This is a genomic window from Virgibacillus tibetensis (genome assembly GCF_036026595.1).
In the GTDB taxonomy this organism is placed as follows: Bacteria; Bacillota; Bacilli; order Bacillales; family Amphibacillaceae; genus Virgibacillus_P; species Virgibacillus_P tibetensis.
Genome location: NZ_JARZFX010000001.1, coordinates 397,557 through 455,227, shown reverse-complemented (window position 1 = coordinate 455,227; position 57,671 = coordinate 397,557). Strand labels below are relative to the sequence as shown.

General features: G+C 37.0%; 64 protein-coding genes (2 of these 64 cut by a window edge). 11 read left to right on the top strand and 53 right to left on the bottom strand.

What is annotated here, in order from left to right; translation table 11 throughout:
* From QGM71_RS02515 to QGM71_RS02485, 7 genes are all read right to left on the bottom strand, one after another.
* Positions 1-73 carry the beginning of a hypothetical protein gene (locus QGM71_RS02515; protein ID WP_327605932.1) on the bottom strand. The gene continues 512 nt to the left of window position 1, outside the view, so only the first 73 of its 585 coding nucleotides appear in the window; its start codon is at positions 71-73; its stop codon lies beyond the left edge, outside the window.
* Between the two features lie 279 nt (positions 74-352).
* A complete protein-coding gene (locus tag QGM71_RS02510) occupies positions 353-598 on the bottom strand; it encodes a hypothetical protein (protein WP_327605931.1) in 246 nt (81 codons plus the stop codon).
* On the bottom strand, positions 595-1,185 hold the full coding sequence (locus QGM71_RS02505) for a hypothetical protein (protein WP_327605930.1): 591 nt from the start codon (positions 1,183-1,185) through the stop codon (positions 595-597). Before QGM71_RS02505 ends, QGM71_RS02510 begins: the two co-directional genes overlap by 4 nt.
* Positions 1,172-1,423, bottom strand: a complete 252-nt coding sequence (locus tag QGM71_RS02500) for a hypothetical protein (protein WP_327605929.1) — start codon at positions 1,421-1,423, stop codon at positions 1,172-1,174. The genes QGM71_RS02505 and QGM71_RS02500 overlap by 14 nt, the downstream gene beginning before the upstream one ends.
* A complete protein-coding gene (locus QGM71_RS02495) occupies positions 1,424-1,669 on the bottom strand; it encodes a hypothetical protein (protein ID WP_327605928.1) in 246 nt (81 codons plus the stop codon).
* Positions 1,666-1,869 (bottom strand): hypothetical protein, encoded by a 204-nt coding sequence (locus QGM71_RS02490; RefSeq protein WP_327605927.1) that lies wholly within the window; start codon positions 1,867-1,869, stop codon positions 1,666-1,668. Before QGM71_RS02490 ends, QGM71_RS02495 begins: the two co-directional genes overlap by 4 nt.
* 71 nt (positions 1,870-1,940) lie before the next feature.
* A complete protein-coding gene (locus QGM71_RS02485) occupies positions 1,941-2,126 on the bottom strand; it encodes a helix-turn-helix transcriptional regulator (protein ID WP_327605926.1) in 186 nt (61 codons plus the stop codon).
* A gap of 168 nt (positions 2,127-2,294) precedes the next feature.
* On the opposite strand from QGM71_RS02485, the gene QGM71_RS02480 reads away from it, so the two are divergent.
* The 3 genes from QGM71_RS02480 (at position 2,295) to QGM71_RS02470 (ending at position 4,203) form a co-directional block, all read left to right on the top strand.
* On the top strand, positions 2,295-2,651 hold the full coding sequence (locus tag QGM71_RS02480) for a helix-turn-helix domain-containing protein (RefSeq protein ID WP_327605925.1): 357 nt from the start codon (positions 2,295-2,297) through the stop codon (positions 2,649-2,651).
* A 101-nt stretch (positions 2,652-2,752) separates the two neighbouring features.
* Entirely contained in the window at positions 2,753-2,977 is a 225-nt protein-coding gene (locus QGM71_RS02475) for a helix-turn-helix domain-containing protein (protein ID WP_327605924.1), read from the top strand.
* Between the two features lie 188 nt (positions 2,978-3,165).
* The gene (locus QGM71_RS02470) at positions 3,166-4,203 is read left to right on the top strand and encodes a tyrosine-type recombinase/integrase (protein ID WP_327605923.1); all 1,038 of its coding nucleotides are present in this window, start codon (positions 3,166-3,168) and stop codon (positions 4,201-4,203) included.
* A gap of 145 nt (positions 4,204-4,348) precedes the next feature.
* Here QGM71_RS02470 and QGM71_RS02465 read toward each other — a convergent pair whose 3' ends face one another.
* The 26 genes from QGM71_RS02465 to QGM71_RS02340 form a co-directional block, all read right to left on the bottom strand.
* Positions 4,349-4,879: a spore maturation protein gene (locus tag QGM71_RS02465; RefSeq protein ID WP_327605922.1), complete on the bottom strand. Its 531-nt coding sequence runs from the start codon at positions 4,877-4,879 to the stop codon at positions 4,349-4,351.
* Positions 4,880-4,881: 2 nt separating this feature from the next.
* Positions 4,882-5,466 carry a nucleoside recognition domain-containing protein gene (locus QGM71_RS02460; RefSeq protein WP_327605921.1) on the bottom strand — a complete coding sequence of 195 codons (585 nt, stop codon included), beginning with the start codon at positions 5,464-5,466 and terminating at the stop codon, positions 4,882-4,884.
* 2 nt (positions 5,467-5,468) lie between these two features.
* Entirely contained in the window at positions 5,469-6,566 is a 1,098-nt protein-coding gene (locus QGM71_RS02455; protein ID WP_327605920.1) for a D-alanyl-D-alanine carboxypeptidase family protein, read from the bottom strand.
* A 131-nt stretch (positions 6,567-6,697) separates the two neighbouring features.
* On the bottom strand, positions 6,698-7,585 hold the full coding sequence (locus QGM71_RS02450; protein ID WP_327605919.1) for a superoxide dismutase: 888 nt from the start codon (positions 7,583-7,585) through the stop codon (positions 6,698-6,700).
* Positions 7,586-7,680: 95 nt separating this feature from the next.
* Positions 7,681-8,277 carry an SMC-Scp complex subunit ScpB gene (gene scpB, locus QGM71_RS02445; RefSeq protein ID WP_327605918.1) on the bottom strand — a complete coding sequence of 199 codons (597 nt, stop codon included), beginning with the start codon at positions 8,275-8,277 and terminating at the stop codon, positions 7,681-7,683.
* A gap of 3 nt (positions 8,278-8,280) precedes the next feature.
* Entirely contained in the window at positions 8,281-9,018 is a 738-nt protein-coding gene (locus tag QGM71_RS02440; RefSeq protein ID WP_327605917.1) for a segregation/condensation protein A, read from the bottom strand.
* A gap of 124 nt (positions 9,019-9,142) precedes the next feature.
* Positions 9,143-9,514 (bottom strand): GNAT family N-acetyltransferase, encoded by a 372-nt coding sequence (locus QGM71_RS02435; protein ID WP_327605916.1) that lies wholly within the window; start codon positions 9,512-9,514, stop codon positions 9,143-9,145.
* 525 nt (positions 9,515-10,039) lie between these two features.
* A complete protein-coding gene (locus QGM71_RS02430) occupies positions 10,040-10,501 on the bottom strand; it encodes a site-2 protease family protein (protein WP_327605915.1) in 462 nt (153 codons plus the stop codon).
* Between the two features lie 80 nt (positions 10,502-10,581).
* Positions 10,582-11,019, bottom strand: coding sequence for a peptidylprolyl isomerase (locus tag QGM71_RS02425; protein WP_327605914.1), 438 nt, complete (start codon positions 11,017-11,019; stop codon positions 10,582-10,584).
* Positions 11,020-11,311: 292 nt separating this feature from the next.
* The gene (gene lysA, locus QGM71_RS02420) at positions 11,312-12,619 is read right to left on the bottom strand and encodes a diaminopimelate decarboxylase (protein WP_327605913.1); all 1,308 of its coding nucleotides are present in this window, start codon (positions 12,617-12,619) and stop codon (positions 11,312-11,314) included.
* Between the two features lie 197 nt (positions 12,620-12,816).
* Positions 12,817-14,298, bottom strand: a complete 1,482-nt coding sequence (locus QGM71_RS02415; protein ID WP_327605912.1) for a spore germination protein — start codon at positions 14,296-14,298, stop codon at positions 12,817-12,819.
* Positions 14,299-14,326: 28 nt separating this feature from the next.
* Entirely contained in the window at positions 14,327-14,755 is a 429-nt protein-coding gene (locus QGM71_RS02410; protein WP_327605911.1) for a stage V sporulation protein AB, read from the bottom strand.
* Positions 14,733-15,350, bottom strand: a complete 618-nt coding sequence (locus QGM71_RS02405; RefSeq protein ID WP_327605910.1) for a stage V sporulation protein AA — start codon at positions 15,348-15,350, stop codon at positions 14,733-14,735. The genes QGM71_RS02410 and QGM71_RS02405 overlap by 23 nt, the downstream gene beginning before the upstream one ends.
* Positions 15,351-15,531: 181 nt before the next feature.
* On the bottom strand, positions 15,532-16,287 hold the full coding sequence (gene sigF / locus QGM71_RS02400) for an RNA polymerase sporulation sigma factor SigF (RefSeq protein WP_327605909.1): 756 nt from the start codon (positions 16,285-16,287) through the stop codon (positions 15,532-15,534).
* Between the two features lie 8 nt (positions 16,288-16,295).
* Positions 16,296-16,736 carry an anti-sigma F factor gene (spoIIAB, locus tag QGM71_RS02395; RefSeq protein ID WP_327605908.1) on the bottom strand — a complete coding sequence of 147 codons (441 nt, stop codon included), beginning with the start codon at positions 16,734-16,736 and terminating at the stop codon, positions 16,296-16,298.
* Entirely contained in the window at positions 16,733-17,086 is a 354-nt protein-coding gene (gene spoIIAA / locus QGM71_RS02390; protein WP_327605907.1) for an anti-sigma F factor antagonist, read from the bottom strand. Before spoIIAA ends, spoIIAB begins: the two co-directional genes overlap by 4 nt.
* 107 nt (positions 17,087-17,193) lie before the next feature.
* The gene (locus QGM71_RS02385; protein WP_327605906.1) at positions 17,194-18,375 is read right to left on the bottom strand and encodes a D-alanyl-D-alanine carboxypeptidase family protein; all 1,182 of its coding nucleotides are present in this window, start codon (positions 18,373-18,375) and stop codon (positions 17,194-17,196) included.
* A gap of 106 nt (positions 18,376-18,481) precedes the next feature.
* The gene (locus tag QGM71_RS02380; protein WP_327605905.1) at positions 18,482-19,786 is read right to left on the bottom strand and encodes a pyrimidine-nucleoside phosphorylase; all 1,305 of its coding nucleotides are present in this window, start codon (positions 19,784-19,786) and stop codon (positions 18,482-18,484) included.
* A 20-nt stretch (positions 19,787-19,806) separates the two neighbouring features.
* Positions 19,807-20,628, bottom strand: a complete 822-nt coding sequence (locus tag QGM71_RS02375; RefSeq protein ID WP_327605904.1) for a purine-nucleoside phosphorylase — start codon at positions 20,626-20,628, stop codon at positions 19,807-19,809.
* Between the two features lie 14 nt (positions 20,629-20,642).
* Positions 20,643-21,821 carry a phosphopentomutase gene (deoB, locus tag QGM71_RS02370; RefSeq protein ID WP_327605903.1) on the bottom strand — a complete coding sequence of 393 codons (1,179 nt, stop codon included), beginning with the start codon at positions 21,819-21,821 and terminating at the stop codon, positions 20,643-20,645.
* A gap of 113 nt (positions 21,822-21,934) precedes the next feature.
* Complete coding sequence (gene xerD / locus QGM71_RS02365) at positions 21,935-22,828, bottom strand: site-specific tyrosine recombinase XerD (RefSeq protein ID WP_327605902.1); 894 nt, start codon at positions 22,826-22,828, stop codon at positions 21,935-21,937.
* Positions 22,829-22,831: 3 nt separating this feature from the next.
* Positions 22,832-23,038, bottom strand: a complete 207-nt coding sequence (locus QGM71_RS02360; protein ID WP_327605901.1) for a YqzK family protein — start codon at positions 23,036-23,038, stop codon at positions 22,832-22,834.
* 202 nt (positions 23,039-23,240) lie between these two features.
* On the bottom strand, positions 23,241-23,702 hold the full coding sequence (gene fur, locus QGM71_RS02355; RefSeq protein WP_327605900.1) for a ferric iron uptake transcriptional regulator: 462 nt from the start codon (positions 23,700-23,702) through the stop codon (positions 23,241-23,243).
* A gap of 114 nt (positions 23,703-23,816) precedes the next feature.
* On the bottom strand, positions 23,817-24,452 hold the full coding sequence (gene spoIIM / locus QGM71_RS02350) for a stage II sporulation protein M (RefSeq protein WP_327605899.1): 636 nt from the start codon (positions 24,450-24,452) through the stop codon (positions 23,817-23,819).
* Between the two features lie 100 nt (positions 24,453-24,552).
* Positions 24,553-25,722 carry an endonuclease Q family protein gene (locus tag QGM71_RS02345; RefSeq protein ID WP_327605898.1) on the bottom strand — a complete coding sequence of 390 codons (1,170 nt, stop codon included), beginning with the start codon at positions 25,720-25,722 and terminating at the stop codon, positions 24,553-24,555.
* Positions 25,723-26,268: an NUDIX hydrolase gene (locus tag QGM71_RS02340; RefSeq protein ID WP_327605897.1), complete on the bottom strand. Its 546-nt coding sequence runs from the start codon at positions 26,266-26,268 to the stop codon at positions 25,723-25,725. It lies immediately after the preceding gene.
* Positions 26,269-26,404: 136 nt separating this feature from the next.
* Between QGM71_RS02340 and QGM71_RS02335 the strand changes: the two genes are divergently transcribed.
* Complete coding sequence (locus tag QGM71_RS02335; RefSeq protein WP_327605896.1) at positions 26,405-27,325, top strand: aldo/keto reductase; 921 nt, start codon at positions 26,405-26,407, stop codon at positions 27,323-27,325.
* A gap of 413 nt (positions 27,326-27,738) precedes the next feature.
* Here the strand turns inward: QGM71_RS02335 and QGM71_RS02330 are convergent, their stop codons facing one another.
* From QGM71_RS02330 to QGM71_RS02315, 4 genes are all read right to left on the bottom strand, one after another.
* On the bottom strand, positions 27,739-28,065 hold the full coding sequence (locus QGM71_RS02330; RefSeq protein ID WP_327605895.1) for an iron-sulfur cluster biosynthesis family protein: 327 nt from the start codon (positions 28,063-28,065) through the stop codon (positions 27,739-27,741).
* Between the two features lie 149 nt (positions 28,066-28,214).
* Positions 28,215-29,009 (bottom strand): SDR family NAD(P)-dependent oxidoreductase, encoded by a 795-nt coding sequence (locus tag QGM71_RS02325; protein WP_327605894.1) that lies wholly within the window; start codon positions 29,007-29,009, stop codon positions 28,215-28,217.
* Positions 28,999-29,961 carry an MBL fold metallo-hydrolase gene (locus tag QGM71_RS02320; RefSeq protein ID WP_327605893.1) on the bottom strand — a complete coding sequence of 321 codons (963 nt, stop codon included), beginning with the start codon at positions 29,959-29,961 and terminating at the stop codon, positions 28,999-29,001. The genes QGM71_RS02325 and QGM71_RS02320 overlap by 11 nt, the downstream gene beginning before the upstream one ends.
* 82 nt (positions 29,962-30,043) lie before the next feature.
* Entirely contained in the window at positions 30,044-31,666 is a 1,623-nt protein-coding gene (locus tag QGM71_RS02315) for a M20/M25/M40 family metallo-hydrolase (RefSeq protein ID WP_327605892.1), read from the bottom strand.
* 199 nt (positions 31,667-31,865) lie between these two features.
* Between QGM71_RS02315 and QGM71_RS02310 the strand changes: the two genes are divergently transcribed.
* Genes QGM71_RS02310 through QGM71_RS02295 form a run of 4 tightly spaced genes read left to right on the top strand, consistent with a single transcriptional unit; the run spans position 31,866 to position 35,968 of the window.
* Positions 31,866-32,600 (top strand): glycerophosphodiester phosphodiesterase, encoded by a 735-nt coding sequence (locus tag QGM71_RS02310; RefSeq protein WP_327605891.1) that lies wholly within the window; start codon positions 31,866-31,868, stop codon positions 32,598-32,600.
* 24 nt (positions 32,601-32,624) lie between these two features.
* Positions 32,625-33,641 (top strand): NADPH dehydrogenase NamA, encoded by a 1,017-nt coding sequence (gene namA, locus QGM71_RS02305; protein ID WP_327605890.1) that lies wholly within the window; start codon positions 32,625-32,627, stop codon positions 33,639-33,641.
* A gap of 18 nt (positions 33,642-33,659) precedes the next feature.
* Complete coding sequence (gene rnz / locus QGM71_RS02300; RefSeq protein WP_327605889.1) at positions 33,660-34,574, top strand: ribonuclease Z; 915 nt, start codon at positions 33,660-33,662, stop codon at positions 34,572-34,574.
* Positions 34,575-34,597: 23 nt separating this feature from the next.
* Positions 34,598-35,968: an aldehyde dehydrogenase gene (locus QGM71_RS02295; RefSeq protein ID WP_407702989.1), complete on the top strand. Its 1,371-nt coding sequence runs from the start codon at positions 34,598-34,600 to the stop codon at positions 35,966-35,968.
* Between the two features lie 347 nt (positions 35,969-36,315).
* On the opposite strand, the gene QGM71_RS02290 is transcribed toward QGM71_RS02295, so the two are convergent.
* The 5 genes from QGM71_RS02290 to QGM71_RS02270 all read right to left on the bottom strand — a co-directional run bounded on the left by QGM71_RS02290 (position 36,316) and on the right by QGM71_RS02270 (position 42,867).
* Complete coding sequence (locus tag QGM71_RS02290) at positions 36,316-37,575, bottom strand: DNA polymerase IV (RefSeq protein WP_327605887.1); 1,260 nt, start codon at positions 37,573-37,575, stop codon at positions 36,316-36,318.
* Between the two features lie 101 nt (positions 37,576-37,676).
* Entirely contained in the window at positions 37,677-38,804 is a 1,128-nt protein-coding gene (locus QGM71_RS02285) for a M20/M25/M40 family metallo-hydrolase (RefSeq protein WP_327605886.1), read from the bottom strand.
* Positions 38,805-38,841: 37 nt separating this feature from the next.
* A complete protein-coding gene (locus tag QGM71_RS02280; RefSeq protein WP_327605885.1) occupies positions 38,842-40,380 on the bottom strand; it encodes an acyl-CoA carboxylase subunit beta in 1,539 nt (512 codons plus the stop codon).
* Between the two features lie 2 nt (positions 40,381-40,382).
* Positions 40,383-41,204, bottom strand: coding sequence for a methylmalonyl-CoA epimerase (gene mce / locus QGM71_RS02275; protein WP_327605884.1), 822 nt, complete (start codon positions 41,202-41,204; stop codon positions 40,383-40,385).
* Between the two features lie 16 nt (positions 41,205-41,220).
* Complete coding sequence (locus tag QGM71_RS02270) at positions 41,221-42,867, bottom strand: acyl-CoA mutase large subunit family protein (protein WP_327605883.1); 1,647 nt, start codon at positions 42,865-42,867, stop codon at positions 41,221-41,223.
* Positions 42,868-42,999: 132 nt separating this feature from the next.
* Here QGM71_RS02270 and prli42 point away from each other — a divergent pair, with 132 nt between their 5' ends.
* Complete coding sequence (prli42, locus tag QGM71_RS02265) at positions 43,000-43,137, top strand: stressosome-associated protein Prli42 (RefSeq protein WP_327605882.1); 138 nt, start codon at positions 43,000-43,002, stop codon at positions 43,135-43,137.
* A gap of 54 nt (positions 43,138-43,191) precedes the next feature.
* On the opposite strand, the gene QGM71_RS02260 is transcribed toward prli42, so the two are convergent.
* The 10 genes from QGM71_RS02260 to QGM71_RS02215 form a co-directional block, all read right to left on the bottom strand.
* On the bottom strand, positions 43,192-44,160 hold the full coding sequence (locus QGM71_RS02260) for an aromatic acid exporter family protein (protein ID WP_327605881.1): 969 nt from the start codon (positions 44,158-44,160) through the stop codon (positions 43,192-43,194).
* A gap of 153 nt (positions 44,161-44,313) precedes the next feature.
* The gene (locus QGM71_RS02255; RefSeq protein WP_327605880.1) at positions 44,314-44,745 is read right to left on the bottom strand and encodes a BrxA/BrxB family bacilliredoxin; all 432 of its coding nucleotides are present in this window, start codon (positions 44,743-44,745) and stop codon (positions 44,314-44,316) included.
* Positions 44,746-44,926: 181 nt separating this feature from the next.
* Positions 44,927-46,195 carry a dihydrolipoamide acetyltransferase family protein gene (locus QGM71_RS02250; RefSeq protein ID WP_327605879.1) on the bottom strand — a complete coding sequence of 423 codons (1,269 nt, stop codon included), beginning with the start codon at positions 46,193-46,195 and terminating at the stop codon, positions 44,927-44,929.
* 72 nt (positions 46,196-46,267) lie between these two features.
* Positions 46,268-47,251 carry an alpha-ketoacid dehydrogenase subunit beta gene (locus QGM71_RS02245; RefSeq protein ID WP_327605878.1) on the bottom strand — a complete coding sequence of 328 codons (984 nt, stop codon included), beginning with the start codon at positions 47,249-47,251 and terminating at the stop codon, positions 46,268-46,270.
* A gap of 15 nt (positions 47,252-47,266) precedes the next feature.
* A complete protein-coding gene (locus QGM71_RS02240; RefSeq protein ID WP_327605877.1) occupies positions 47,267-48,259 on the bottom strand; it encodes a thiamine pyrophosphate-dependent dehydrogenase E1 component subunit alpha in 993 nt (330 codons plus the stop codon).
* 18 nt (positions 48,260-48,277) lie between these two features.
* Positions 48,278-49,699, bottom strand: a complete 1,422-nt coding sequence (gene lpdA / locus QGM71_RS02235) for a dihydrolipoyl dehydrogenase (protein ID WP_327605876.1) — start codon at positions 49,697-49,699, stop codon at positions 48,278-48,280.
* A gap of 23 nt (positions 49,700-49,722) precedes the next feature.
* Complete coding sequence (buk, locus tag QGM71_RS02230; protein ID WP_327605875.1) at positions 49,723-50,805, bottom strand: butyrate kinase; 1,083 nt, start codon at positions 50,803-50,805, stop codon at positions 49,723-49,725.
* A gap of 34 nt (positions 50,806-50,839) precedes the next feature.
* Positions 50,840-51,937, bottom strand: a complete 1,098-nt coding sequence (gene bcd / locus QGM71_RS02225; protein ID WP_327605874.1) for a branched-chain amino acid dehydrogenase — start codon at positions 51,935-51,937, stop codon at positions 50,840-50,842.
* A gap of 12 nt (positions 51,938-51,949) precedes the next feature.
* Entirely contained in the window at positions 51,950-52,858 is a 909-nt protein-coding gene (yqiS, locus tag QGM71_RS02220; RefSeq protein WP_327605873.1) for a phosphate butyryltransferase, read from the bottom strand.
* Between the two features lie 130 nt (positions 52,859-52,988).
* On the bottom strand, positions 52,989-55,040 hold the full coding sequence (locus tag QGM71_RS02215) for a sigma 54-interacting transcriptional regulator (protein ID WP_327605872.1): 2,052 nt from the start codon (positions 55,038-55,040) through the stop codon (positions 52,989-52,991).
* A gap of 140 nt (positions 55,041-55,180) precedes the next feature.
* Between QGM71_RS02215 and QGM71_RS02210 the strand changes: the two genes are divergently transcribed.
* On the top strand, positions 55,181-55,420 hold the full coding sequence (locus tag QGM71_RS02210) for a DUF2627 family protein (RefSeq protein WP_327605871.1): 240 nt from the start codon (positions 55,181-55,183) through the stop codon (positions 55,418-55,420).
* 138 nt (positions 55,421-55,558) lie between these two features.
* On the top strand, positions 55,559-56,908 hold the full coding sequence (locus tag QGM71_RS02205; RefSeq protein WP_327605870.1) for an aspartate kinase: 1,350 nt from the start codon (positions 55,559-55,561) through the stop codon (positions 56,906-56,908).
* A gap of 57 nt (positions 56,909-56,965) precedes the next feature.
* Here QGM71_RS02205 and spo0A read toward each other — a convergent pair whose 3' ends face one another.
* A protein-coding gene (gene spo0A, locus QGM71_RS02200; RefSeq protein WP_327606396.1) for a sporulation transcription factor Spo0A crosses the window boundary here: on the bottom strand, positions 56,966-57,671 show its 3' portion. It continues 20 nt past the right edge of the window; only the last 706 of its 726 coding nucleotides appear in the window; its start codon lies off the right edge, out of view; its stop codon occupies positions 56,966-56,968.

Here is a 57,671-nt window from a genome sequence, read left to right as displayed (position 1 = left end):
TATTGACTTTTTCAGATGCTTCTCTAAAACGTCCTTCAATAAAATTTCTTAAACTACCTTTTGTAATACTCATTTCATAACCCACCCTTTCAAATTTTATTAATCAACTTAAACCACAGATCAAACAACTGCCATAATCCCATAAACGTTACAAAAGCTATGCAAATAAGTCCGTATACTGCAAATCCTCCTGATAATGTGACTTCGATATTTTTAATGAAGTTAAGCATTTTCAAATTCTCACCCTCCCCTCACAAACTCTTAACCCAATCCAACAACAGCACCATCACCCACACATAAGCAACTGCAAACAACCCGACATATATCCAACCCGACTCGACTAATTTATTTATCACCTCCATCCTCTCCTGGCATAAACTCCGTTATTTAGAGTTTCGAACTCATCACGTTTTTGCTTTTTAAAATTAAGAGCCATCATCACTTTTAAAGATTTTTGCATTTGTATTTGGTAATCATCCGTGTGGGTAAAGTCGCCTGTTGTTGCGCTGTTAAGAATGCCCATCAGCGACTTGTGCATGATATCTAAATGAGCAGCTACTTGATCATAATCTTCAGTTAAATAATGGTCCTGAATCATTTAGTTACCTCCTTGTCTAAACGGTTTTTGATGAAGCAAGCAACTTTATATTCTGATTTGATAACTTCCCAATCGTAATAGCCGTAGCCGTAAGCAAAACGAATGCCTTTATTTTCATCCACTGATGCGACTTCACAGGAGCCTCCGTATGGACTTGAAAGAAAGTCACCTTCTTTTATTACCCAGACTTCCCTACCATGTTTACTCCACCATCTGCGTTCTTTTTCTTGTTTGATTTCTTTTGGTGTGGCATGACGTAAAAAATCTGGCAATACACCCCATTTATCTTCTAAAACGAATTTTCCACAATCGCCATTTGCGTGATTTGATTCCCTCAAAATCTTTCGCGGAGTTTTATTCAAATCATGAACAACCCAATCCCCAACTTCAAACTCTGGTTCTACTTCATAACCGACGTATAAAGCTTTGATAAAATCATCTAAATCTAAGTCATTTAAGGGTTGATCTGTTTCAAGCACCCACCCTTGAATATGTTTTTCCACTAATTCTGAATCATCTTTTTCTGAACACTTTCTCCATTGATATATTGCATCCGCCTGCTCCTGTGTTAGCTTAACCTTCTCCATCTAATCCAACCTCTCTATCTGCCAATATTTTATTTTTGCGTTCAATAGATTCTTTTAATTTGTCTTCATGGACACATAAGGCATGCCATAAAGCAATTCTTAATTTAGCATCATGAGTTTTTATGCGTTCATCTGTCATATTTTGTTTAGAGCGAATTTCTTTTGCTAGCGCGCGATTTTCTTCCAAGAGCTTTAAATTTTCTTCCAGTTTTACATTCATATATTCAGGAATTTCCATCTAATCTAACCTCCCAATTAATACACCTACAACATGTTCAGTAACATCTGCGTACAACTTCATAACCTCTGGGTTATCTCTTATAAAAGCTTCATCAGCTAAAGCCAAAACTGGAATATCATATGTTTGTTCCAGGTCACGTTTAAGCACGACTAACCTTTTTTCTTTTAGTGCTTCTTGACCATTGATAATTTCGTGATAACGTTGCCAGTGTCGTTCTAACATGTTTCTACTGAATGCGTTCATTTGGTTTGCTTCCCTCCCCCGACATAATCATTTAATTTCTTAGGTGAAATGTGATAAGTCCAAACACTCGACATTTTCACCGCGTAGCCGAACGGAAAGATATTTCGTTGCAAGCCAATTCGGATAAATTGTTCGGACTTACCTAAGATTCTTGCAGCTTCTTTTATCTTTATGTTTTGCTGTTCTTCAACTTGTTGCATGCTCTTCTCCTTTCGTGAATAATCCGAGAATAATTTGGGCAAGATAACAACGGAAACGAATCGTGTCTATTTTATTTAAAAAAAATTTCATCAACGGACACCCCATAATAATCGGCTATCTTTTTAGCTAATGATAATGATGGAGTACGATCACCCCTTTCAATTGCTCCCAACATCTGAGGGGTAATTCCTAAATGAGTAGCGATTGTTTTTCGTTTTTCGTGACCCCGATAGTCGGTTAATTTTTTTCTTACCAATTCCTTCACCTCACTTGTGCAGAAACGTTTTGTTTCCTTTGTGGTAATAATATAACAGAAACGTTTTGTTTCCGTCAAGTGTTTTTAGAAACTTTTTGTGTCTTTTTGTTTTTTAAGGTGGAAAGGAAACTAAATGTTTCCTATAATGTTTAAGAAGGTGTGATGAAAATGTTGAAAGAAAGATTGAAACAATTAAGGAAGGAAAAGGGTTTGAGCCAATATGAAGCTGCGAAAAAATTAGATTTTTCGCGCGGTAAACTTGCCAACTATGAACAAGGAACGAGAGAACCGGACTACGACACCTTGGAAAAGATAGCCGACTTCTATGATTGTTCTCTTGATTATTTGTTGGGTAGATCAGACCTAACAAATAATGAAGAAGACTTTATACACGATCTTCAGAATGATTTTAGTCTTGAAGAACTACAAAAGAAATACAGCCTAACCGTTGACGGCAAGACTGCGACAGAAGAAGAAATAAAAGCTGCAATTACTTTTATTCGTTCTCTTCGTGACATGAAATAACTTCTTTTTCGGATTTGATTAATTTCTCTATGAGTTCAAACAAATCAACATGCTTGCCCAACGCGAAACAACTCCTTAGTTGATATAGAAAGGGTGTCTATTTGGCTTATTTAGTCGGAAGATGCCTGCTTCAAAAATTACTGGATCAAAAAGATATGGAACAAATTGAGTTAGCGCATAGGTTAAATGTCAAGCCCCCTCAAATAAATAAATATGTAAAAGGAAAACAAAGGATGTCGATTCAGGTGGCTTACAACATTGCACATATTCTCAATTGCCATATTGAAGATCTATATGAATGGATTGAAGTAGGCGATGACGAGTAGATTATATCTACTCACCGACACAAATTAGCCGAATAGCTAATTGCATTATAGTTCAATAACCTGTTTATAAGTGTGGTAAACACCACACTGGTAAAAAGTAACAATTTATTATTTGAAAATTATTTATTTATAGTATATCATATATAGAACAAATGTTCTATATTAATTTTATAGAAAGGTGATCATCCATGAAAAACCCTAACGGATACGGCAGTGTTTATAAATTATCAGGAAAAAGAAGAAAACCATTTGGAGTAAGAAAAACAGCGGGTTGGGGAATAAACGAAAAAACAGGAAAAGCAAAGCAGCTATATGAAAACGTAGGCTATTATGCATCCAGACAAGAAGCAATGATTGCTTTAGCTGAATATAATAAAAATCCATACGACCTTGATGCTAAAAAAATAACCTTTGCTGAAGTATTTGAAAAGTGGTCTGATGAAAACTACAAGAAAATGAGTGAAAGTAATATAAGAGGGTATAATGCAGCGTTTAAAAACACTTCCGGTTTACACGATATTAGGTTCATTGATATAAAAAAGATTCACATGCAAGAAATAGTTGATAACTGCAATAAATCCTACGCTACAAAACATAGGATTAAAGTATTATTTAATCAATTATATAACTTCGCTTTAGAAAATGACATTACAGAAAAAGATTATTCTAAATTTGTAGATGTAGGTAGAAGTCAAAATAAGGGCACTAGACAGCCCTTTACCATGAAAGAGATTAATACTTTGTGGAGTAACCTAAACACGCTAGAATCTGCTGATTTAGCCTTAATTATGATATACACAGGATTAAGACCTGGTGAATTGTTGACGATTGAAAACAAAAACATACATTTGAATGATAGGTATATAATAGGTGGAATTAAAACCGACGCTGGTAAAGATAGGATTATCCCTTTAAATAAAAAAATAGTCCCTCTCATCGAAAAACGAATGGATGAAAAGAACAAATTTTTAGTGGTGAATAAGAGAAATAATAAAATGGCCTACAATACATTCAATGATGATCGTTGGGCTTCATTAATAAAAAAAGTAAAAATGACTCATAAGCCACATGATTGTCGTCATACCTTTGCTACTATGATGGATAATGCAGGAGCCAACAAAGTGTCAATTAAAAAGATTATGGGACATGCTTCCAGTGACATTACGGATAAAGTTTACACTCATAAGAACATTGAAGAACTACTAAAAGCTGTGGATTTAATTTAACCGTTTGTGTATTACTTGTCTATTACCGGTGAATATCCGTTTACTTTCGGACCAATGCAAGAAATGTAAAACATTGATAAACCGTGTAGTTGCGCTGTTCGTGTTTCTTAGAGGACTTAACTTCATGTTAACGCTAATTTACAGTTTATCCAAATACAATGGTCACAACAACTATTGAAGCTATTATACCAATTAAGTCTGCTAGTAGTCCAACTTTTAAGGCGTATCCCATTTTTTTTATTCCAACAGCACCAAAATAAATCGTCAATATATATAACGTTGTATCTGTACTTCCTTGCATAGTTGAGGCTAATCTGCCTATAAATGAGTCAGGTCCGTGCGTATCAATTAATTCAGTTGTCATTCCTAATGCTGCAGTTCCTGAGATTGGTCTGACCAGAGCCAATGGAATAATATCTGGAGGTATGCCGACAAAAATAAGAAACGGGGAAATCGCGGTTATAAAAGCTTCCAAAGCTCCGGAGCTTCTTAAAATAGATATAGAAACAATCATTCCTACCAAAAAGGGAAGTAAAGAAAATGCCATTTTGACACCCTCTTTTCCTCCCTCCACAAATGTTTCATATGTAGGCACTTTTCTCCATGTTGCTATAAACAGTACTATTAATATAAAGCACGGGATAAACCATGTACTAACAGTAGTTATTATACCCATTTTCACTTCCTCCAAACACTTTTGTAGTAATAAAAACGGTCAATCAAAATTGCACAAACTGAGGATATGATAGTAGCAATAATTGTTGTGCCAACAATTTCGGTAGGAGAAATAGAATTGTACTGCATTCGAATTGCTATTACCGTAGTAGGAATTAATGTCAGACTGGAAGTATTTAGTGCTAGGAAAGTTATCATTGACCTTGAAGCAGTGTCACTTCCACTTAATTGCTTCATCTGTTCCATCGCCTTGATTCCCATCGGCGTTGCTGCATTCCCTAATCCAAACATATTCGCAGTAAAATTCGATAAAATATATCCCATTGCAGGATGATCTTCAGGAATGTCAGGAAACAGTCTGGTTACTAATGGCCTGAATAATTTAGTTAATGCATGTAATATACCTGCTTTTTCAGCAACCTTCATAATTCCCAACCAAAATACTAATACACTAATTAAACCGATTGATAATGTAACAGCTTCATTGGCACTTTCAAACACTGCTTCATTTACTTTATCCATTGTTCCATTAAACATGGCATAAATAATACCAATAATGGCCATACAGGCCCATATAACATTAACCATGTTTAATTTGCCCCTAGTATCTGTTTAAAAACAGATTTCATTTGGGAGACTAAATTACTCTGTTTCACAAGAGCTTTACCTGAGAAAATAGGAGTTTCAAGTATAGGGCTGTCATCTAAATAAAAAATGGTTTTACCTATTATACTATCTTCTTGGTCAATCGTATCTTTTACTATATAGGATCGTGTTTCTACATTTTCAGCTTCAGTAAGAGGATACAAGATATCTTCTTGTAAATAACCTGTAGTAACTTCATCTAATCCAATAAGTCTAAAATTCTTATCTCCTTTTTCTATAATGGATTCCATCGTATAGTTTTTGAAACCCCACTCAAACATAGATATATGGTCACGCCAATCATCTGAAGCATTTAATGTAACAGCTATCAGATCCATTCCATCTTTAGTTGCAGTTGTAACTAAGGTTCTTCCCGTTTTCCTTGTGTATCCTGTTTTTCCACCAGTGCAATACTCATAGAATTGGGTTAGTAATTTATTCTTGTTCTGCCAACTATATGTTCTGTTATCAGACTTGTAGGCAGTTGCTCCCGTTATCGATCGGAACTCTTCATTTTTCATTGCATACCGCATTAATAATGCCATATCATATGCAGTTGAATAGTGGTTGTCCGAATCCAATCCATGGGGATTTTCAAAGTTGGTATTTGTCATACCAAGCCATTTAGCTTTTTCATTCATTAAATAAACAAAACCTTCTTCGCTACCACCTAAGTGTTCACCAATTGCGACCGCTGCGTCATTTCCGGACCTCAACATTAAGCCATAGACAAGATCTTCAATTGTGATTTTCTCTCCCTGTTCCAAGTAAATAGAGGAACCTTCAGTATAGATAGCTTTTCGGCTTACCTTAGCCTTCTCAGACATTTTTCCGGATTCCACCGCAATGATTCCTGTCATTATCTTGGTGATACTCGCAATGGATTCTTTTTCATGGGCTTTTTTTTCAAATAAGACTCTTCCAGTAGATTGCTCTATTAATACAGCATTGTTTCCAGAGACACCTGGTTTTGCCTGTCCAATAATAGGGTTACTAAAACTGAAAAATAATAGCATAATACAAATACATATAATAAATCGCATAGTAGGTTTCCTCCCACAGATAGTATGTCTGTATATTTTATGCATGAGATAAATTGATATGATTTTTTTAAATAAATAATTAGTTCACATACTTTTTCCACTGTCTGCGGGAAACCATACTAGAAATTAGCTTAGTACTCAGGCCACTTTATTTTTTTTGCTTTATTGTAACGATCATTTACATTTTGCCAATTTACTACATTCCACCAATTAGTTATATAGTCTTTCTTATCCGTTTTGTATTGTAAATAATAGGCATGTTCCCAAACATCCAACACTAGTAATGGAATAGAATCAGCCAGTTGAAATAATTGATGTTTTTCAAATGACTGCACTGCTAGCCTTCTGCTTCGGGGATTCCATAATAGTACAGCCCAGCCATCACCCTCCACAGATGCAGCAACAGTAGTAAACAAATCCTTAAAGCTATTCCAGCTCCCGAAATCCTGCTTAATACTTTCCAGAATTTCACCAGAGGGCCTTTTACTTGAATCAGGGGTCATATTGTACCAGAAAATAGTATGCAAATTATGACCAGACCCATGAAAGGCCTGTTCCCTCATCCAATGTTTCATTAGTTTTTCATCCGGTTTTTTTTTATAGATCACGCTCTCCGCCTCATTTAAACCATCTACATAGGACTGATGATGTTCAGCGTGGTGCAAGCGCATGATTTCCTCACTGATATAAGGCTCTAATGCATTATACGAATAAGGGAGTGGTGGGAGTTGATGTTTGCCAAATGGAATTTGTTTATCTGCCTGCCCGCTAACTCCTGTTTTACTCTTAATTGCAGATAATATTCGTTGGCCTTCTGTTTGTAACAGGTCTATTTCTTCAATTGTCGGAACATGATTTCTCTTCATGTTATTTTTGATATGAGTTTGCCAATCTTCTATTTGTTCCACCAACTCAGACGAAGTACCGGCATCGAAATCCTTACTCTTTAATGTATTTTTAACCTTATCTCCCCATTCAATCAGACTAGTTAGATAATCTTGTTCCTTATTAATCTCCATCTAATCACCTCGATGTAGCATATGCCCACCTACTTTATACCGTGTATAAAAAAACCACAATAACAAGTTATTGTGGGGGAAATATTGTACTATCATTAATCTACTGCCTTTTTTTCTTCTGATTGATTAAAACGTTCAAAAAACAGGTCTGCCTCTTGTTCCAAATCGTCTGTTTCAGCGCTTTCCGACAATGGCGGTAATTCATCAAGTGATGTTAAGCCGAAATAAGTCAAAAAATCCTTAGTCGTACCAAAGAGTGCGGGTCTGCCGACACTATCCCTTCGACCTACCTCCTCAATCAAAAATCTGACTAGTAAGGTCTGCACGGGCCCATCACTTTTCACTCCTCGTATTTCTTCAATCTCGGTTCTTGTAATTGGCTGTTTGTAAGCAATAATAGCAAGTGTTTCCAATGCAGCTTGAGACATTTTAGTCGGTTGAGGAGTTTCTAATAGTTTCTTAAAATAACTGCTGTGTTCAGGTTTTGTAGTTAAATGATATACTCGATTCGATTGCATAATCATAAAACCCCGATCAGTTCGTTCGTAGTCATATTTCAATTCTTCCAACAGATGCTCTAAGACGGAATCTGATACACCTATGATTTCCGATAACTGTTTAATAGTAATACCTTCATCTCCACTGACAAACAATAAGCCTTCTAGAATTGCTTTTAATTCTGTTATCTCCACGATTTAAGCCCCCATAGAACAAACGTATAATTCCTCAAAGTGATTTTTTTGTATACAATAAACTTCATTATTTTTCATCAGTTCCAACAATGCTAAAAAAGTAACAACTAGTTGTGAGCGGGAATTACTTGTAAATAACCGATCAAATAAAACTCCCTCTTTCGTCTTTTTTACAATCCGCATGACATCTTCCATCCGTTGTTCAATTGAGATCTCTGCTCTTTTAACCTTTGTATCCAATGGCTCATTCCATTTTTTACGTTCAAACATTTTGCCCAAAGCACCTAACATTTCGTAAATGGAAACATCACCTTGGATCATTGGCGGTGCAACGGAAACGATGTCATCAAACAAAGCCGGAGGCCTGGTAAAAATTTGATTGGCATCTGTCTCAATATCTTTAAAGTTTTCAGCTGCTTCTTTATACTTTCTATACTCAATTAACCGCTGCATCAACTCTTCCCTTGGATCTTCCATATAATCATCTGGAACATCATTGAACTCTTGTTTAGGAAGTAACATGTTACTTTTAATAGCAATCAGGGTGGCAGCCATGACCAAGTATTCGCTAGCAATATTTAACTCTAATCTTTGCATCGTGTGAATATAATTCATATATTGTTCAGTAATTTGTGAAACTGGTATATCATAAATATCTATTTCATATTGATTGATTAAATGCAGTAATAAATCCAGTGGCCCTTCGAAGGCATCTAACTTAACGTGATAAGACTGATTCATAAAGTATCATTCCTTTTCTTTAAAACTACTATTAGGTGATACGCACAGGTTTTATTTATTGGTAAAATCTATCGTCCAGTCCAGGTAGGAAAAGCCAGCCCTTCTTCAGGCTGGCTTTTGGAGGTTATTCCTTATCATTTCCTTCTTCCGGTTCGTCACACTTCGTATAAAACTGCTGTGTGCTCTCACTTGCACAAACAGCATATTTCTCTTCATATAGCTTATTAATTTCATTAACCATTTTTTTTCCGATACCCAAATTACGATGAGAAGGATTTACAGATATATGTTGAATCACAGCATTTATTTCATTATCTATACGCAGACCTATAGCACCTAAGACATCATCTTCTTTCCATAGAAATAGATGCCAGTTCGGATTTGTTTCATATTCTTTTATTGTCTGTAGCAATTTTTTTACATCTTTTTCTTCTGGCATAAAAGAAAGTAATCCCATTGCAATCTTTTCTAGATTCTTTTTATAGCGAATTAACATAGATACCCCTCATTAACAAAATAACTTACACAGCTATGCAAATTATTATGTGCTTTAATTATAATTCTGAACTAAACAACATATTTCAGACGTTTTTATTATCAGGACTTTTTGAGTATGTATATATATTTATGCATTGTTACGATTATTTGTCAATCCAGAATCTACTAGTTAACTAAAGAAAGTATGTGCTGTTTTCTAGAAGATTGGGACTGTACTTGCGATTACTCGGTACGGTACAAAATACATAACAGAATTCCAATGAAGCCTATTTGTGGTTAGTCGACTCACTGAAAACAGATTTTGTTTTGAAACAAAATCTATAAACTGTGACGTAGTTGCAATGTTTTCTTGCTTGCTGTGCTTCATTAAATTTGCTTGGCAGTAGCTATGTCAGGAACGATTTACGCCTGCAGTTTAATCAACTATGACAATTAAAAAGCAACAATCATTACGAATAGAGTCAGAGTATACAAACTAGCATTACCATTATTCTTATAATTAATACTAACATTTTTTGTGAAATTATAATACTGATTCTTTTTGTGTAATGACCTGAAGGATGGTATACCCATCAGTCTGTTTCCCTTTAATTTTAAAGGGGAGAATGTTTATGATAGCAATCCAGCAGTTAAATAAAAATAACAATTGTAAATAATTATTCGGAAACATGGTATATAGGTAAAATACAAGAAAAGCTGCGATCCCATTTATAATCGGGCCAGCTATGGTAACCCAGGCAATTTCTAAATTCTTGTATGGGATTTTTCTTTGGCTTTTAGCCAGCCCACCTAAAAAATAGATTATATGTATGTTAATTTTTAATTTTTCCAGATAAATAGTCTTTATTAAATTTCCTGAGCCAACAGATAATGAAATATGATCTGCTTTTACAGTACGCGCTGCAAAAGCATGACCTATTTCATGTAAGAAAGTACTAAGTGGAGCTACTATAAACAAGAGGTATAACAATAAATATATATCCATAGATACCCCCCTCAGAATTTCGAATTATAATAGAAACCCCACTTATAATGTTTCACTATTTCATATTTACAGAAAGATAATTATTCAGCAAATACTTTCATTTCTTTCATAACATCCCCGTTTTTCATGTCCTTTGCAAATTCAATACCAGAAGTAACCTGACCAAATACAGTATGGACACCATCTAGATGTGGCTGTGAATCATGAACTATAAAAAATTGGCAGCTTCCTGTATCTTTACCGGCATGTGCCATAGATAATGATCCTTCCACGTGTTTATGCGGATTTCCTTCTGTTTCACATTTAATTGTGTAACCGGCAGAGCCTGTGCCATTTCCAGTTGGGCATCCTCCCTGGCTGACGAATCCATCTATTACGCGATGAAATGTTAGTCCATCATAGAAGTTGTCGTTTGCTAGCTTTTCAAAGTTAGCCACCGTATTCGGTGCTTCATTAGGGTAAAGTTCAAATTCAATCTTATTACCATTTTCCATTACTATATATCCTCTTTTACTCATTACGTCATCCCCTTTTATTAATTATAAGAATTATGTTTAATTTATCATTTACTTTAGTAAACTACTCAACATTTCTTTACACTGCAGATGGATCGTATGCCACTAGCAACTCCTCTCGCTTCATAACCTGACTTTTAAACCAATTATTACCCAGCGTGTTCATACACTACTGAATATTATAGCAAAAAAAGGCTAAAGACAAAAGGCAATAGACCGGTTAAACGAAAATCATTTCCCCAACCAAAACTGTGTTTATCTCATAACTGAAAAAGAAGATCTTTTAATAGCTCTGTTAAAAATATGCTACATCATGTTGAACAACATCTTTATAGTTTTCTCTTTGAACAACCAATTTTTCTTTCCCGTTTTCCACAAAAACTACTGCAGGTTTTGGTAAGCGATTATAATGACTTGCCATAGAATAACCGTAGGCACCTGTAGAGAAAACAGCCAAGTGATCCCCATCTTCAACAGCCGGAACAGGCAGATCCCAAATAAGCATGTCTCCAGACTCGCAGCATTTTCCAGCTACAGAAACCACATCTGTTGGTTTATGATTCGCTTTATTGGCGATAACGCCCTCATATTTTGCTTGATATAATGCTGGTCTCAAATTATCTGTCATCCCACCATCAATCGATATATAGTTACGGATTCCAGGTATGTTTTTCATGGAACCAACTGTGTAAAGCGTAATACCGGCATTACCAGCAATTGCCCGCCCTGGCTCAATCCATATCTCAGGCATAGGAATATTCAGTTCTTCTACATGATGTTGCACATCATGGATAAGTGCATCTACATAAGTACTGTATGGTATTGGTGAATCTGCCGCTGTATAGCGGATGCCAAACCCTCCACCAAGGTTTAATACTTCTGGTTCGTATTTATATAATTTATTCCATTCCGCTAATGTGTTGAAAAGTACTTTTGTCGCAACTAAGAAGCGGTCTGTTTCAAATATCTGGGAGCCAATGTGACAATGCAACCCTTTAAATCGTATCAAATCATGCTTATAGAGTGCTTTAAAAGCTTCCTCTGCCTGCCCATTCTTTAAGTTAAATCCAAATTTTGAATCTTCATTACCAGTCATAATATAGTGATGCGTTTTAGATTCTATTCCCGGGGTAACACGCATCAGCACATCAACTTGCTTGTCCAGTTCATAAAGAATTTTCTCGATAAGCTTTATTTCATGAAAATTGTCAACAACAATACAACCGATATTATGCTCTATTGCCATAGTAAGTTCCTGTATACTTTTATTGTTACCATGCAAGTGAATTCGTTCAGGAGGAAAGTCTGCTTGTAAAGCTGTATATAATTCGCCTTCAGATACGACGTCCAAACACAAGCCTTCTTGTTTTATCACCTGGATCATTGCTATCGAAGAAAACGCTTTACTTGCATAGGCAACTTTTCCTCTGACACCTAATTGATTGAAGGTCTTTAAAAATTCCCTGCAATTACTGCGAATCATTGAAACGTCATAAACATAGAGTGGTGTTCCGTAGTTTTCAGCTAACATCGTTGTATCTAGACCACCTATCTCCAAATGGCCATTTTGATTTACCTTGAATGGGTGGTTATCGATGATCATTCATTTCCCTCCGTCCCCTTATAAAAACTATAAGTTAAACTTCATTATGCAAATGTTAAGAAACCCTCATTAACTTGCGATAAAAATTACTTTACCACATTGAAGTAAAAAACAAAAGAGCTAATATTTCTAAGCCCTTGAATCATGGTTGGTATCCCATTCCATTTACATACCCTGTAATGGAGCACCTATAATTTCTATTTAGGCTGCCGGTAATTATTTTTTGGGTGAACAATACTAGGCCTACTATTTGATAATGGTACTGGTATGCGCAATATAATATGCATCATAGCCTTTGCATTAAAAGGTAAAAACGGCCATAAATAAGGGGTTCTTATTGACCTGAGAGAAGCTAGAAACAATATATGGACCAGCATACCAATGATAAAGCCGAAAAATCCAAATAACCCCGTAATTAGTACCAATATTATATTTAATACTTTATTAGCAACACTCAATTCATAACTCGGGGTAACATAGGAACCAATTGCACTGATCGCTACATATAAAATCACCTCTGGACTGAACATCCCTACGTCAATAGCAATTTGCCCTATTAAAACTGCTGCAATGAGACCCATCGCAGTAGCGAGCGGTGTCGGTGTGTGTATGGCAGCCATTCTTAAAAATTCTATTCCTAGTATTGCCATGATAATTTGGATTGTAACTGGAATATTTCCAATTTCGTTAGGACCTATATACGCCAGCTCTTTCGGCAAAAGATCAGGATCAATAACAAAAAGCAGCCACAGCGGAAGGAGGTATATGGAAGCTAAGACGGCTAGAAATCTTACCCATCTGACAAATGTTCCAATTGCTGGTGCTTGCCTGTATTCTTCAGCATGCTGCAAGTGATGAAAAAAGGTTGTCGGTAAAATGATGGCACTCGGGGATGTATCAACAATTATGATTACATGACCTTCCAATAAATGATTTGCAGCAACATCTGGCCTTTCTGTATATCTTACTAAAGGAAATATATTCCACTTCCGATCAATAATGAATTCTTCTAGTGATTTATCTGCCATTGTAATTCCATCAATTTCAATGGCTTTTATTTTATCCTTTATTTTCGTTACTAGACCTTCATCAGCCACGTCCTGCAGGTAGCTGACACAAACATCCGTTTTTGAACGTTCTCCCACTTTCAACATTTCATGTCGTAATCTTTCATCCCGTATTCTTCTTCTAGTTAAGGCTGTATTCTCAATTATATTTTCCGTAAAACCATCTCTGGAACCCCTTATAACTCTCTCGGTATCAGGTTCTTCAGGTGTTCTTCCAGGATAATTACGAACATCAATTACAAATGCAAATTTTTCATCATTGATAAATAATACAATCAGTCCTGATAACACCTGATCTACCGCCTCATCCATTGTCTCTATATGATCAACCTGTTGATGAATTAAACGGTTCTCAATTATTTCAGGTAATTTTTTTGAGCTGATTTCATTATCATTAATTGCTACCAGGACTTTTAATAGTTCTTGTATTATAGATGAATCACATAATCCTGTTAGGTAGTAGATTTGGATATTCCTTTTAAGCAATGTTATTTCCCGGAACCCAAGATCAAATGATACACCTAAACCCAGCCGCTCCTTCATGTAAGCTTCATTCTCTAGGACTTTTAAAGAAATTGGTTTTTTATTTGTCATTCGCTTGTTTTTTTTCATAATCAAACTCTCCAATCCAACTACACAGTCATTTCACAAAATACATCCATTGAAATAACGACCCGGCAATTTTGCCGAAAACAAAAGCCATCAATAACCACAATGTATGTTGATCTATCCCAATTCTTTTGTATAATATGGGAAATACATTTAAAACCTCTGTTAAAGCAGCTGCCAGCATTCCGTTAAATATGCCATGAAAAATCCCCCAAATTATTAAAATAATGATTGGTTGATTCCAGGTTAAATTCGTAAAAGAGAAGTATGTCCCAAACAGCGTACCTGCGATGACGCAAGCCCCATACACTTTTAGCAATCTTTCTGTTTTGCTGAGCTGTATCAACCTTGGAATGATACCTAACACTGTTAAAAAAGCAACAAAGCCACTGCCCACTGCAAGACCGCCACCAAAACCAATGAGGATCTGAATGAAATTAGCTAGGAGGTTCTGTATCATTTAACTCGTTTTCATAATGATTTATATAGTTATCCAGATCTTGTTGATAGTTGTAAATTTCTACCTCCAGCGGGCTTGGCTCTTCATTAAATCGCTTGTTAAACCAATGATTGAAAAATAACAGCATTCCTATTCCCAGTCCAAACGAATATGGTATTTGTATCCATAAAGGAAATTCCTTTTGATCACCTGTAAGTATGAAATGAAGTTTTTGTTGGACTTCCTGCATACTTACATCGTAATGGAAATTCATAATTGTCATTGCCGCTCCAATAAATAGAAGCAACCATACACATGCCACTATTATAATGGATGGTGGCTTTTTATTTTTAGATATGCGTATTATGGTCTGTGCAGGTCCTAATAACTGAAATTCAAGTCCTTCATACAAGGTTGTTAAATGGTCTATAATTAAAAAACTATCTATAATAACTACATTCAAATCTTTTTTGGTTATTCGATAAATAGGTGTGTTTTCCAGATTCTTTTTATGAACTGAAGCAGTTGATATATACGCAATGTGCTTAAGTTGAACATCTTGCAAGAACGAAAGGTCCACATTTTTTTTCATACGCAAATAAACTATATCCGTCACTGGAACGTCATCCTCTACAATTTGTCTTCAAAGATAGTATTTGTCAGAAACCCTATTTTTATCACAGTTAATTAAGGGACAAAAAAACACCACGTATTGTGGTGTCCGTTTTGGTTTCTTAAATTATTGGCATGTATTATGAGGAAAAGAACCTGCAAAGCTCCACGTCGATCACTTTTAACTATTGATCCATATTATTCTTCATTTCCTGTAATATCTTCTTTTCTAATCGTGATACCTGTACTTGTGATATTCCAAGCCTCTCAGCCACTTCTGATTGTGTTTGATCTTTATAATACCGCAAGTAAACAATCAGTCTTTCCCGCTCGTTTAACCCTCTAATAGCTTCTTGCAAAGTTAACTTATCAAACCATTTCGTATCCTGTTCAGCAATCTGATCGATTAATGTAATAGGATCCCCGTCGTTTTCAAATACGGTTTCATGAATGGAGTGCGGTGATTTCGATGCCTCTTGCGCGTGTACTACTTCTTCTGGCGAAATTTCCAATTCTTCCGCAATTTCATTAACAGTAGGTGACCTTCCAAACTGTTTTGTTAATTCATCTTTCTTTTTTCTGATTTTATTTCCTATTTCCTTAAGAGAACGACTTACTTTTACGCTACCATCGTCCCTTATAAAACGTTGTATTTCTCCAATAATCATCGGAACTGCATACGTGGAAAACCGCACATCATACGAAAGATCAAACTTATCGATTGATTTAATTAAACCTATACTGCCAATTTGAAATAAGTCATCAGGATCATATCCTCTATTAATAAACCGTTGAACAACAGACCAAACAAGACGAATGTTTCTTTCCACCAGGATATCTCTTGCTTGTTTGTCTCCATGCTGGCTTTTATATATATAATCTTTCACCTGTTCATCCGTTAAGGTCTCTTTGCGATTATTTTGTTTAACATTTACATTCATAGGCATCCCTAATTACAGACAGTCTTGCTTCTCGTTAGTTGTTTTGTCATGTGAACTGTTGTTCCTTTACCAGGATTTGATATGACCTCAACGGTATCCATAAAGTTTTCTATAATTGTAAAGCCCATTCCAGATCTTTCCAACTCGGGTTTCGATGTATAGAGTGGCTGTCGAGCTTCCTCAACATTACCTATTCCAACTCCGTTATCTTTAATAGATAATTCGATTTCCCCTTCGTATAAAGTACAGGAAATTGATACTTTATGATGTGCTTCGTTGTTGTAACCATGGATAATAGAATTTGTTACTGCTTCTGATACTACAGTCTTGATTTCTGTTAGTTCATCCATTGTAGGATCCAATTGTGTAATAAACGATCCAACGACTACCCGCGCAAATGACTCATTTTCACTAATACTAGAAAACTCAACATACATTTCATTTTTCATGAAGCCACCCCCAACGTTACTAAAGCAAACTCCTCATTCTCTTCTAAACGGATAATTTTAAATAAACCGGACATTTCAAATAAACGTTTGACTGGTGGAGAAATAGAACATACTACCATTTCTCCTCCAAGCTGCAGCACTTCTTTATATCTTCCAAGCACAACACCCAATCCTGAACTATCCATAAAGGTGACAGACTCGAGGTTTAATATGACATGCTTAACTGCATTTTTATAGATCATATCTTTCCATTTATTCCGTAGCACTTCTGCTTCATGGTGATCCAGCTCGCCGGATAATCTTACAATTAATACATCTTCTTTAATATCAAAATTTGAACTTAGGCCCATTACTTCTCCTCCTTAAATATGGCTTTGTAAGTTCTCTTTCTCGATCTAGTGGGCCAAATCCTTCCTCGGTGACAAAAGAAGAAGTTATTCGTCTAAAATAGAAGTAATTAGTTGTTTTTCACCATTTTTTGCAAAGACCTCTTAAAGAATGTTATATAAGATGCTTTATTTACATCCTGCTCTACTATTAACGGGGTTTTCGAAAGGATTTCCTCTCCATTTTTCACATATAAAACTCCCACTTGATCACCCTTTTTCATAGGAAGACTCATATTCTCATCCAATTCAACTTTTGTAGTTACGTTTTCTGTAGACTCGCCCCTCGTATGAATGGTGCTTACTGATTCAGAAGCGATAATATTAATGCTTTTATTTTCAGCTTTCATAAGTTTTAAATTGGTTATCGTTTGATTTTTATCAAATAGTCTTTTTGTTTCAAAATGATTAAAAGCATAATCCAACATTTGAGAGATAGTTGCATTTCTCTTTTTTGGAGTTTCTGCCCCCATTACAACTGCGATAACTCGCATATCATTCTTTTTAGCAGTAGCCGTCAAACAATATTTTGCTTCATTGGTAAAACCTGTTTTCAGTCCATCAACGCCAGGGTAAAACCTCACCAGTTTGTTTGTATTTACTAACCAAAATTCATTTTCCTCTCCTTTTCTTAAATAATCCTCATAAATTGAGGTGTATTCCGTTACAGTTTCGTATTTTAATAATTCTTTTGCGATGATCGCCATATCGTAGGACGTAGAGTAATGGTTGTCTGCAGGAAGACCGGTTGTATTTTGAAACTTTGTATTACTTAGGTTTAGTTCTTTAAGTTTGTCATTCATCTTTTTCACGAAAGCATCTTCACTGCCTGCTATTCTCTCTGCTAAAGCTACACTCGCATCATTGCCTGACGCAATTGCCACACCTTTCAGCAGGTCCAGTACAGACATTTCTTCTCCAGCTTCCAAAAATATTTGTGAACCTCCCATTGAGGCTGCATAGTCACTCACACGAATAATTTCGTCAAGCTTTAAATTTCCCTCTTCAATTGCTTCCATAATCAGCAAAAGTGTCATCACTTTTGTCATACTAGCTGGAGGGAGTTTTTCTTGCGTATTCTTGTCAAAAAGTATTTTTCCAGTGTCTCTCTCAATGAGAATAGCTGATTTAGCATCTGGGGCTAGATTTAACGTACCGGGTTCATCTTTCTTTTTTTCTTCTCCCAAAACAGACATCGTGCTAACAAAAATTATTGAAAATATAATGCTAATGATTAAAACAAATTTTTTCATAGTTTTACCTCCAACAATCAATATAGTTTTAGGATTGCCATTACAGTTGTATTTTATACAACAAAAAAAGCACAACGATGTGTGCTTTTTAAAGGGGGTTTAACTTTTATTTTGTGATTGTGTCATAAATTAACGTTGGTGCTTCAGTAACGTGTTCTGATATCGTTATACTAGCATAAAGTTTATCTTTTACATCATCCACTGAGTCCTGATTTGCATGAATAGTTAATAAGGACTCTCCCACTCCTACAGCATCTCCTACTTTCTTATGTAGTACAATGCCCACAGCAAGATCTATTTGAGATTCTTTCGTTGCTCTACCCGCACCCAGTAACATTGCTGCTGTGCCGATATCGTCAGCGATAATTTCTGAAACGGTACCAGATGTTCTGGCTGGAAGCTCGATCTTATACGCTGCTTGTGGAAGTGTCTCAGGATGATCAGCAACACGTACATCTCCACCCTGTGACTCAAGGAAAAGCTTAAAGTGGTCAAATGCCTTACCATTTAAGAGATTTTCTCTTAATTTAATTCTAGCTTCTTCAATGTTAGATGCTTTACTAGCTAGTACGACCATTTGACTACCCAACGTTAGACAGAGTTCCGTTAAATCGTCTGGTCCTTTGCCTTGAAGTGTATCAATAGCCTCTTTTACTTCTAATGCATTGCCAATAGCATTGCCAAGCGGTTGACTCATGTCCGAAATAACTGCCATCGTATTTCTGCCTACTTTATTGCCTATAGCAACCATTGCTTCAGCTAAATCTCTAGCATCGTCCAGCTCTTTCATAAAAGCTCCAGCACCTGTTTTAACATCGAGAACAATCGCGTCTGCTCCTGAAGCTATTTTTTTGCTCATAATAGAGCTGGCAATCAGCGGAATAGAATTTACTGTTGCAGTAACATCTCTCAGGCTATAGAGTTTCTTATCTGCAGGTGTTAAATTACCAGACTGACCGATAACTGCAACCTTGTTTTTGTTTACCAGTTCAATAAATTGGTCATTGGTTATTTCAACGTGAAAACCTGGCACCGCCTCAAGCTTGTCTATCGTTCCACCAGTATGCCCTAATCCTCTTCCGCTCATTTTCGCAACGGGTACGCCCAATGAAGCTACTAATGGAGCTAGAATTAAAGTGGTAGTGTCTCCCACGCCTCCGGTGGAATGTTTGTCTACCTTTATTCCCGATATAGCTGAAAGATCAATTTGATCACCTGATTCAACCATAGCTTGTGTCAAATTGGCTCTCTCATCTTTAGTCATATCCTGAAAATAAATTGCCATTAATAAGGAGCTTACTTGGTAATCTGGAATATCTCCATTTGTATAACCATTGATAAAAAATTGGATTTCTTCTGATGTTAACTCCAGTCCATCTCTTTTTTTCTCAATCACATCATACATTCTCATCTATCAATCACCTCTTCCTTTTATTGTGGCAATGTGTTAATAATTTCCTTCAGAAAATTCAAAAAGTCTCCCCTGACTTTTTCTGTTGTTTCGATTACTTCGCTATGAGTTAGCGGTTGATCTAGTATTCCTGCAGCCATGTTTGAGATACACGAAATTCCCAACACACGTATTCCTGCATGTGCAGCAACCATCACCTCCGGAACTGTGGACATTCCGACAGCATCTCCGCCCAGTAGTCTCAACATCCTAACTTCTGCCGGTGTTTCATATGCAGGTCCAGTGTTACCCACATAGACACCCTTCTTTATAGAAAGCCCTAACTTACTTGCACAAGCTTCTGCATGTTTAATATATTCTTTATCATATGCCTGTGACATATCCGGAAAACGAACTCCTGATTGGTCATCATTTTTCCCTATCAGTGGATTTATTCCCATATTGTTTATATGATCTGTAATAACCATTAAATTTCCCGGACTAAAACTGGTGTTAATTCCTCCTGCTGCATTTGTAACGATTACAGATTCGATTCCCAAATGCTTCATTACACGTACTGGAAAGGTTACCTGCTGCATGGAGTACCCTTCATAATAGTGAAATCGTCCTTGCATTGCTACTACCTGTTTACCTTCCAGATTACCTATAATCAGTTGTCCCTTGTGACCAGATACGGTTGATTCCGGAAAATGAGGAATATCCTTATAAGGTATAGTAATCTGATTTTTTATTTTTTCGCCCAGGACTCCTAACCCTGATCCTAGAATTAAACCAATCTTCGGTGTGGTTGTCATTTTTTCCTGTATATGTGAACTTGCCTCTTGAACTGCAGTATTGTTCATTTAATCCAACCTCTCTATTTTAATTCTTCCAGAAAGCTCGTTCCAAATTCCGGCATTTTTATATTGAAGTTTTCTGAGATGGTAGCACCAATATCAGCGAATGTCTCCCTGATGGGCAATTCGGTTCCTTTAGTGACTGCTGTATGATGTACCAGTAAAGGTACATACTCACGGGTATGATCTGTGCCTTCATGTAAAGGGTCATTACCATGATCAGCAGTAATAATTAATAGATCATCCTCTTTCATTTCTTTAATTACCTCTGGAAGTCTTGCATCGAAAGCTTCCAGGGCCTTTCCATACCCTTCCGGATCTCGTCTGTGTCCAAACTTAGCGTCAAAATCAACCAAGTTTAAAAAGCTGAGCCCCGTGAAATCTTTGCGCATTGTGTCAACTAACTTTGTCATTCCATCTTCATTATCGGTAGTACGTATTGACTCAGTAACTCCTTCTCCATCAAAAATATCGGAGATTTTCCCTAATGCAATAACGTCATAACCCGCATCCTTCATTTCATTCATTACAGTTCGTCCAAATGGCTTCAAAGCGTAATCATGACGATTAGAAGTACGTTGAAATGCGCCAGGCTTTCCTACAAATGGGCGGGCAATTATTCGACCCACCATATATTTCTCATCCAGCGTTATTTCACGTGCGATTTGACAAATTCTATATTGTTCTTCGATTGGAACAATATCTTCGTGTGCTGCAATCTGTAAAACAGAATCAGCAGAAGTATAGACAATCAATGCTCCGGTATTCATGTGCTCCATACCTAGTTCTTCTAAAATTGCTGTACCTGATGCGGGCTTGTTACCAATAACTTTCCTCCCTGATTTTTCTTCCAGTTCGTTCAGTAATTCTTCAGGAAAACCATCAGGAAATGTTTGAAATGGTTGTTGAATATTTAAGCCCATTAGTTCCCAGTGCCCGGTCATTGTATCCTTTCCGTTAGATGCCTCTTGCATTTTCGTAAAGTGTGCAATTGGTGGATCTGCCTTTTCAATTCCCTTAATTTCTTTTATATTACTAATTCCTAAACTAGCTAAGTTTGGCATATGAAGGCCATTCATATACGCAGCAATATGCCCCAGAGTGTCTGCACCTGTGTCATTGAATTGTTCTGCATCAGGGGCTTCTCCAATACCTACAGAATCCATAACAATTATGAAGACACGTTTATAATTTCTCATACTTAAAACCTCCTATAATTAGATTCCCTAGTTTACGTTTTTATATGTCATTATTTAATCTATCCTGATCATCGTTTTATGTTGTAGGATGTCAGACGACTGAGAGTAAAAGATTAAGCTCGAGGGTGATAAGATTTGTATACATCTTTTAGTCTTGCTTTTGTAACATGTGTGTAGATCTGTGTTGTCGAAATATCTACATGCCCGAGCATTTCTTGAACCACACGAAGATCTGCCCCATTTTCCAGTAAATGAGTTGCAAAGGAATGACGTAATGTATGTGGCGTGATCGACTTTTTAATATTTGCGTTTTTGGCGATCCCTTTTAATATTTTCCAAAATCCCTGCCGCGTTAGCGGTCTTCCATGCTGGTTTACAAACAAAACATTGTCATCCAAATTTTTTTTTGTTAACACCCTTCTAGCTTGCTGTAAATAATCTTCTACCGCTTTATTCGCAACATTTCCAAGGGGAACAATTCTCTCTTTAGATCCTTTTCCTAAGCATTGAACAAAGCCCATAGTTAAATGCAGGTCACTTACATTAAGTGTAATTAACTCACTTACACGCAGCCCTGTAGCATATAGCAATTCAAGCATTGCTTTATTTCGAATAGCCAGAGGATTATCTCCATGAATCATTAATAATTTCTCAACATCCTTCATCGATAATACATCTGGCAGCTGTCTTGCCTTTTTAGGAGTTTCAATATGTAGACTAGGATCTAGTTCTGCAATTTGTTCACGGATTAAAAACTGATGAAAGGAACGGATGGATGAGACATGTCGGGATATAGTTGATGAAGATTTTCCACTGTCTTTTAATAAATACAGAAAACCGACTATATCATTTCTGGTCACTGTATCCCATGATGCTTTATTAGTAACCTTATCTATGTAGTTCATGTAGTTTTTCAGATCCCGTTTATAAGAGCTCAACGTATTGTCGGATAATCCTTTTTCTATTTGCAGGTAGTGAAAAAAATCCTCAAATGCATGCGTAAGCATATTTTACTCCCCTAGTCGAAAAAATAAGTTCAATCGATCAATAAAGCTTTGATCCGTATTAAATACCTTTACTGCAGGACCCTCTGGAGGATCATAACGGTGATATTGTTCATATTCGGAGTGCATAGCTCGTAATCCAAAATAAAATAAAAATGTACATGCTATAAATATAATAAACACTTTACATGTATCCCATACTAGTCGTTTCATATGGCATATCCCCTCTTTTAAAAATCTTATACTATTAAAAGATATGCCAAAAAAGAATCACATTATACATATAACGGAGGACTTATGAAAATACTATAACTCAAATGTACCTTTTTCCCATCGTTTTGTAAATTATAATTCTAGTACTATAGTGTAAATAACGATTTAAAACCAAATTACCTATTTAGGAAGACAAAAGAAACTATTTACTGGTCGCTTCAACTGTAACTACCTGACACTGTTTACAGACTCCGTGAAAAGTCAATCGGTGATCTATTACTTGAAATCCCCAATCATTTTGAACGATTTTCTCCACATCTTCCAGTAAATCATCAATAATTTCCTCCACTGAACCACATTCTATGCATACAAGATGATGATGAAAATGCTCAGCGCCTTCTTTGCGAAGATCATAGCGTGAGACTCCATCACCAAAGTTTATTTTGTCGACAATTTTTATTTCTGATAATAATTCCAATGTACGGTATACAGTAGCCAATCCAATTTCCGGCGCTTTATCTTTTACGAGTAGAAAGACTTCCTCGGCACTTAAATGGTCTTCCTCTCGCTCAAGCAAAACCCTTAGTGTCGCTTCTCTTTGTGGTGTAAGCTTATAGCTCTGTGCATGAAGCTGTTTTTTTATACGATCAATGCGATGTTCCATGGCCAGTAACCTCCCTCATATCCCACCTTTATTATATGCACCAAAGAAATGTGTGTCAAAGTATACTGTAACCCGTATACCAATACCAATAATTATTTCTAAAAAGAATAACTATTAAAAAAATGACTTGATCAATAATTCCATTGCTTTATTAGATACATAGGATTCAAGCAATGCTGCAATAAAGGAGAGAGCTAACAGTAAAGAAAACATAATAATATACCTGCCAAATGGCTGAAATACTGGTTGTGAAATCTTTCGTGTAAATAGTTTGTTCAGTAAATTCAATGAAAAAATCATGGATAAACTTCCTGCAATAATATATATCGGTATAATTAATATGTTTTGCGGAGCGATGGAAAAGGAAGCTAATAGCAATCCATCGACACCTAGTTGATTTACAATAAATCCAACAGAAAAACCAATCACCAGACCTTTTATAAATAATAGAATCCAGACGATAGGTAGTCCGATAACAGATAATCCTAAAACAAACAGTAGCAATAAATACTTTACATGGTAAAGAAAACTGCTTTTTAATATTTCACTGCTTTCAATATGCTGCTTATCTATAATCTGTCCAAAGAAACGCTCTAGATAAAAAAATAAGTCCTGCTTCTGTACAAAGTTCATACTATTAACTAGAATAGCACCAAATATTATTCCTGTTAAGAATAGAATGATCATAAACAGGTAGATTGTTGCATTTTCTTTTACATGATTTATTATTGCTGCTCCATATTTGTACATCGGAATCCTCCATTCAAGAGATACTACTATAATTAAAAACTATGAAGAATTCCTAGTAAAAATACCAAATACACTATCTTTTTAATAAATCATTTTAAAATCACGAGGGAGTGATGGTACCATACTTACCTCCACCACCGGCTTTTATAGCTAACTTACCTTCTCTCATTTGAATAATAGAAACTGCTAGTTTTTCCGGAATTACTTCCTTCAATTGCTCTAAAGAAGTATGATGGATAACATTCATTTCCGTGTCAAAATGATATATTAGTTTCTCATATGTTTTCTTGCCCAGTGATGGTAAGTATTCCAAAGGAACCTGGTACAAATAAGGTGGTCTTTCTCTGGACTTATTTTCAGCATCTTTCAGCTCCTGAATACGGTCATATACGCCTTTTATAATTTTTGCGGATCCACATACTGAACACCGTTCTGCATCAGGTGATAAAGACACTAAGCATTCGTTACAAACAGTAGTATGGTATTTTCCCAGTTGTGGATTCATACCAAAGTTTTGTTTTATTTTTCTATCATCTACCTGATGCAATGCCCAATAAAATTCTTTAAAAGAAGGCTCTTTCATATAAATCTCCTGATATTCACGTGCTATTTTAGCTAATGAATGGGCATCTGAGTTTGATACAAATGTATAATCATGTAATTCACTGATTTCATCAGCCATAGCTGTGTCTGAGCTTAGTCCTAACTCAATACCGTCAATTAAATCTGGATCCAGAACTTCCCTTAGGCTTCTATTTACGCCCTTGCCATACAAGCTTTTAAAAGGAGTAAATACATGGGCGGGAATGAAAATACCACCTAACTCCTTCACCTTATATTGCAGATCTTTAGCAGTACCATAATACCTTTGGGAGCTCAGTGTGATATTTTTCATTTTTGTTGTTAACCATTCAGAGAATTGCTCGATAGTTTCAAGCGTCGGAAAATAGCATAAGACGTGTATTGGTCCTTTACAAAATTCATCATAAACTTCTATCTCTGAACCTAATAGTAACGTAACCGCTTCAAAACGAATACCTCCATCGGATAACTCGTATGCTTTTTTTTCCTCGATAAGCTGTTTAATCTCTAATTGTACAGCTGGAGCATGGCTATCAATTACACCAATCATATTAATTCCTTTATTGCGGCTGGATTCCTTCAAGATGTTTGTTAATGTCAAGGACCTTGCACCAGTAATTTTCACAGGTTTATCATACATATCCCGACCTATATGGATGTGCATATCAGCAAAATAGGAATTTAACATTTATACCCTCCCCAATGCGTGTAAATAGAGCACAGCATAATTTGTTTTAGCATCATGTATGCGTTCTTCTTCGACATATTGCTTTGCTTCGTCCAATGTTAATTCAACTACTTCAATAAACTCATCATCATCACCTGTTACGGTGCCTTTCAATGGTTCCAGCTGGTCTGTAATGTAAATGTACATCAGCTCATCAGCAAATCCTGGTGAGGTATAAAAAGACGTTACAAACGACAATTCACTTGTCGAATAACCTGTTTCTTCTTCTAATTCGCGTTTAGCAGTAACAATGGGCTCTTCTCCGACCTCCAGCTTTCCGGCAGGAATCTCTAAAATAGATTTTTCCAAAGGTTTACGGTACTGTTTTACAAAGACAATTTTATTATCCTTGGTAATTGGGATAACCGCTACTGCACCCGGGTGTTTGATTAATTCCCGTTTTGCTGTTTTTCCATTAGGAAGCGTAACCTCATCAACTTGTAAATGAACAACTTTACCATCATAGATCTTTTCGGTTTTTATCGTTTTTTCTTCAAATTTTTTCATTTTTAATCATCCTAACATTAGCATGCTATTTTTCTATACTAGCATACATTATTTAGTTCCAATTGCGAAATAGTTGTATTTGAGTATGGCTGTTTCTACAATAGAATTAGGAAATCAGAAACGGAGGTAGTAACTGTTGAAGAAAAATCAATTAGGGAAATCAGATATTTACGTTTCCGAATTAACATTGGGTTGTATGTCACTGGGGACTAATTTACAAAGAGCAAATTCAATTATTGATGCCGCTCTTGAAGCAGGTATTAATCATTTAGATACAGCTGATTTGTATGATTATGGAGTAAATGAAGAAATAGTTGGTAATGCCATCAAGGGGAAACGTGACAAAATTATACTAACGAGTAAAGTTGGTAATCACTTCAATAGAAAAAAGAAGGAATCGTTTTGGGACCCATCTAAAGAGCATATAATAAAAGGTTGTAAAGAGAGTCTGCATCGCTTACAAACAGATTATATCGATTTTTATATGCTTCATGGCGGAACTATAGATGATCCAATTGACCAATCAATTGAGGCATTCGAAGAGTTGAAACAAGAAGGTGTCATTCGCGGCTATGGTATCTCTTCTATTCGCCCTAATGTTATCCGGGAATATGTAAAACGCTCTAATATGGATGCGGTCATGATGCAGTATAATTTGCTTGACACAAGACCAGAAGAAGAAATCCTCGACCTCCTGCACGCTAACAGTATTAACGTGCTTGCTCGAGGCCCTCTGGCTAAAGGGATGTTGAGTAATAACGCTGCTGTACAAATTGATAGCAAAGGGCAGGACGGTTTCTTAGATTACTCGTATGCAGAGTTAAAAAAGATCCATTCTATAATAACAGAAACTTATTTAAAAGAAAGTTCATTAAATGAAATTGCTTTAAAGTATGTACTAAAACACCCTGCTGTAGCCAGCGCCGTATTCGGAGCAAGTTCACTAGACCAATTAAAAGAAAACACGCTTCATGATTACTCTAAAGCTCTTACACATTATTTGTATTTGGATATTCAAAAAGTAACAAAACCAATAAAATATACACAACACAGGTAACTAAGAACAAAAACGCAGGGCGCCCGTTTATCACCGTATGCGCTGCGCCCGCGCATCGCGGGTGGGTCGACGTTGCCGCGCAAAGCGGCGTAGTTAGTCGATCTTCCTTTAGAGTATGAGATATTAGTTAAAGGATGTTCGACAAGATCGCCACGTCCTTGAAAAAGAAAAGCACTTTTCCTGCGTGCGATGCATCTCACAGATGCTTTCCTTATCCTGTGGCATCGTCGAACTGACCTACATCCTGTAGGCCCGAGTGTAATGAATTGGTTTATGTTGAGACCGGAAGGGCACTAGGTGATGGCGCTTGGAGCTGGACGTGGCTGTTTAAGTGTAAGAATTAATTCCAGCCAAAAATTTATACTTTCTTACCTAATTAGAAAGGGGCTGACAAGCTGAACAGCCCCTTCAAATTAATTTATATAGCACACACTTTGCTGAGAGATGAACGGATTTAAAATTCCTTCAGAGCTGGAAAGTCGAAACATACCGTTGCTTATATCGAGCCTCATTTTCTCCGCAAAAAATACCGCTTGATCCCTTTGAATCAGCGTAGAGAATGTTTCGTTTTCCACTTCTATATACGATTCATTTTTTTTATCAGTAAAACGGAGAGCAGGCAACCCATTCACCCCACAACCACAATCCTCCGTGTCATACCACAACACTAAATAGTTAGAATTTGCTTTGTTAAGTTTATTCAATTGTCTTTCAGCTTCAGGGCTGATTACTAGTTTCACTTTATCACTCCTAATTTCTTTTACTTAGCACTATTAATCCATTCGAACAAAGGCGCTGGAGCAGGACGTGGCTGTTTAAGTGTAAGAACTAATTGCAGCCCAAAGTTTTATACTCACTCTATATTAAAAAAGAAAGTAACACACTGTTTTTACTTTTTATTAAATTGTTTCTTAAGGATAGTCTCCATTAAACTTGGAAACAGGTGGTAGAGTTTGCTTCCAAACTCCATCCAGCTAGGCAAGTTAACCTCCCTCTTATTTGTAAACAAAACCGCTGTAATTTTTTTCGCTACTCGATCAGGATCGAGCATATATCGATTAACATTTTTCTGATAGCTTCCTTCTGGATCAGCAAGAGTAAAGAAATTTGTTCGAACTGGTCCAAGATTAACCGTAGTAACCTGGATATTCGTACTCGTATTTTCAAGCCTCAGTCCGTTTGTAAAGCCAAGAACAGCATGTTTCGTTGATGCATAGACAGAAGATCTTGGTGTAGCTATTTTACCAGCCTGAGAGGCAATATTTATAATATGCCCTTCGTTATATTGCGAGAAATGGGCCATCATTATTTTTGTAGTACGCATTACGGCAAACACATTCAACTGATACATTTGATTGACTTCCTGCCAATCCATGTCCTTTATATAATCAAAAAAACCCACGCCTGCATTGTTAATCAATCCATGAAGTTGAGTGTGTTCCTCAAGTATCTTTTTAAAAACAATCTCTAGTTCAGTTTCTTCTTGCAAGTCAGCTTGATAAACAAAGCTTTCAACTTGTAATTTTTTCTCTAATATTATTTGTTGAGCCTCCAGCTTATCAATGGAACGGGCAATCATAATTGGGATTCCGCCATTTTCAGCAATATGCCAGACTAATTTCTCACCAATTCCACTTGAAGCACCTGTTACAATAATTTTTTTGTTTTCCAAGTTACGTCGCATGATAAATTAAAGTCCCATTCTTTGACACTTTACCGATGAGGCCTTCATCTTCAAGGTAATCAAGCTGTCCAATCGTTTCGGACATTGTTAAATCGAGTTGTTTCTCGTATTGCCTCGGAAAAATCTGCTCACAAATTTGAAAGACAGTTTGGGCCTCTTCCTTCAATAATAAATGGACCTTGTCTGCACGTTGTTCCTGCTTTAGTAATCGGAAAGGTATGATTTCATCTACATTACTGAACACCTCACCATGCCCTGGTAATACTTTGCTGATACCCAGAGATAGACATTTCTTTAAATTAGCTCGGTACTGAAGCATTGGCTTGGGCCTTTCTATATCCCCCTCAAGCGGTGGTTCAATTAAAGGGTTTGGTGATATGTGCTGAAGCAAATGATCTCCACCTATAAACAATCCATCACTTTCCCTTAAAAATGATAAATGGCTTTGAGCATGTCCCTTCGTGTCGATCACTTGCCAATCAGCATGTCCTGGTAAACTGTCCCCTTCATCAATCATTGCTGTTAATTTTCCTTCTCCAGCAAAATGTAAAGGAGCCCGAAGATTATCCAAGTCAGTATGAAAACGATCGGGTATGCCGCTCGTTATAAAATAGTCTTTAAAAAACTGTTCATAATGCCTGAAAAACATTTCATTTTTTGTTAACCATACATCTACATTTTTATGTGCAACCAAACTATTAAGACGAGGAAATTCTTCTATTAATCCAGTATGATCTGGATGGTGATGAGTTAATATAATTTGTTCAATATCATTTGGATAGTAACCAAGCTCTTTTAATTGCATTTTCAATGATTCCCATGCTTCTTTGGTCTTTACCCCTGCATCAACTAAAGTTAAAGCATCCCCTTTTATCAGGTATACATGAGTATCACCTACTGCAAATGGTGTTGGTATAGTAAGCTGCCTAATTGTTTCATCTAATACTTTCATTAATAAAATCCCCCAAAAATGAATGATCATTCAGTTGATTTTTATTTTACACTTTTCCTGTCGAAAAGTCACTAATATTAGATCAATCGGCTAATAGTTGATGGATAGCCTCATTAAGTATTTCGGGTAAATAATCAAAGCTATAATCTAATTCCAAGCGTTCTGTCCATTGATGCGGGTCCTTTCCTAAAGGTCCAATATTTAAAATAGGCATCGTTAATTGTTCCATAATATCTTCTGGGAAGACAAACCCGTTATTTTGTAGAGGCATATTCGTTGTAAGCTGATTTAATTTACTGTTTGAAGATACCGGGCCTACAAAACTTAAGTCAGACAGACCTGTAAAAAATTCTGAAACAGTTAAGTCAATATCATGATGTTTTTTGGTATATTTTTTTACATAACTCATTACATTTTCAATATATGGATCATTATTGGACGAAACAGCTGGATAAAATGGCGGACTATAAAATAACACAATCATTGGAGCAAGGTCTTTACACATTGCTGCCAGTTCCTGGACAAGCAATGTGGAAAAATCACGATCCCCTTTATCCCGTTGATTTACCAAAAGGTTTTGCCTGCGCGTAATTTCTTCTTCTCCAAATCGCTCTACTGCTTCTTTATAAAGATCTTCATACATGACAACATTTACCTTCAATGCAGGGATAGTGAAATCGGAAGCTATTTCAGCAAAGTTTGCTGCTTTTTCATGAACGTAAGATTCAATTTCAATCGCCGCTTTTTGGGCTCCTACTAACAATTTTTCGTTTATCTCCTTAAAAGTCTGCTTTAAATATAATACATTGTACATAGCTATTGCAGCATGTGGAGTCTGAACAGAATACTCTTCCTTTAAATCACGCTGCATCAGGCTCACTGGGGGCGGGGTTACTTCATCATCGATTTTTTCAATAAATGATTCATTCAATTCTAATTGCTGAGATAGAAAGCTGACCATTAGATTTGGATTAATACCTGCAAAAGGCTCTCCTACATGGGATTCTTTTCCATAGCAATAAAAACCTGGGAGCACCTTACCGATTGATCCTGTATATACATAATAAGAAGGATCTCCTGGATACTTGCTGAACATTGGTTCGCCATTTAAACATGCGCTAAACGTTAAATCATATTTCTTTTTTACCTGCTCTAATACAGGTAATGCTGTTAACATGCCTTGTGAATTCACTTCTTCATCAGGAACTGTAAGAAATAGAATATTCCCATCAAATTCACCGTCAATGGCCCTTTCCAGCATAGATAAGTGAAGTGCTATTCCTGCCTTCATGTCCATCGTGCCCCGACCGAATAACCAATCACCAGATTCTAAATCAGCTTGGACAGCTAATGGCAAATCTCCTTTGATCGTATTCATCTCTTCTGTCAATTCCCTTGGGTGAAAAGCAAGGTTTTGTAACGAGCCATAATCCTCAATACCAACTACATCAAAATGACTCAGTAAAATAATAGTATCTTTCTTTTTACCTTTACCTTCTACAAAAGCTGTTAAAAGACGTCTCCCATCCTCTAAAGGGTGAAGATTTAAATAGGATTCATTAGTTTGAAAATAGGCTTTTTGAGCCAATAAATGATGTAAGTACTCTGCTAAAGCTATTTCGGCATTTGTACCTGTTATACTTTGATGATTTACAAGGGAACAAAGTAAATCGGTTAATTCTTCTTTCGTTTGCCAACTATTCATACAAATCCTCCTTAATATATATCTAGCTACATCACCTAGAACATACCGGCATAAGCAATTGACATTCCCAAACGCACGCAAACCCCGGTGATTTACAGACTCTTGCTTTTTCGTCCACTTTTCGAACAATCACATGCGCCTTTCATTACAAATTGACTTTTCCAGATAAATAAAACACAATTAACATGAGGTGAATTTAGTGAGAACACAAATTTTAGCCCATCGGGGAGCTAGTAAACTTGCACCTGAAAACACTATGCCCGCTTTTGAACTCGCATATTTTCAGGAAGCTGAAGGTATTGAAACCGATGTTCAGCTGACTAAAGATAATATACCGGTCCTCATTCACGATGAACATGTAAAGCGAACAACTGATGGAGCCGGTTATATTAAGGACCTGGCATTTCATCAACTGAAAGAGCTGGATGCAGGTTCATGGTTTTCACAGAAATTCTCAGGAACACGCATACCTTCCCTTGAGGAATTTCTGCACTGGGCCCAAAATAAGCGGTTACATGTAAATATTGAGCTTAAAAATAATAAAATAGACTATAAGAATATAGAATCGATTGTTTATGAGATGATACTCCACTATCAATTACTTGATCGTACCACAATTTCGACTTTTAATTCAAACAGCCTGAAACGGATGAGAGACTTCGATAATAATTTAAGTGTAGCCCTATTAACATCAAAAAGAAATAAAAATATTGTTGCTTACTCAAAAACAATCGGTGCTGATGCCATACACGTAAAGTACCGTTCGCTAAGCAAACCCCTCATCGAACATTCCCATCAGGAAAACATGGCTATTCGTGTATTTACAGTTAACCGATTTGCGCACATCATGAAATGTTTTAACTATGGATGTGATGGTATTATTACCGATATTCCAGGAGAAGCACGCCTGTATCGTGATTTGTTTGAGAAATAAACCATTATTTATAGGAGGAATTAAATGTCAGCATTATTTGAACCCTTAGAGATTAAAGGAATTACATTAAAGAATAGAATTGTAATGTCCCCAATGTGCATGTATTCATGTACGAATGAAGATGGTAAGGTTACTCCCTTTCACATCACACATTATGGCTCTAGAGCTGTCGGGCAAGTGGGACTGATTATGATGGAAGCTGCAGCTGTTCAGCCAGAAGGCAGGATTTCATCATATGATCTGGGTATTTGGAACAATGAACAGATTAAGGGATTAAAAGCTTTGAATGAACAAATTAATAGTTATGGATCTTCATCTGCTATCCAATTAGCACATGCTGGAAGAAAGGCTGTGTTAGACTCATTAATCTATTCGCCTTCTGCACTTGCATTTAATGAAAATTCGAAGATTCCGGAAGAGATGCGCATAAATGATATTAAAACAACTATAGATTCTTTTAAAAGTGCAGCTAAACGAGCTAAACTTGCTGACTTTGATGTTATTGAAGTTCATGCAGCCCATGGCTACCTTATTAATCAATTTTTATCCCCACTAACAAATAAGCGAACTGACGAATATGGAGGCAACCGGGAAAACCGTTTCTTGTTTCTAAAAGAAATAATAACATCAATTAAGGAGGAATGGAAAAAGCCCCTATTTGTCCGTCTATCAACAAATGAATACAATGAGGAAGGAAATACGTTGGATGACTTCATTTACTTTTCAACTCAGCTTAAAAAATTAGGCGTTGACTTAATTGATTGCAGTTCTGGTGGTGTAGTACCAGCAGCTATTTCTGTGTACCCTGGCTACCAAGTAAAGTATTGCGAAAAAATAAAAAGAGAGTCTGGAATTCCTACAGGAGCTGTTGGTCTGATTACATCAGGACTGCAAGCAGAAGAAATTCTTCAAAATGAGCGTGCAGACCTGATTTTTATTGGACGAGCTTTATTACGTAATCCTTATTGGGCTACTACAGCTGCAGCAGAATTAAACTACAATTTGCCTGCACCGAGGCAATACAAGCGTGGGTGGAATTAAAAGAATGGAGGATTTGTTATGGAAATGATATTTCTTGGGACTGGCGCAGGGGTTCCTTCTAAAAAACGAAATGTATCAGCAATAGCTGTAACCTTATTGCAGGAACTAAATAGTATATGGCTATTTGATTGTGGTGAATCCACTCAACACCAAATTCTGCGTACTTCTATAAAGCCTAGGAAAATTAATAAGATTTTTATCACGCATATGCATGGGGATCATGTATTTGGTTTACCCGGCTTCTTAAGTAGCCGTTCTTTTCAAGGTGGCGAGGATGAATTAACTATATATGGCCCAGCTGGAATTAAAGAATATGTAGAAACAAGCCTCAAGTTAAGTTCAACTCATTTAGCCTACCCCTTAACGATTGTGGAAGTATCAGAGGGAAAATTATATGAAGATAAGATGTTTATCGTATTTGCCAAGAAGCTTGAGCATGGGATTCCAACTTACGGGTTTCGGATTGAAGAGAAAGAAAAGCCTGGTGAGTTGTTAGTAGAGAAGTTAAAAGCGAGTGGTATTATGCCAGGTCCGGTATACAAACAGATTAAAGAGAATAATGCAGTAAGGCTGGAGGATGGAAGGGTTATAAATCGTTCTGACTATATTGGTGCTAGTAAAAAAGGCAGAATACTATCCATTCTTGGAGATACTCGTTCACCTGGCCAATTTAAAAACTTTGTAAATAAATCTGACGTATTAGTCCACGAGGCAACTTTTGGACACGATAAAAGAGATCTGGCTCATAATTATTTTCATTCTACAACAACAGAGGCAGCTGGGCTTGCTAAAGAGAGTCAAGTTAGTAAGTTGATCTTAACTCATATATCATCACGTTATCAATATGAAGACAACGCTAGTTTATTAAATGAGGCAAAAGCAATATTTATTAATACAGAACTTGCACATGACTTTTTTCATTTTACTATTTAATCAAATGAAAGGAAGTGAGTACAATAGAACAGATTGTTAACCTTGTTAGAAATCAAAGAGAATTTTTCAATAGTGGTAAAACACTCCACTATTCATATCGGAAGCATCAGCTTAAACTACTTAAAAACATGCTTAAGGCTTATGAAAAAGAAATTCACCAGGCTCTTTATAGTGATTTAAATAAATCAGCTTACGAAACCCATACAACTGAGCTGGGCTTTTTATATTCAGAGATCGATTTTACCTTAAAGCATTTAAAGAAATGGATGGATCCTGAGAAAGCAGACGCACCAATTACGCATAAAGGTACCCGTAATTATATTTACAAAGAACCTTATGGTGTTATCTTAACAATAGCTCCATGGAACTACCCTCTTCATTTGGCAATTGCACCTCTGATTGGGGCAATTGCAGCCGGGAATACTGCTGTATTAAAGCCATCCGAATTCACACAATCAACATCTTCTTTAGTTGCTGAAATGATAAAAGAGACGTTTGATCCTTCCTTTATAGCTGTTGTTGAAGGGGCAAAAGAAGTTACTAAACAGTTATTAGAACAGCGTTTTGATTATATCTTCTTTACTGGAAGTACTGCAGTTGGAAAAATAGTTATGCAGCATGCCAGCAAGAATCTTACGCCTGTTACACTCGAACTAGGTGGAAAAAGTCCAGCAATTATTGATAAAGATGCGAATATTGATTTGGCTGCCAAGCGTCTTGTATGGGGAAAATTCACAAATGCGGGTCAAACATGTGTAGCTCCCGACTATTTATACGTCCATTCTAAAATAAAATCCAAGTTGGTCAAAGCAATTAAAAAATATATTACGGAGATGTACAGTAAATGGCCACTTGAAAATGATGATTATATCCGGATTGTAAATAAAAATCATTTCAATAGATTACGCCCCTTCTTATCAAACGGAAAATTAGTTATTGGTGGCGGTTTTAATGAAGAAGACTTAAAAATTGAACCAACTATTTTAGATGAGATTACTTGGAATGATCCAGTTATGCAAGATGAGATATTCGGTCCCATTCTGCCATTAGTAACATTTACTGACCTTCAACACGTGATTACTGAACTAAAAGGAAGGGAAAAACCACTTGCACTATATTATTTTGGTGAAAAAGAAAAGTCCCAGCAAAACGTGCTGGAAAATGTGGCGTTTGGTGGAGGATGTATTAACGACACGCTTTATCATTTGGCAAACCCCCATCTTCCATTTGGTGGAGTAGGTAATAGTGGTATGGGAGCGTATCATGGAAAGTACAGTTTTAATACCTTTTCACACCAAAAGAGTATTTTACGACAAACAACCAAGTTTGACTTGCCATTCCGCTATCCAGGAAGTAAACTTTCCTTTGCAATCGTTAAAAAAATTATGAAATAGCAGTATTATTCGGCTAACAAACCCAATCGTCTGTAAAGTCTTTTTCGAGTCCTAATGTGCAGTTATATTATGAGATCTATACGCCTTTATATTTTCCTCACTAATAGAGGTTGGGACAAAATAGGAATTATTCAGGAAAATCCGAACATTAACGCTTGAGCAAATGTACCGCTTCGGCAAAACACTTCGCTTTTTAGTGGGCACGGCTTCAGCTAACTGTGTGAAGAAGAGCACTTCACACAGTGGATCTTCAGCTCGTGCTGTTCCCACAGGAGTCTGCGTATTTTGCCTACGCTAAGTTCCGATTGTTCGGATTCTCATTCTTCCATTTAGTTATGTCCCAGCCTCTATCGTTTATAATCATCTAAGAAATCTTTTTGAAAGCTAGTCTTCGGTTGTTGCTCCTCTCTGCTGCTTTGACTCGGTTCACTCAGGCTCTTAAAAGTTTCCTTACCGTATTTTTGAGATAGTTCATCTATGGCTGAGTCCAGTTTTTCTCTATTAGCTACTTTTTCATAGGTAAATAAATCCAACTGCTTTGCTATGTTTTGTTTCTCCTCCACATCTTGAACGGTAATACCTAATAATCGTATGGGTTCCAAATTCCAATGTTTATCAAGCAGATCGGTTGCTACCAAAAGAATATCTTCCTTTGATTCAATATAGGTTTGAAGCTTTTTACTTCGTGTGATTGTTCTTCGATCATGGTAGCGAATGGTAAGCTGCACACTTTTTCCTGCCGCGGCTTTTCGCTTCATTCGCCGCTCAACATTATCTCCCAGTTGGTTCAGCAATCGCTTTATATCGGTCACGTCCGTGGTATCATGCGGTAAGGTTTGGGAGCTGCCAATACTCTTGAATTCATAGATTGCATCAGGGTCAACGGGTCGTGTATCAATCCCATTGGCTCTATTCCTTAATCGTTCCCCATTAATACCTAAAATCTGTTTAAGTGGATATATATCCTGTTGAGCAAGGTCTCCAATTGTTTTAACATCAATAGTGTTTAATTTAGCCGCTGTCTTTTTCCCTACTCCATACATATCGGCAACAGGTAGAGGCCACAGTATATGTTGGATGTCTCTCTTTCGCAACACTGTAATACCCAATGGTTTCTTCATATCTGAAGCCATTTTCGCCAGAAATTTATTTGGAGCTATACCAATACTGCAAGGTAAGTCAAGTTCCTTTAAGAGTGTTTGTTGTAATTCTATTGCACTATCTACTGGGGACCTATGAAGGTAGCTTTCAGTAACATCCATATAGCCTTCATCAATCGATACTGGTTGTACATATGGAGTAATATCAGATAATCTTTTAAATATTTCCCTGGAAGCAATACGGTATCTTTCAAAATGAGGCCGCATAACAATCAGTTCTGGACAAAGCTTTTTAGCCTGCCATAACGGCATAGTAGTTTTAACACCTTTAGCTCTCGCTTCGTAACTGCTGGTTACAACAATTCCTTTTCGCTCTTCAGGGTTACCTGCAATCGCTAAGGGCTTTCCTTTTAGTTTAGGATTATGAGCCATTTCCACAGAAGCATAAAAGCAATTCATATCAATATGGAAGATAATTCTACCTTTTCCTGGAATTGGCTTTATCATAATAATTACATCCCTTTTAGCTCTATTAGTTACTACTAATTATAGCATAATTAGTAAAAACCCTTTAAGTAAGGTATCTCTTAAAGGGTTTTTGCAGCAATTTAGTTCCTCGCAACTTCTTGAATAATTGCTGTTACTAATTCAGTTATCTTTACAAGTTCATCCACTGCAATACGTTCGTTTGTAGTATGAATTTCTTCATAACCAACGGCTAAATTAACTGTAGGAATTCCCATTCCAGCAATAACGTTAGCATCACTGCCACCACCACTTTTCAGCAATTTGCTTTGACGGCCAATCGTTGTAGCTGCATTACGTGCAACTTCAACAACATGATCTCCTGCTTCCTGTTTAAAACCAGGATACATGATCTTAACTGTGACATCAGCCGATCCGCCCAGATCCTTTGCTGTACTCTCAAAGGCTTCTTTCATCTTGGCTACTTGCGCCTCCATTTTTTCCGGAATTAATGATCTAGCCTCTGCTAGTATTTCTACATGATCTGCTACAATGTTCGTTTGCTTTCCACCTTCAAAGCGGCCAATATTGGCTGTTGTTTCATCATCAATGCGACCTAGTGGCATCTTTGCAATCGCTTTAGCTGCAAGAGTAATTGCTGATATCCCTTTTTCCGGGGCAACACCAGCATGAGCTGTCTTTCCTTTAATTACCGCAGAAACCTTAGCCTGTGTTGGCGCAGCGACTATAATATCTCCTACATCACCATTACTATCCAAAGCATAGCCATACTTTGCAGTTAGCAGGGAACCATCAAGTGCCTTAGCTCCTACTAGTCCTGACTCTTCTCCAGCAGTGATTATAAATTGGATGTCACCGTGCTTCATATCTTTTTCCTTCAGCGTACGGATTGCTTCCAGAATAGCAGCTATGCCAGCCTTATCGTCTGCGCCTAATATCGTAGTGCCGTCTGAGACAATATAACCATCCTTTATCGAAGGATTAATTCCTTTCCCTGGGACCACTGTATCCATATGGGAAGTGAAATAAATCGTGTCCACATCTGTCTTGTTCCCCTTCAGTGTACATATTAGATTACCAGCACCATGACCAGTTTGTTCTTTACTGGAGTCTTCAAACACCTCTACTCCAAGGTCAGTAAACTTCTTTTTTAAAACTTCAGCTATTTCAGTTTCGAACTTCGTTTCAGAATCCACCTGTACCAATTCCATAAATTCATTGATTAATCTGTCTTGATTTATAGCAGTCATTCTAAACAGCCTCCTGATTTTTCTAATGTTATATTTATTATAAAGGAATGTTGCCGTGCTTCTTTTTAGGTCTTTCTTCCTGTTTGTTGTAGAGCATTTCTAAAGCCTGTACAAGTTTTATCCGTGTCTCGCGAGGGTCAATCACATCGTCCACCATCCCCAACCCGGCAGCTACGTAAGGATTCGCAAATTTTTCACGGTATGTATCGATCTTCTCTTGACGCGTTTCTTCTGGATTCTTACTATCAGCAATTTCTTTTGCAAAGATTATATTAGCTGCCCCTTCTGGACCCATTACAGCTATCTCTGCGTTCGGCCAGGCATATACTAAATCAGCACCTATGGATTTACTGTTTAAGGCGACATATGCCCCGCCATAGGCTTTTCTAGTAATTACAGTTATTTTGGGAACAGTTGCCTCTGAATAAGCATAAAGAATCTTCGCTCCATGGCGAATAATTCCTCCGTGTTCTTGTTTAACCCCCGGGAAAAATCCTGTTACATCTTCAAATGTGATTAAAGGAATATTAAACGAATCGCAGAAACGGATAAACCGGGCTGCTTTATCACTTGAATCAATATCAAGACCTCCCGCCAGGTACTTCGGTTGGTTACAGACCAAACCAACTGTTTCCCCTTGTATACGTGCAAAACCAACAACTATATTTTTGGCAAAATTTTCATGAATTTCAAAAAAACTCTCTCTATCAACTACCTGATTAATAACTTTCTTCACATCATAGGGTCTAATAGAATCAAATGGTACAATATCTGTCATATCAGGTCGGAAGTCTTCACTCTCATCACATTCAATAATTGCAGCTTTTTCTTGATTATTCGCAGGCAAGTAGGCAATTAATCTACGTACCGCGTCCAGTGCTTCTTCCTCATTCTCCGCTTTTATATGAGCATTCCCACTTTTAGCATTATGGATATCCGCCCCACCTAAATCCTCAGATGTGATCTTCTCACCAGTAACAGTCTCTATAACCTTGGGTCCTGTGATGAACATTTGTGATGTTTTTTCAACCATAATTACAAAGTCAGTAATAGCTGGAGAGTATACGGCCCCACCAGCACTAGGCCCCATAATTACTGAGATCTGAGGAATTACTCCCGAATAGATGGAGTTACGGTAAAAAACCTGCCCATAGCCATCCAGAGAGGATACCCCTTCTTGTATACGAGCTCCCCCAGAATCATTTAACCCAATAAATGGCACACCATTTTTTGCAGCTAAATCCATTACTGCAGCAATTTTCTTCCCATGCATTTCGCCAAGTGCTCCACCATATACCGTAAAGTCCTGAGCGAATAAATAGATAGGTTTGCCACATATCTTGCCATATCCTGTAACAACGCCCTCTCCTTTTGCAGTTTGGTCGTGATCAGATGAGCGATCCTCAATAAATGGATTTAACTCAACAAACGTGCCTTTATCGACGAGATAATCAATACGTTCTCTGGCAGTCTTTTTTCCTTTAGCATGCTGCTTTTCTATTCGTTCATCTCCACCGCCGAGTTCCACTTGTCTGCGTTTGTCATACAGTTCATTGATCTTATCAAAAATATCCACTACTATTCACTTCCCTCAGCTTGTTGGCATAATTCAAATAACACTCCATTTGCGACCTTTGGGTGGATAAAAGCAATTTGGCTATTATGTGCCCCCTGTTTTGGCTCCTTGTTTATCAAAGGAAGTCCTTCCTTCTTTAATCGAGCTAGACGTTCCTCAATGTTATCGACTTCCAACGCAATATGATGGACACCTTCCCCTTGCTTTTCAATGAATTTTTGAATTGGTGAAGAATCATTTAAAGCCTCTAACAGCTCAATCCGTGATTCACCGATTTTTAAAAAAGCAATTTTAACAGCCTCGGAATCAACAGCTTCCACAGCTTCTACATGCATTCCCAGGGAATCAGTGTAGAAATTGATCGCGCTATCAATACTTTTTACAGCTATTCCTATATGCGCAATTTTTTTTGGTGGTGTTACTGCAGATTTCTTTGGGTCAATAAGTTCCTGAATATAGTTTGCCAAAGACTCTGTGGAGGAGCCACTTGTAAAGATTTTCTTAATTCCTTTCTCTATCAAAATGGGAATGTCTTCACTTGGGATTACTCCGCCAGCCACTACTGGTATGTCACTTGCATCCCGCTTCCTAAGCTCGTCTATAACTTTAGGAAATAAAGTATTATGTGCTCCTGACAAAGAAGATAAACCGATGACATCAACATCCTCCTGCACTGCTGCTTGAGCTATTTGTACCGGAGTTTGACGGAGCCCGGTATAAATAACTTCCATACCGTGATCCCGCAGTGCCTGAGATATTACTAATGCTCCTCGGTCATGCCCGTCTAATCCTGGTTTTGCTACTAATACACGAATTTTCCCCATTGGTATCTCCCCTTTATTATCCTGTATACTCTCCGAATTCTTCACGTAAAACATTACAGATTTCACCGATCGTTGCATATAATCTTACCGCATCCAAGATATACGGTATCAGATTGCTATCCGCTATTTTTGTTTGTTCTTTTAAAGCAGTTAATGCTTCGTTTACTGCCTCTTGGTCTCTTTCCTGGCGAATAGTGTTTATTGAAGCTAATTGTGCCTTTTCTAAAGCTTCATCGACTTTCAATAAATCAGGGTTAACTTCTTCATCCACTTTAAATTTATTTAGCCCAACAATAATTTCTTTTTCTTTTTCTATATTCTTTTGAGTTTCATAAGCATTCTGATGAATTTCTCTTTGCATAAAACCTTCTTCGACTGCCTGTACGGCACCGCCTATTTCTTTAATACGGTCCAGATATTTATTAACTTCTTCTTCCATACGATCTGTTAATTCCTCAACATAATAAGAACCGCCCAGAGGATCAATTGTATCGGCTACACCGCTTTCATTTGCAATTATTTGTTGGGTTCTAAGTGCTATTCTTGCGGATTCTTCTGTAGGTAAAGATAATGCTTCATCACGAGAATTTGTATGGAGACTTTGAGTTCCACCCATCACAGCAGAGAGTGCTTGTAATGTAACCCGAACAATATTATTATCCGGCTGTTGTGCTGTCAGTGTAGATCCACCAGTTTGCGTGTGAAAGCGCATTTTCCAACTTTTAGGATCCTTTGCCTGATAATGTTCTTTCATAATTTTTGCCCAGATTCGTCTTGCTGCTCGGAACTTAGCTATTTCTTCAAAGAAATTGTTATGCGCATTAAAGAAGAATGCAAGTCTTGGTGCAAACGAATCAACATCCATTCCTGATTCAATTGCTGCATCTACATATGCCATTCCATTAGCTATTGTAAAAGCTGCTTCTTGTACAGCAGTTGATCCAGCTTCCCGAATATGATACCCGGAAATACTTATCGTATTAAACTTTGGCACATTATGTTGACAGTATTCAAATATATTTGTTATTAAACGCATGGATTGTTTCGGTGGGTAGATATATGTTCCTCTTGCAATGTATTCTTTAAGTATATCATTTTGAATCGTTCCAGTGAGTTTTTCTAATGGTACCCCTTGTTTTTCCCCAACTGCTATATACATACAAAGCAATACAGAAGCAGAAGCATTAATTGTCATCGATGTACTTACTTTATCTAGAGGAATTTGATCCAGTAATTGTTCCATATCATGTAATGAATCTATTGCTACACCTACTTTACCAACTTCCCCCTCAGACATGACATCATCCGAATCATATCCGATCTGAGTTGGTAAATCAAAAGCAACGGAGAGTCCTGTTTGTCCTTGATCCAATAAGTATCTAAAGCGTTTATTCGTCTCTACAGCAGAACCGAAACCTGCATATTGTCGCATCGTCCAAAAACGGCTTCGGTACATGGTTGGCTGTATCCCGCGTGTATAAGGATATTCTCCTGGAAATCCCAGATGATCATCTGAACGCTTCTTTTCAATATACAAACGTTCAACTTCAATATCAGAAGAAGTTGTGAAGGTTTCTTTTCTTTCTGGAAAGCGCTTTATTGTTGATTCTACTGCCTGTTCCCATTTCTCTTTATTTGAAGACTTTTTATTTTTATTATTCATAATCATAGTACCTCCATTCATTTGAATAAATTATTTCCCTATTTTTAATTTTAAATATTTTTTAAGACTTGTCCAATGTCATTTTTCACGTTAAAATATAAGTAGTAAAAAGGGTCAAAAGGAGGATTTAATATGGCTGCAAAACAAAAACAGTATTCAGCACCTAGAAAAAGTTCAAAACGTGAACGCAGAATAAAGGTAATTATATATATTATGATTTTAGCTATGGTACTATCTTCATTAACCGCTGGATTAGCATTTTTAATATAAAAGTAAATAATCAAAAATGGACTGGGCCGGACTTAAGCACAGTCCATTTTTAATTTACAGTTTTTTCTTACCTTTTACATCACTTTCTTTATATTTCTCTTTAAACTGTAAATAATCTTCAACCTCATGCAATAAACGAAATAGATTTGCCCTCGTTTCAAACTCTTCTCGTGTTGAAGGTAATTCTGCCTTATTAAACTCTTTTCTCAGCTCTTCCAATTCGTCTAAATATAGAGAAGCTGTATTTCCCGGATGTACCCCTTCGGATAACCCTTCGAAAAACCGTGCAATCTTTTCCGAAATAGATCCCGTGTTTGGTATCTTAGTTACAAGTGGCAGCATTCTTTGTAACAATTTGAACTGTCGTGACCGCATCCGAAAGTAGTCACTGTACGGATGCTCATTCCGTAATAAATGATTCTCACGGTCAAGTTCTACCAGGCTTGATGCTTCTTCTAATAATTCTTCACATCTAGTGATCTCTTTTCCATCCCAGCTAATATCTTTATCTCTTATGTATACTGCAACCTCAAATAAAATTCTTTGGAAATAATGTTCGACTTGTTTTTGCTTGTCTTTCAACTTATTATCCAGACTTGGCATGTACAGATTCAATAGTAAACCAGTACCAATTCCCACAATAATTAGTATAAACTGATCCATAAAAAAAGTAAGCGAAATAGAGGAAGCGCTGTATAAGTTCAGAATAATTACAGAGCTTGTTGCTATACCCGGCGTTATTTTCAAAAGCACAGTTGTTGGAATAAATAAAAACAACATTATTCCAATCACAATTGGATGATAGCCAATTGTTTCAAAAAGTACAAACGAGTATATACTGGCTATTACACATGCAATAAAACGGTGCCATGCACTCAAGTAAGATTTTTTTCTTGATGGCTGAATACATAGTATAGTTAAAATACCTGCAGATACGAAATTAGTCAGCCCTAATAATTGTGCAATCGAAATAGCAATTGGCGTCCCTACTGCGGTTTTAATTGTCCGATAGCCAATTTTCACCTTACCTATCTCCTTTATATCAGAAACTCATTACTCTAATAAAATAAGGCTGACCTACTTAACATAGAGACAGCCTCATTTAAACTGGATTAATTCGAGTAAGAAAAAAGACTTACAACGATCGGAACTCTAAAAGTCTTAATTACATCGGAATTAGACCTCTTCGCAATGTTTATCAAAAACCTGTTGAAGTTTACCGATTACATCCATAGCACTATAGCCTTCAATTTCATGACGCTCCAGCATAGTCACAATCTTGCCGTCTTTTAAAAAAGCAAAAGATGGAGATGAAGGCGGGTAACCTTCGAAGTAAGCACGAGCCTTTTCTGTTGCTTCGCGATCTTGTCCTGCAAATACAGTAACAAGGTGATCCGGTCGCTTATCATAGTGTATTGAGTTGGCTGCTGCTGGACGTGCAATTCCACCGGCACAACCGCATACTGAATTAACCATGACCAATGTTGTTCCTTCTTTGGTCAGCGCCTGATCTACATCCTCTGTAGTTGTAAGCTCCTGGTAGCCAGCTTCTCTTATATCTTTACGTGCAGCATCTACTACATCATTCATGAACAAGTTAAAATCCATATGATCATCCATCCCCTTAATAATATAAAGTATAGTTAAATCTATTCTTAGCTTATCAATTTTGAACAGATATTACAATTCAAACTAACTAGTACCAGATGACTCATTATTCAATGTACGATTATAAAGAAATAGAGAAATCAGTATTTAGCCGATTTTCATCTAATACATTTTCTGTACTTTAATAAACGTTAGTTGTATCTTGGTTTATATTTTCAAGAATTTCTTTAACACGCGCTAAAAATTGTCCGCAAACAAGGCCATCCAAAATTCTATGATCAAGTGAGAGTGACAAATTAACCATATCCCGCGCTGCAAACATATCGTTAATAATTACCGGCCGTTTAACAATGGATTCAACTTGCAATATTGCAGCCTGTGGGTGATTAATAACACCCATGGAATGTATAGAGCCGAATGAACCTGTATTATTAACGGTAAACGTGCCACCTTGCATATCTGCGGATGTTAACTTGCCTGAGCGTGCTTTCATAGCTAGTTCATAAATATCTTTTGCGATTCCCTTAATAGTCTTTTCGTCTGCGTGCTTAATTACAGGCACAAAAAGTTCCTGATCTTTTGCTACAGCAATTGATAAATTAATGTCTTTTCGCTGAATTATTTTGTCTTCGGCCCACGTGCTGTTTAGTTGCGGGTACTCTTTTAAAGCTTGAGCAACTGCTTTTACAAAGAAGGCGAAAAATGTTAATCCGAAGCCTTCTTTTTGCTTAAATTCATTTTTTACTTGGTTTCTATACGTGACCAGATCCGTAACATCCACTTCCACAGTCATCCATGCATGCGGGATTTCCTGAGTGGAACGAACCATGTTTTGTGCAATTACCTTACGTACACCTGTGACAGGAATCTCAATATCCCCTGCCTGTGATGTCGGCTGTGCTGACTTTTGGCTCTTCTGCTGTTGCTGGCCACTCTCCTTACCATCTGCTGTCTGTGTTTGAGGCTCAGCTGCTTTTGGTATTTCACCAGTAGTAATAATCTTCTCAATATCTTTTCGAGTTACTCTTCCGCCACGACCAGTTCCATTTACCTGTTGTAGGTCAATATCATTCTCCTGTGCCATTCTCAGTACTGCAGGTGAATATCGTTTTTTCATAGATTGATCTTCTACAGGCGCATCTGAGCTTAATGTATCACTTGTTTTTGTTGTCTCTTGATTTGAAGGGACGTCATCATTACTGGAATCTCCTTCTATATCGATATAACACATTAGTTCTCCTACAGGGATGGTTTCACCTTCACCAGCTACTAATTCTTTGATAACTCCAGTAAATGATGAAGGAACCTCAGCATTTACTTTATCTGTCATTACCTCAGCAATGGGATCATATTTATTTACCTTATCACCAACACTTACAAGCCAAGAACTAATGGTCCCTTCTGTAACACTCTCACCAAGTTGAGGCATATTAATTCTTTCTGTAGCCATTACACGTTCCTCCTTTATCTTCCAATTTCAACGTCTATTGATCAGCAATACCCTTCCACCTGGAGCAGGTATTTAGAACTCTGCCAGTTCACGCATCGCTTTCTCTACTTTATCCGGGTTAATCATGAAAAACTTCTCCATCGTAGGTGCATAAGGCATTGATGGTATATCTGGACCGGCCAGCCGCTGGACTGGAGCATCAAGGTCGAACAAGCAATTTTCAGCAATTATTGCAGCTACTTCACCGATGATACTACCCTCTTTATTATCTTCTGTTATCAGTAATACTTTTCCAGTCTTTTTCGCTGCTTCAATAATTCCTTCTTTATCTAATGGGTAAATTGTTCTAAGATCAAGGATATGAGCGTTAATCCCATCTTCAGCTAATTTTTCAGCAGCCTGAAGCGCAAAATGAACACATAGACCATATGTAATAATCGTTATATCCGAACCTTCACGTTTCACATCTGCTTTTCCAATTGGTAGTACATAATCTTCATCTGGAACTTCGCCTTTAAGTAAACGGTAGGCTCGCTTATGCTCAAAAAATAACACAGGGTCATTATCTCGGATAGAAGCTTTTAATAAGCCTTTGACATCATAAGGTGTAGACGGCATAACTATTTTTAAGCCTGGTTGATTAGCAAATATTGCTTCTACCGATTGTGAATGGTAAAGGGCTCCATGAACACCACCACCGTAAGGCGCACGAATTGTAATCGGAGCGTTCCAATCATTGTTTGATCTGTATCGCATCTTGGCAGCTTCTGAAATAATCTGATTAACAGCAGGCATTATAAAATCTGCAAATTGCATTTCTGCAACTGGTCGCAATCCATACATTGCAGCACCGATACCAACTCCAGCAATAGCTGATTCAGCTAAAGGTGTATCCAAGACGCGGTACTCCCCAAATTCATCGTATAAACCATCTGTAGCTCGGAATACTCCGCCTTTTTTACCAACATCTTCTCCCAGTACAAATACTTTTTCATCGCGCTGCATTTCTTCTCTCAGTGCTGCAGTTATTGCCTGAATATATGACATTACTGGCATAATAACATCCCCTCCCTACTCTTCATAAACATACTTTAAAGCATCTTCTGGTTGTGCGTACGCTGCGTTCTCTGCATAATCGGTTGCTTCATTAACCAGGGCTCCAATTTCTTCAATCATCTTTTTTTCGATTTCTTCGGTTAGCAGGTCAATCTCTTTTAGGTAGGCCGCATATGTTAAAATTGAATCTTTCTTTTTAGCCTCTTCTACTTCCTCACTTTCACGGTACAGACGATCATCATCGTCACTGGAGTGAGCAGTTAATCGATAAGATACAGCCTCCACTAATGTTGGTCCTTCCCCCTTTACTGCACGTTCTCTTGCAGCTTTTACAACTTCATATACTGCCAATGGGTCATTACCATCGACTGTGAAACCTGGCATACCATATCCTTGTGCACGGTCAGAAACATTTTCACAAGCCAGTTGCTTCTCTATTGGGACAGAAATCGCATATTTATTATTCTCCACCATCGTAATAACTGGGAGTTTATGAACGCCTGCAAAGTTAAGTCCTTCATGAAAATCTCCTTGGTTTGATGAGCCTTCCCCAAGTGTTGTAAACGAAACGAAGTCTTTTTTCTCCATTTTCGCTGCCAGAGCAACTCCTACTGCATGTGGTAATTGCGTTGTAACAGGAGATGAGCCTGATAGAATTCTGTTTTTCTTTTGACCAAAATGTCCTGGCATTTGGCGCCCGCCTGAGTTAGGGTCTTCTGCTTTTGCAAATGCAGACAACATTAATTCTTTTGCGGTCATTCCGAAAGCAAGAACTACTCCAAGGTCACGATAGTATGGAGCAACATAATCAATGTCTCTATCCAAGGCATAAGATGCTCCTACTTGAGAAGCTTCTTGTCCTTGACAGGAAATTACAAATGGTATTTTACCTGCGCGATTTAATAGCCACATTCTTTCATCAATTTTCCTTGCTGTTAGCATCGTTCTATAAATACCTAAAGCTTGCTCATCTGTTAAGCCTAATACTTCATGACGATTTTTAGACATAAAGATCCCTCCTCTTCTTTACCCGTGAATTTGTTTACCTTCCACAGCCAGTGCCGCTTCACCCATGATCTCCGATAATGTTGGATGTGGATGGATCGTATGTGCTATTTCCCAAGGGGTTGCATCTAATACTTTAGCGAGTCCTGCTTCCGAAATCATATCCGTTACATGTGGACCAACCATATGAACACCTAATATATCTTCTGTATTATTATCGGCGATTATTTTTACAAAGCCCTCTGATTCCCCTTGGACAAGTGCTTTACCTATGGCTTTAAAAGGAAACTTACCTACTTTTATATCAAAGCCTTTTTCAATTGCCTGTTTTTCTGTTAATCCCACACTGGCAACCTCAGGGTTAGAATAAATGCATGATGGTACATTATCATAGTTAATAGGCAAAGGGGTCTGATCAGCCATATGTTCTACTGCAACTATTCCTTCATGGGAAGCTACATGCGCTAATTGCATGCCTCCAATCACATCGCCAATAGCATAAATATGTGATTCTTTTGTTTGATAATACTGGTTTGTTGAGATGAACCCTTTATCAATTACAATTTCTGTGTTTTCAATGCCAATATTTGTTGTATTAGCTTCTCTGCCAACAGATACCAACATTTTATCAGCTTTAAAACTTTCCTTTTTCCCGTTTATTTCTGCTTCAATTGAAACGCCATCTTTTTTTGAAAGAGTATCGGCTAATACTTTTGCCCCTTTAACAAAGGTAATACCTTTCTTTTTCAAAAGCTTTTCAACTTCATTTGCTACCGCTTCATCTTCAGTTGGTAAGAGTTGATCTAAGTATTCAATGACAGTAACTTCTGAACCGAAATCGGCTAACATAGATGCCCATTCTATTCCGATAACACCGCCGCCAACGATTATAATTGATGAGGGTATCTCTTCCATATGTAACGCTTCATCTGAACTCATAACAGATACGCCGTCAATTTCCAAGTTAGGAAGCGACTTAGGTTTTGATCCTGTTGCAATTAATACATTTTTAGGAACGATCATCGTATTTTCATCACCATTGGCGTATTCAATAGAAATGGTACCGGGCATTGGTGAAAAGATACTCGGGCCCAGTATTCGTCCGTATCCGTGAAACACATCAATCTTTCCTTTTTTCATTAAGCCTTGAACACCTTGGTGTAATGTATTTACAATACTATTTTTTCTCTCCTGAACTTTTGAGAAGTTTAATGTGGTGTCTTTTGTTTCTATTCCATAATCACTTGCTTCTTTTGTCTGTCTTAATACCTCTGCACTTCGTAACAAAGCTTTAGATGGGATGCATCCTCGGTGTAAACAAGTTCCACCCAGTTCATCCTTTTCTACTATAGCCACTTGCATACCTAGCTGAGAAGCTTTAATTGCAGCTACGTACCCGCCGGTTCCCCCGCCAAGTACAACTAGATCATATTCTTTTGCCATAATGTTGTACACTCCTTTAATCTTTATCTATTCGGATACACTTTGGGTTGTTCTTCTTGACGTAACACGCGTAACACACCTTCATTTAATGCTTGCAGTTCGTTTTCACCAGGGTAAATGATCGTATCAGCAATCCAATCAACTCGTTCTGTAATCATTTCTATAAATGTTTTACCGTAAGCAAGTCCGCCGGTTAAAACAATTGCATCAACCTGCCCACCTAAAACTGCACTCATAGAAGCAATTTCTTTTGCAATCTGATAAGCCATTGCTTCATATGTTATTGCTGCATTTTCATCTCCGTATTTAATTCTATTTTCTACTTCAACGGCATCATTTGTTTGTAAATATGCCATTAATCCACCTTGCCCGACAATTTTTTTCATAATTTCGTCTCTATAATATTGTCCAGAGAAGCATAAGGAAACCAGGTCTCCAGCAGGGACAGTGCCTGCACGCTCCGGTGAAAAGGGGCCGTCTCCATGCAAACCGTTATTCACATCAACCACTTTCCCCTTTTTATGAGCACCAACAGTTATCCCGCCTCCCATATGTGTTACTATAATATTTAAATTTTCATAGGCAGAATTTAAATCCATTGCTGCTTTTCTCGCTACAGCTTTTTGATTTAGAGCATGAAATATACTTTTTCTAGGTATATCAGGAACTCCAGAAAAACGGGCTATTTCATCAAGTTCATCCACAACAACCGGGTCAACGATAAATGCAGGTACATTAAGTCCAAAAGCAATCTCATGTGCTAGTATCCCACCTAAGTTGGATGCATGTTCACCGTTATAACCAATGCTTAAATCATGCAGCATAAGATCATTAACTTCATATGTTCCACCTTCAATTGGTTGAAGCAAACCACCCCTGCCGCAAACAGCATTCAATTTTGATATACTGATGCCTTCATAATCTAATTGTTCAAGTATTACTTTTTTTCGAAAATCATATTGGTCGATTACATTATTAAATTGTCTTATATCATTCATATCATGTCGTATAGTTTTTTCAAAAATACAATGTTCATCATCAAATACACCGATCTTAGTTGAGGTAGACCCAGGATTAATGACAAGTATTCTATATAGTGATTGCAAAGCGTTGACCTCCGTTGTAATACTTGAATATATATTATCTTCTGCTTAATGTGTGATGACCATTTAATAAAAATTGACTTCTTGACTTACTTTCTGATTGTATTCTCTCCTCAGCCATGCGATCTGCTGCCATATAGGTAGGTATATTATCACGTCTTGAAATTTCAAACACTTTGAGTAAACTATCATAAATTGTTTCTACTTTTTTCATAGCTCTTTTCGGATTATAACCATTTAGTTCATCCGCCACATTAATGACCCCACCCGAGTTAATTACATAATCAGGGGCATATACAATCCCTTTTTCATGAATAATATCACCATGAACAGTTGATTTTAACTGATTGTTAGCAGAACCAGCAATGACTTTTGCTTTCAATCTGGGAATGGTATCATCGTTTACTGTTGCACCGAGTGCGCAAGGTGCATAAATATCACATTCCACGTCGTAAATAGCGTCTGGATCTACTGCTACTGCGCCAAATGCTTCAACAGCACGATTAACAGCAGCTTGATTAATATCTGTTACGATTAAATTAGCACCTTCTTTATGCAAGTAATCACATAACGTAAACGCAACATTCCCTACACCTTGTACAGCTACAGTTCTACCTTCTACTGAATCACTACCAAAGGCTTCTTTCGCAGCTGCTTTAATACCTTTATATACTCCATAAGCTGTCACTGGTGAAGGGTTACCAGATGAACCAGCAGCTTCAGGCGAGATACCGGCGACAAAATCTGTTTCCATATGAATCAAATCCATATCATGGACAGTTGTTCCAACATCTTCCGCAGTAATATAACGGCCATTTAGGCTTTGGATGTAACGACCGAACGCACGGAACATTTCAGGGTTCTTGTCTTTTTTAGGATCACCTATTATCACAGTTTTACCACCGCCAAGATTTAATCCTGCTGCTGCATTTTTATAAGTCATCCCTTTAGCTAAACGAAGTGCATCTTCAATTGCCTCTTCCTCTGTCTTATATGTCCACATTCTTGTACCACCTAATGCTGGTCCCAGTGTTGTATCATGGATGGCAATAATTGCTTTTAAACCTGAGTTTTTGTCCTGACAAAATACAAGCTGTTCATAATCATATTTCTCCATATAAGTAAATATTTCCATTTTCTATTCCTCCTAAAAAGTTTTTGAAGCTACTAAAGCTAATGCTAAGGAATTCAGTTTGCTTTCAGCAGTATCTGCACGAGATGTTAATATAATTGGAGCTTTTGCTCCACTAATAATTGCTGCTACCTTTGCATCTGCAAAATAAATAAATGATTTGTAAAGTGCATTGCCAACTTCTATTGTAGGAACCATTAAAATATCGGCTGATCCGGCAACCTCAGATACAATCCCTTTATGACGAGCAGCCTGAAGCGAAACTGCATTATCAAATGCTAAAGGACCATCGACAACGCATCCAGTAATTTGACCTCTTTTTTGCATTTGAGTTAATGCAGCTGCGTCTACCGTGGACTGCATCGCTTCATTAACTATTTCTACTGATGCAATTACTGCAACATTTGGAATATCTAATCCAATTCCATGTGCTACTTGTACTGCATTGTTAATAATTTGAGCTTTTTCTTTCAAGTTCGGCGCTATATTCATCGCGGCATCAGTTAGGAGCACCAATCGCTCCTGATTTGGTATTTCAAATAAGGCTACATGCGATAATACCTTGCCTGTTCGCAACCCATATTCTTTATTCAAGACAGCTTGCAGCAAATCTTTTGTAGAAATATTTCCCTTCATTAGAATTTGAGCTTCATTGTTATGAATAGCCAATACAGAAGCTGGCGCAACATCCTCTGCTCTTATTACATGATTTATGCTTATAGATGGGAGAGATAGATCTAAATTAATCTCTTCTGCAATTGAAGTTATCTTATTTTCATCATCAACTAAAATAAAAGAACATAAATTTTCCTTTAATGCTGCCTTAATTGCAAGAAGTACTTCTCTATCTGCTGCTTTCGCCACTGAAACCGTTTGTTCTTCTTCAAGTTTCGCGCGATTTTTCAAGGATGCTAATTTATTCATAAATTCCTCCTGACTACCCACATAATTTATATTGCAAAAAACGTGCCAATTCTAATGTATTGAAAGCGCTTTATTTCTTGTTTCATTAACCATGCACTTCTTGCAATTATGCAATTAGTTGCATGCAATTCTATTCTATTTTATATTTTTCGATTTTATAATAGAGATTTCTAATTGATATCTTTAAGTCTTTAGCCGTTTTTGTTTTGTTAAAATCATTGTGCTTATAGATAGTAGATATAAAATCTTTTTCATACTCTTCTACCGCCTGCTGAAGTGAATGATTTGCTGGTAAATGGTTATCAATAACAGCAGTATCTTTTGTTGTTATAGTTTCCAATTCAGGCAAGTGCTGTTTTTTTATTATCTCTTCATTCATATCCATGTATATCATGGCTCGTCCGATTGCATTTTCGAGTTCACGAATGTTACCCGGCCAATGATATGCTTTTAATTCAATAATTGCTTCATTTGAAATGGAGCGGACATTTCTACCATAATCCTGATTAATCTTTTGTATAATATGATGTATTAATTCTGGTAAATCACTCATTCTTTCATAAAGTGAGGGAATAAAGATTGGCAAGCGATTAAGACGATAATAAAGGTCTTCACGGAAGGATTTGTTCATGATTGCCTTCTCCAGATTTAAATTAGTCGCTGTTATTATGCGTACATCAATTGATATAGGGTCTGTCCCACCTACCCGAACTATCTCCCCTTCCTGCAGAACACGAAGCAATTTAGCTTGCATATTCAGAGAGAGTTCACCTATCTCGTCAAGAAACACGCTGCCGAAATTCGCTTCCTCAAATAACCCTTTCTTCCCTCCATGCTTTGCACCGGAGAATGCACCTTCTTCGTAGCCAAATAATTCGCTTTCTAGTATAGATTCTGCAATTGCCGCACAATTAACTCTAATAAATTTATTGTGCTTCCTTCCACTTTCATTATGAATTGCATGTGCAAAAAGCTCTTTTCCAGTTCCGGATTCACCGCGTAAGAGAACAGTAGCTGGTGTTTTAGCACCCACTTTTGCTTGCTCTAAAGCTAATTTCATCTCAGAGGAATTTCCAATAATATCATCAAATGTGTATTTCGCTTCTAAATTTCGGATTATTTGTCTTGCTCGCTTCAATTCCGTTGTTAATGATTGAATCTCAGAAACATCATGAAGTACCCCAACACTGCCTTTTATCTTTCCGTCTACAATAATTGGTGCAACATTAACCAAAACGTCCTTTTTGCTTGGACCGACCTTCATTCTTACCCCTCGCACGGCCCTTCGCGTTTGCAGCACTTTCATATGCATGCTTTCACCCTCAGAAATATCTGTAGTAGCAGGTTTTCCAACGATATCAGATTCTTTTAATCCAGTAATACGAGTATATGCCGGATTAACAATTAAGCCATTTCCATTTTCGTCTACTACACTAATTGCTTCATCAGAAGACTGAATAATAGCTTCAAGCATTGTCTTTACTTCATTTAAATCAGTATTTTCTACAGCCAGGTTCATTACCTCAGTAATATCCTTAAACACAGAAAATGCACCAATTAATTGATCATCAGAATTAATAATCGGAATTCTTGTAGCTATTACCTGCTTCCCGTTTTGCAACAATAATTTCTGATTAACTTCTTTTTTTCGACTTCTAAGTACATGTGGCAGTCTGGTATTCGCTATTACATCATGGATATATTGTCCTTCAAACTTTTCTTTCGTAAGTCCAACGATTTGTTCAGCACTGTTATTTACAAACTGCACTTTCTCTTGTTCATTTATGACGATCATGCCATCCCTAATACTATTAAGTATTAATTCCTGATTAGTCATTTGCAGCTTTATACGATCTAGTAATGATTCCTTCTCATCAAACAGCTCCGAAATTATGTATGCAACCGAACCTGGAATAACAACCGTCTTTCTGCTCCTGCATTCAATCAATTTTTGCAACGTTACTTCATCACCAGTTGCTTCAATAATAATATCAATATCTTTATCAACCCATTTTTTCCAGTCATTGTCAGTAGGGATGTTATAACTATTAGCTAACTGAATACCTGTAGCGTTATTTTTTTTATCAATTACTGCAGCAATCTCCATTCGGTCCGTTGCATGTAAAATATTTAAAAGTGCACGTCCCCCTTTTCCAGCCCCAACAATAAGCACGCGCTTCATTTCATCCCACCTTGCATTATTTTGCATACATACATCATACTTTAGTGTGCACTATTTGGCAAATGTTCTTTTATTCCTATTTTATTTAAAATTTGGTATACTGTTGAAGGTTTATTAAGAAGCAAAAAAGGAGAAATAACATGGCTAGAATTATTGCTGCACTAATGCTGTTTGTTCCTGGTATTATTTCTGCATTTGGAATAAAACTCATGCGAGATACATTATTTGATGATTTCCACCCCATTTTCTTCCATGTTGTGGTGCAATTTTTCGCGGGGTTTGTTCTATTTATTATTGGCATCGGATTTATTGGTGGTTTTATCGTACATCGTGATCGTAAAAGACAACTAATAAAGAATAAAAATAAGAAACGCGACTAACAAAAGATGGGTAAAAAAACCATCTTTTTTTAATTGCGAAATAAATCTAATTTTATGATAAAATAATAACAAACCTAATTCAATATAGTTTTACTCCACGCAGTAGAAAAAGACTTAGGATATATCAGGAGGGTTATAATGAAAGTAGCAAAATTTGGAGGAAGCTCTGTTGCAAGTGCAACACAATTGAAAAAAGTAGGGAGTATTATTAAGAATGATCCTAACAGAAAATTTATTGTTGTTTCGGCACCAGGTAAAAGATACAAAGAAGATTTCAAAATAACTGATGTCCTTATTAAGCTGGGCAGCGATTACTTGAATCAAAAACCTTATGAAGAACATGTAAATACGATAATTGAGCGTTTTACAGAAATCATTGATGGCTTAGAGCTTTCCAGCAATATCATTAATGATATAAAACATACAATGCAGACCGCTTTGACTTCTGAATCCGTTAAGAACGGAAAAATGGATGCGATAAAAGCTATTGGAGAAGACAGTCTTGCTAAAATCCTAAGCGAGTACTTGAACTCCATTGGAATAAAGGCACGCTACATAAATCCTCAAGATGCAGGGATAATTGTAAGCAATGAACCAGGTAACGCACAAATTCTTCCAGAAAGCTTTGCAAAAATATACTCATTGCGCGAACTAAATGAAGAAGTATTAGTTATCCCAGGCTTTTTTGGATACACAGAATACGGAGAGCTCATGACTTTCTCCAGAGGAGGTTCTGATATAACAGGATCCATCGTTGCCGCTGGTGTACAAGCAAGTTTATATGAAAACTTTACCGATGTAGACTCCGTCTTTACGGTTAACCCTACAATTGTGGATAATCCAAAAGAAATATCTACACTAACCTATAAAGAAATGCGTGAATTATCTTATGCCGGTTTCTCTGTCTTCCATGATGAAGCGTTAATACCCGCATTTAAAGGGAAAATACCGGTTTGTATTAAAAACACAAATAATCCAGATTCTCCAGGTACCATGATCGTTTCTGAAAAAACACACAATGAAAAATGTGTTGTAGGAATCGCTAGTGATAATGGATTTTGCAGTTTATATGTAAGTAAATATTTAATGAATCGTGAGATAGGGTTTGGACGAAAATTATTCCAAATACTGGAGGATGAAGGTATATCATTCGAGCATGCACCCTCCGGTATCGATGATATGTCAGTAATTATTAGAGAAAGTAAATTAACTTCAGAAAAAGAAAATAATATTTTAAAACGTGTAAAGGAAGAGCTGCACCCTGATTTAGTAACAATACACCGTGATTTAGCGATGATTATGATTGTTGGAGAGGGGCTTATGCGTACGATTGGTGTAGCACAAAGAGCAACGAGTGCAATAACTGCTGCAGATGTTAATATTGAAATGATTAATCAAGGCTCATCAGAGGTATCCATGATGTTTGGTATAAATGCTGGCGGTATAGATAGAGCTATACAGGAGTTGTATAAGGTTTTCTTTGAGTAAAAAATATGGGAATAAATAAAATATTACTGTACTCATTTGTACAGTAATATTTTTTCGTTAACTCGCTTTGTGTTCCAGGCGCAGACGGTCTGCAACCATCGCAATGAATTCACTATTTGTTGGTTTTGCCTTATTAATACTTATCGTATATCCAAATAAAGCTGAAATAGAATCTATATTCCCCCTGCTCCAAGCTACTTCTATTGCATGACGAATTGCTCGTTCAACCCGTGATGCAGTCGTATTAAACTTTTTGGCAATGTCAGGGTAAAGGACTTTTGTAATAGATCCTAAAAGTTCTATATCATTATACACCATTGTAATCGCCTCTCGTAAGTACATATAACCCTTAATATGTGCTGGGACACCTATCTCATGAATGATATTCGTAATGTTTGCTTCCAGATCCTGTTTTTTCCTTTCCTTTTTGGTGGCTTTATTGGTACTCGAGGAATACGCAGGACCTCCCTGCGCCTGCCGAATCTGATCAGATAAATTATCCAGATCAAACGGCTTCAGTATAAAATAGGAAGCACCTAAGTCAACAGCTTTCTTCATAACTTCTTCTTGTCCAAAGGCAGTTAACATAATAACATTAGGTTTCTTTCTCTTCTCCATACCACGCAACGTATTTAAAACCGCCAAACCGTCAATATGCGGCATTATAATATCCAAAAGTAACACGTCTGGTTCCAGGTCCTCGAGCATAGTTAAGCAATCCCTGCCATTGTAGGCTGTTCCAATCACTTCTATATCTGCCTGC

Coding starts and splice junctions, on each gene's coding strand:
- QGM71_RS02510 (WP_327605931.1), bottom strand. CDS start 598: ATGATTCAGGACCATTATTTAACTGAAGATTATGATCAAGTAGCTGCT.
- QGM71_RS02505 (WP_327605930.1), bottom strand. CDS start 1,185: ATGGAGAAGGTTAAGCTAACACAGGAGCAGGCGGATGCAATATATCAA.
- QGM71_RS02500 (WP_327605929.1), bottom strand. CDS start 1,423: ATGGAAATTCCTGAATATATGAATGTAAAACTGGAAGAAAATTTAAAG.
- QGM71_RS02495 (WP_327605928.1), bottom strand. CDS start 1,669: ATGAACGCATTCAGTAGAAACATGTTAGAACGACACTGGCAACGTTAT.
- QGM71_RS02490 (WP_327605927.1), bottom strand. CDS start 1,869: ATGCAACAAGTTGAAGAACAGCAAAACATAAAGATAAAAGAAGCTGCA.
- QGM71_RS02480 (WP_327605925.1), top strand. CDS start 2,295: ATGTTGAAAGAAAGATTGAAACAATTAAGGAAGGAAAAGGGTTTGAGC.
- QGM71_RS02470 (WP_327605923.1), top strand. CDS start 3,166: ATGAAAAACCCTAACGGATACGGCAGTGTTTATAAATTATCAGGAAAA.
- QGM71_RS02465 (WP_327605922.1), bottom strand. CDS start 4,879: ATGGGTATAATAACTACTGTTAGTACATGGTTTATCCCGTGCTTTATA.
- QGM71_RS02460 (WP_327605921.1), bottom strand. CDS start 5,466: ATGGTTAATGTTATATGGGCCTGTATGGCCATTATTGGTATTATTTAT.
- QGM71_RS02455 (WP_327605920.1), bottom strand. CDS start 6,566: ATGCGATTTATTATATGTATTTGTATTATGCTATTATTTTTCAGTTTT.
- QGM71_RS02450 (WP_327605919.1), bottom strand. CDS start 7,585: ATGGAGATTAATAAGGAACAAGATTATCTAACTAGTCTGATTGAATGG.
- QGM71_RS02440 (WP_327605917.1), bottom strand. CDS start 9,018: ATGAATCAGTCTTATCACGTTAAGTTAGATGCCTTCGAAGGGCCACTG.
- QGM71_RS02435 (WP_327605916.1), bottom strand. CDS start 9,514: ATGTTAATTCGCTATAAAAAGAATCTAGAAAAGATTGCAATGGGATTA.
- QGM71_RS02430 (WP_327605915.1), bottom strand. CDS start 10,501: ATGGATATATATTTATTGTTATACCTCTTGTTTATAGTAGCTCCACTT.
- QGM71_RS02425 (WP_327605914.1), bottom strand. CDS start 11,019: ATGAGTAAAAGAGGATATATAGTAATGGAAAATGGTAATAAGATTGAA.
- lysA (WP_327605913.1), bottom strand. CDS start 12,619: ATGATCATCGATAACCACCCATTCAAGGTAAATCAAAATGGCCATTTG.
- QGM71_RS02415 (WP_327605912.1), bottom strand. CDS start 14,298: ATGAAAAAAAACAAGCGAATGACAAATAAAAAACCAATTTCTTTAAAA.
- QGM71_RS02410 (WP_327605911.1), bottom strand. CDS start 14,755: ATGATACAGAACCTCCTAGCTAATTTCATTCAGATCCTCATTGGTTTT.
- sigF (WP_327605909.1), bottom strand. CDS start 16,287: ATGAATGTAAATGTTAAACAAAATAATCGCAAAGAGACCTTAACGGAT.
- spoIIAB (WP_327605908.1), bottom strand. CDS start 16,736: ATGAAAAATGAAATGTATGTTGAGTTTTCTAGTATTAGTGAAAATGAG.
- spoIIAA (WP_327605907.1), bottom strand. CDS start 17,086: ATGGGCCTAAGTTCAAATTTTGATATTAAAGAAGATGTATTAATTGTA.
- QGM71_RS02385 (WP_327605906.1), bottom strand. CDS start 18,375: ATGAAAAAATTTGTTTTAATCATTAGCATTATATTTTCAATAATTTTT.
- QGM71_RS02380 (WP_327605905.1), bottom strand. CDS start 19,786: ATGAGAATGTATGATGTGATTGAGAAAAAAAGAGATGGACTGGAGTTA.
- QGM71_RS02375 (WP_327605904.1), bottom strand. CDS start 20,628: ATGAACAATACTGCAGTTCAAGAGGCAAGTTCACATATACAGGAAAAA.
- deoB (WP_327605903.1), bottom strand. CDS start 21,821: ATGAGAAATTATAAACGTGTCTTCATAATTGTTATGGATTCTGTAGGT.
- xerD (WP_327605902.1), bottom strand. CDS start 22,828: ATGCTTACGCATGCATTTGAGGATTTTTTTCACTACCTGCAAATAGAA.
- QGM71_RS02360 (WP_327605901.1), bottom strand. CDS start 23,038: ATGAAACGACTAGTATGGGATACATGTAAAGTGTTTATTATATTTATA.
- fur (WP_327605900.1), bottom strand. CDS start 23,702: ATGGAACATCGCATTGATCGTATAAAAAAACAGCTTCATGCACAGAGC.
- spoIIM (WP_327605899.1), bottom strand. CDS start 24,452: ATGTACAAATATGGAGCAGCAATAATAAATCATGTAAAAGAAAATGCA.
- QGM71_RS02345 (WP_327605898.1), bottom strand. CDS start 25,722: ATGTTAAATTCCTATTTTGCTGATATGCACATCCATATAGGTCGGGAT.
- QGM71_RS02340 (WP_327605897.1), bottom strand. CDS start 26,268: ATGAAAAAATTTGAAGAAAAAACGATAAAAACCGAAAAGATCTATGAT.
- QGM71_RS02325 (WP_327605894.1), bottom strand. CDS start 29,009: ATGCGACGTAACTTGGAAAACAAAAAAATTATTGTAACAGGTGCTTCA.
- QGM71_RS02320 (WP_327605893.1), bottom strand. CDS start 29,961: ATGAAAGTATTAGATGAAACAATTAGGCAGCTTACTATACCAACACCA.
- QGM71_RS02315 (WP_327605892.1), bottom strand. CDS start 31,666: ATGAATAGTTGGCAAACGAAAGAAGAATTAACCGATTTACTTTGTTCC.
- namA (WP_327605890.1), top strand. CDS start 32,625: ATGTCAGCATTATTTGAACCCTTAGAGATTAAAGGAATTACATTAAAG.
- rnz (WP_327605889.1), top strand. CDS start 33,660: ATGGAAATGATATTTCTTGGGACTGGCGCAGGGGTTCCTTCTAAAAAA.
- QGM71_RS02290 (WP_327605887.1), bottom strand. CDS start 37,575: ATGATAAAGCCAATTCCAGGAAAAGGTAGAATTATCTTCCATATTGAT.
- QGM71_RS02285 (WP_327605886.1), bottom strand. CDS start 38,804: ATGACTGCTATAAATCAAGACAGATTAATCAATGAATTTATGGAATTG.
- mce (WP_327605884.1), bottom strand. CDS start 41,204: ATGGGGAAAATTCGTGTATTAGTAGCAAAACCAGGATTAGACGGGCAT.
- QGM71_RS02270 (WP_327605883.1), bottom strand. CDS start 42,867: ATGAATAATAAAAATAAAAAGTCTTCAAATAAAGAGAAATGGGAACAG.
- prli42 (WP_327605882.1), top strand. CDS start 43,000: ATGGCTGCAAAACAAAAACAGTATTCAGCACCTAGAAAAAGTTCAAAA.
- QGM71_RS02255 (WP_327605880.1), bottom strand. CDS start 44,745: ATGGATTTTAACTTGTTCATGAATGATGTAGTAGATGCTGCACGTAAA.
- QGM71_RS02250 (WP_327605879.1), bottom strand. CDS start 46,195: ATGGCTACAGAAAGAATTAATATGCCTCAACTTGGTGAGAGTGTTACA.
- QGM71_RS02245 (WP_327605878.1), bottom strand. CDS start 47,251: ATGCCAGTAATGTCATATATTCAGGCAATAACTGCAGCACTGAGAGAA.
- QGM71_RS02240 (WP_327605877.1), bottom strand. CDS start 48,259: ATGTCTAAAAATCGTCATGAAGTATTAGGCTTAACAGATGAGCAAGCT.
- lpdA (WP_327605876.1), bottom strand. CDS start 49,699: ATGGCAAAAGAATATGATCTAGTTGTACTTGGCGGGGGAACCGGCGGG.
- bcd (WP_327605874.1), bottom strand. CDS start 51,937: ATGGAAATATTTACTTATATGGAGAAATATGATTATGAACAGCTTGTA.
- yqiS (WP_327605873.1), bottom strand. CDS start 52,858: ATGAATAAATTAGCATCCTTGAAAAATCGCGCGAAACTTGAAGAAGAA.
- QGM71_RS02215 (WP_327605872.1), bottom strand. CDS start 55,040: ATGAAGCGCGTGCTTATTGTTGGGGCTGGAAAAGGGGGACGTGCACTT.
- QGM71_RS02210 (WP_327605871.1), top strand. CDS start 55,181: ATGGCTAGAATTATTGCTGCACTAATGCTGTTTGTTCCTGGTATTATT.
- QGM71_RS02205 (WP_327605870.1), top strand. CDS start 55,559: ATGAAAGTAGCAAAATTTGGAGGAAGCTCTGTTGCAAGTGCAACACAA.